The sequence below is a fragment of the Actinomadura rifamycini DSM 43936 genome (assembly GCF_000425065.1).
GTDB lineage: Bacteria > Actinomycetota > Actinomycetes > Streptosporangiales > Streptosporangiaceae > Spirillospora > Spirillospora rifamycini.
This window is the reverse complement of sequence record NZ_KE384301.1, coordinates 392,149-449,819: the sequence shown is the minus strand read 5'-3', so window position 1 is coordinate 449,819 and position 57,671 is coordinate 392,149. Positions and strand designations below refer to the sequence as shown.

Sequence of the window (57,671 nt, the reverse complement as noted above, 5' to 3'; positions counted from 1 at the left end):
AGCACCGCGCCGAGCACGTCGAACCGCCCGCCCGCGTCCGGGTCGGCGCTCTCGGGCACGTGCCGCGCCGCCACCAGCACCACCAGGGCGGCGAGCGGCACGTTGAGCAGGAACACCCACCGCCAGCCCGCGGCCTCCACCAGCCACCCGCCCGCGAACGGCCCCACGGCCCCGGCGATGCCGCCGAGCCCCGACCAGGCGCCGACCGCGCGGGGCCGGTCGTCCGGGGCGAACGACGCCTGGATGATCGCCAGCGAGCCCGGGGTGAGGAGCGCCCCGCCCACGCCCTGCAGCGCCCGGGACACCACCAGCATCCCGACGTCCTGCGCGACGGCGCACAGCACCGACGCGGCCGCGAACCACACCACCCCGAGCAGGAAGATGCGCCGCCGCCCGTACCGGTCGCCGAGCGACCCGCCGAGCAGGATGAACCCGGCCAGCGTCAGCGTGTAGGCGTTCACGGTCCACTGCAGGCCCGTGATGTCCGCGTCGAGGTCGTCGGCGATGGCGGGCAGCGCGACGTTGACGACCGTGGCGTCGAGCAGCGCCAGACCCGACCCGAGGACGGTCGCGAGGAGGATCCAGCGGCCCGGTCCGGTGCCCAGCCGGGCGCTCCCCGGATCCGCGGCGACGTCAGCCATGGTCGCATCGTGTCACGCCGCCGGGCCGTCAGCGCGGGGGAGGGGTCACCAGTGGTCGGGGCTGAACGGCTCGTCCTCGGGGCGCGCGGACTCCGACAGCAGCCGCAGGTCCGACTCCACCATCATCCGGACCAGGCCCTCGAACGTGATCTCCGGCTCCCAGCCGAGCTGCTCGCGCGCCTTCTTCGGATCGGCGCACAGCAGGTCCACCTCGGCGGGCCGGGTGTACTTGGCGTCCAGGACGACGTGGTCCTCCCAGTTCAGGCCCGCCGTGCGGAACGCGAACTCGACAAGTTCCCGCACCGACTGGGTCTGCCCCGTGCCGATGACGAAGTCCTCCGGGGAGTCCTGGGCGAGCATCAGCCGCATCGCGCGGGCGTAGTCGCCCGCGTAGCCCCAGTCGCGGCGCGCGTCCATGTTCCCCAGGCGCAGCTCGGAGGCGAGGCCCAGCTTGATGCGGGCGACGCCCAGCGACACTTTCCGGGTGACGAACTCGGCGCCCCGGCGCGGCGACTCGTGGTTGAACAGGATCCCGCTGACCGCGAACATGCCGTACGACTCGCGGTAGTTCTGGGTGATGTAGTGCCCGTAGCTCTTGGCGACCCCGTACGGGCTGCGCGGGTGGAACGGCGTCCGCTCGTTCTGCGGCGTCTCCCGGACCATGCCGAACATCTCCGACGACGACGCCTGGTAGAAGCGGATCTGCTCGCGGCCGGGCGTCCGGGACGGGCTGATGCCCGACACCACGCGGATCGCCTCCAGCATCCGCAGCACGCCCATGCCGGTGACCTCGGCGGTGAGCTCCGCCTGCTGCCAGGACATCGGGACGTAGGAGATCGCGCCGAGGTTGTACACCTCGTCGGGCCGGACCTGTTCCACCGCGGAGATGAGGCTGCTCTGGTCCAGCAGGTCGCCCGTGGTGATCCGCACGTCGCCGACGTGCTTGCGCAGCCGCGAGACGTGCGGGTTCGCCTGACCCCGCACCAGACCCCACACCTCGTACCCCTGTGCGAGCAGATGCTCGGCCAGGTACGAGCCGTCCTGTCCGGTGATGCCGGTGATGAGTGCTCGCCTGGTCAGCGGATCCTCCATGCTGCTCGTTCGGGGCTGCTCGGTCCGGGCCGCGACCACCGGGTCGGCGGCCCACCGCGGGGACGCAATCCCGCAACGAGCATGACATATGAGGTTAGCGACCTCGTTGGGTTGCTGACGAGCGAGGGCGGCATTTGAACCGAATTCGCTTCTAGTGCCGGTCCGGGGGCCCGGACGCGCTCCGCACGGCCCGTCCGGCGGACCGCTTGGCGCCCCCGCCCGGGGGTGTGCGAATCTGTGCTCATCATGGGCTCTCCGGAAACGACGCCGCTGCGGCTGAACGGGCGCGAGCTCGGCCCGCACGCGATCATGGCGGTGGTCAACCGCACCCCCGACTCGTTCTTCGACAAGGGCGCCACCTACGGCTTCGACGCGGCGCTGGACGCGGTCGGGCGGGCCGTGGCGGCCGGCGCCGACATCGTCGACATCGGCGGGGTGAAGGCCGGGCCGGGCGAGGACGTGGGCGTCGCCGAGGAGCTGCGCCGCGTGGTCGACCTCGTCGCGGCCGTCCGGGAACGCCACCCCGACGTGGTGATCAGCGTCGACACCTGGCGCGCCGAGGTCGGCGAGGCGGTCGCGGCCGCGGGCGCCGACCTGCTCAACGACACCTGGGGCGGCCCCGACCCGCGGCTCGCCGAGGTCGCGGCCGCGCACGGCATCGGCCTGGTCTGCGCCCACGCCGGCGCCCTGGAGCCCCGCACCCGCCCGCACCGGACGGCCTACGCCGACGTGGTCGCCGACGTGGTCGCGCACGTCACCGCGGAGGCCGAGCGGGCCGTGTCCCTCGGGGTGCGCCGGGACGCCGTCCTCATCGACCCCGCGCACGACTTCGGCAAGAACACCCGGCACTCGCTGGAGATCACCCGGCGGCTCGGCGAGCTGACCGCGACCGGCTGGCCGGTCCTGGTGGCGGTGTCGAACAAGGACTTCATCGGGGAGACCCTGGGCCGGCCCGTGAACGGGCGCGGCGCCGGGACGCTCGCCGTGCTCGGAGTCTCGGCCGTCCTCGGCGCCCGCGTGTTCCGCGTCCACGACGCGGCCGCCGCGCGCCGCGCCCTCGACGCCGTCGCGGCCCTCGGGCCGCTGCCCGCGCCGCGCGGTTAGCGGCGGCCCCGCCGGCGGGGCCGCCGCCCCGTCAGAGCGCGGCCTCGCGGCGGCGGGCGCGGTACGCCGCGACGTGCATGCGGTTCCCGCACGTCCGGCTGTCGCAGTAGCGGCGGCACCGGTTGCGGGAGAGGTCCACCAGCACCCGGTCGCAGTCCGGCGCCTCGCAGGTGCGCAGCCGGTCCAGTTCCCCGGCCGCCACCACGTACGCCAGGGCCATGCCGCAGTCGGCCGCCAGGTGCTCGGGGAGCGGGGCGCCGGGCGCGAAGAAGTGGACGTGCCAGTCGTAGCCGTCGTGGTCGGTCAGGTGGGGGGTCGTGCGGACCTCGCCGACGATGTCGTTGATGAGCCGGACGGCCGCCGGCACCTCTCCGGCGAGGAAGACCGAGTGGAACCGGTCGCGCAGCCGCCGGACGGCGGCGACGTCCGTCCCGGTCACCTCGCCCAGGTCGCTGAAGGAGTTGCGCTCCACGAACGCCCGCAGCCCGGGCAGCGCGTCCAGCTCCTCGGTGCCGGACGCGGCGGCACCGGTGTTGATCAGGTCGACGACCACGGCGAGCGCGTGCTCGGTGTCATGAGTGAAGATCACGGTGAGTCCAGTCTTCCGGGAACCGGGGCGGTCGTTGCGCCGGACGCCGCCGCGGGGGCCGGAACGCGGCCCGGCCTCAAGCCTATGACGCCGGGACGGCCCCGCGCCGCCCGCCCCGCGAGGACGCGCGGGCCCGGCCGCGGCCGGTCGCGACCCCCGCACCCTGCGGGAACGTTCCAAATCCCGGCGGCCCCGGCACGCGTGCCGCGCCGCGTTCCGGATAGGGATCAGCGACGTGGAGGAGCCGCTCTTCGTCGTCTTCCTCGTCGTCGTGGTGCTGCTCGCCCGCGCGCCGGCGGGACGGCTCCGCCTCCCGGACGCGATCCTGCTCGTCGGGCCGAGCCGACGGCCCTGTACCGCCGGGGCGAGAGCGGCGCGGAGACGCTGGGGGAGATCAGCCGCGAGCCCGACTTCGAGGACCCGATCGTGATCCGCGAGCCGCGTTCCTAGCGCGTCCGTCCCGCGGCCGGAGACGGGCGGGGGGACGGGCGGCGGTGACGTGGCGCGCGGCGGATCAGCGGGCGTAGTGGGGGTCGGCGACGACGGGGTAGTACGCGTCGGCGTGCTGCACGCGCATGGTCACGACCGGGCCGTCCAGCACGTAGTCGGCCTTGACCTGGCGGAACATCGAGTCGCTCGCCCACGGGTTGTAGAGCCGTCCCACGGTCGCGCCGTACCGCAGGTGGACGACGTCGTAGCCGCCGGACGGCATCGACTCGAGCGCGAGACCGTCGGCGAGGGAGACCGGGAACCGGAACTCCGCCGGAGCCCCCGGACCGTGGATGACGGTCAGCAGGCGCACCCCGCCCGCGGTCGTCTGCGCCACGATGTCGGTGTCGACGTCCACGCCGACGAACACCCGCAGGGTGGGCCGCAGCAGCTGGGCGACCGTGTCCGCCGCGGCGGTGTCGATGCCCAGGTGGATCCGCTGGCCGTCCTTGGTCGGCACCCACACCCCGTCGCGGGCGCGCTGACCCCAGGCGACGTCCGGGTTCTCGACCTCCTGGGGCTCGTTCTTGCCCCGGGCGACGAGGATCCGGGAGGCGGCGCTCATCGCCGCGGCAGCCCCGTCCTGTGCATGCCTCATGGCGGGCCCCCTCGCCTTCTTTCATCACTTATGTGACATCACGCTGTCATGGGTTTACCACGAGAATGCCGGGCGGCACGCCCCATGCCCGTTCCATGGCCCGTCATGGCCGCTTCACGGCGTTCGCCCGGTGTGCCGTAGGACCTTACACCACGCTTATCCGCGCCGGTCGGGGATGATGCGGGTTCGCCGTCCGCGACCGCCGCAGGCCCCGTGCGGCCGGGCCTTCCGGCGCCGCCGCGGTGGTCCGGAAATCCTTTGCGGCCGCCGGTGAACGAGTGGATCATTGGCCGCATCGGGTGATGAATGCCACGAAGGGGTGAGCCACCGGTTAGGCGGCCGGTCTCCAAAACCGGCGGAAAGTGGGTTCGACTCCCTCCGCCCCTGCAAGTCGTCACGGAAAGCGCCGTGATCCCTTACGCTCCGCAATTCCTTTCGGAGTCGTGACGGACGGGAGGGCCGCCGCGGCCGGGCCGCGGCGGCCCTCCCGTCGGGGCCGTCCCGCGCTCAGGCGAGCGCGGGCTCTCCCACCGTCTCCACGAGGTCCGCCAGGACGTCCCCGAGCCGGTCCAGGGCGCCGGCGATCCACGGCAGCGCCGCCGGGTCCGGGGACGCCAGCGCCGCGAGCCGCTCCTCGTCGTCCCGCCCGTACAGCAGGCTCGGCGCCACCCGCATGCGCAGCGCGTCCGGGGCGTCGCCGAACGCGCAGCCCGGCAGGACGCCGACGCCGTAGCGGTCGAGGAGCAGGCCGGTCAGGTCGGCCGCCGTCCGGACGCCGTGCCCCGCGCGCAGCGCCTCCCGCAGCGGGCCGAAGTCGGGGTACAGGTAGAAGGCGGCCTCCGGGCGCCGCACCCGCGCCCCCGCGGCGGCGAACCGGTCCGCGACGGCGCCGGTGACGGCGGCGTGCAGGCGGCGGCTGCGGTCGACGTGCTCGACCAGCTCGGGCGGCTCCGCGAGCGCGTACGCGGCGGCGTGCTGCATCGGCGCGGGCGCGCTCGACCACACCTCGCTCGCCACGCCCAGCAGGCTGTCGCGCAGCGCCCGGCCGAACGGGCCCTCCGGCAGGCGCGCCACCCCCAGCCGCCACCCGCCCGCGGCGAGGCTCTTGCTCAGCGCCGTCGTCACGACCGTCCGCTCCGGCGCGAACCGCGCGGGCGAGTGCACCGTCCGGGCGGGGTCGTGCACGAGGTCGCGGTAGATCTCGTCGGAGACGATCACGAGGTCGAGGTCCCGCGCGACCGCGCACAGCCGCCGGACCGTCTCCTCGGACGCGAGCGTGCCGGTGGGGTTGTCGGGCAGCGTGACGATCACCGACCGGACGCTGCGCCCCCGCGCCCGCGCCCGCACCACGGCGTCGGCGAGCAGCGCCGGGCTCGGCACCCCGCCCTCGCCCGGCGCGGTCGCGACGTGCAGCGGCTCCCCGCCGAGCAGGGACGCCTGCGCCGCGTAGGACACCCAGCTCGGCGCGGGCACGACCACGTCGCCGCCGATGGACGCCAGCAGCGCGTACAGCAGCGGCTTGCTCCCGGGCCCGCACACCACCGCGTCCGGGACGGTCGGCACGCCGCGGCGCGTCCAGTACCCGGCGGCGGCCGCGCGGAGCTCCTCGGAACCGGCGACCGGGCCGTAGGCGCCCCGGTCCGCCGCGGCGGCGAGTTCGCGCGCCAGCGACGGGTGGACGGGGACGCCCGCCTCGCCGAAACCGAGGGGCAGCACCCGCACCCCCTCGCTCCGCTTGCGGGCGAGGGCCTCGTTCACCGCGAGGGTCGGCGACAGCGGCACCGGGCGCGGCGCGAACGGGACGGGACGGACGTCCCCGGCGCGGCGGGACCGGTCGGCGGCCGGACGGCCGAGGGCGGCGGCGTCCAGCGTGGGCGCGTCCGGGACCGGGACGGCGGCCAGGCCGGCGGCGGCCAGGCCGGGGTCGCGCAGGTCGGGGTCGCGCAGGTCGGGGGTGCGCGGGTCGGGGGCGGCGAGGGCGCTCGGATCGAGCGGGGTGTCGGACTCCGCCTCGGGGGCGGAGGCGTCCGGCACCGGCGCGTCGGCCGCGGACGGGTTATGGGCAGGCATCAAAGCCTCCAGAGGGCATGCTGAAACAACGGATGGTGAAGTCGTGGTCCCCGTGTGTCACCCAAGTGGGCTCGCAGCCATACTTCCCCGCAGAAAGCATCACTACAAGCGAGTCTCATCGATGCTGACCGTAAGATGTGCTGATGCTCGAGCTGCGCCGCCTCCGCCTCCTCGCCGAGTTCGCCCGCCGCGGCAGCATCGCCGCGACCGCCGCCGCCCTCGGCTACACGCCCTCGGCGGTCTCCCAGCAGCTCGCCGCGCTCGAACGGGAGGCGCGCGTCCCGCTGCTGGACCGCACCGCCCGCAGCGCCGAGCTCACCGACGCCGGGCGCCGGTTGGCCGCGCGCGCCGAGGAGATCCTGGGGCTGGTCGAGACCGCCGAGGCGGAGCTGTCCGCCGCGTCCGACACCCCCACCGGACGGGTGGTGGTGACCGCCTTCCCGACCGCCGCCGTCGCGTTCGCGCCCGCGCTCGCGCACAGCCTCGGGGAGCACGAGGGGCTGACGTTCGTGCTGCGGCAGACCCGTCCGGTCGACGGCATCCGGCAGGTGCAGAACGGCGAGGTCGACATCGCCCTGATCGACGACTGGACCGGCAACGTCCCCCACCAGTCGCCCGCCGCGCTCGAGTTCTTCCACCTGCGCCGCGACCCGCTCGTGCTGGTCGTCCCCGCCTCCCACCCCCTGTCGGACCCGGACCTGCCCGTCGACCTGCAGCGGCTGCGCGAGGAGCCGTGGATGGCGGCGCCGAGCGGCGAGCCGTCCCGGGACGCCGTCGAGCGGCTGCTGGACACCGTGGGCGGCCACCGGCCGGTGCCGTGGGAGTTCGAGGGGCTGCACACGATCCTCAGCCTCGTGGCGCGCGGCATCGGCGTCACCGCCGTGCCCGCCCTCGCCCTCGCCGCGGGCGACCGCGGCGTCGCCGTCCGCCGGATCCCCGAATGCACGCTGGCGCGCGAGGTGTACGCCGTGACCCGCAGCGCCAGCGTGCGCCGCCCGTCCGTCGCGGTCACGCTCCGCGCCATCTACGCGGCCGCGCGTGACGTCCAGCCGGCGGCGCCCGAGGGGTGACCCCCGGCGCCGGCCGGATTTCCCCGACCGGAGCGCGGTTGCGGGCGTCCCCGCAGGTGGCGCGGGTGTGCTCCGGTGTCTGGGGGGGACACGGTGCGGGACGGCACGCGCGAGTTTTGACCTCGAATCGGCCGGATTCGCGCGGATCATCACGTACGGTGGGGCGAATCGTGACGACATCCGAGACTTTGCACACCGATCGGGGAGCGCAGCGCTCGATGGAACGACCGGCGACCACGCACACGGAGCCGTCCGCGGTGACGGCGCCGTCCGCTCCGGCGGCACCGGCCGAACTCGTACGGCCTCCGCACGCACACCTCGAGGACGCGGTCCTCGCCGAGGCGCGGGCCGCGGAGGCGCGGGCGGACGACGGACGGCACGGGGCGATCGTCCCCGAGCCGGGCGGACCCGCGTCCGCCGAAGCGGCGTCCTCCGGACCGGCGCCCGCGGGGGCCACGGCCGCGCAGGACGAGGACGAGGGGCACCACGTCTTCGAGCTGCCGCGGATCCGTGCCCTCCTCGTGCACGCGCTGCCGCGCTTCTTCGAGGGCGTCATCGCCCCGGTCCTGGTGTTCTACGCCGCGCTCACGCTGCTCGGCCTGAACGGCGCGCTCGTCGCCGCCGTCGCGTGGGTGTACGGCGGCATCGCGTACCGGTACCTGCGCGGCCATCCCGTGTCGGGGATGCTCATGCTGGCCGCGGTCGGCGTGACGGTCCGCGCGGGCCTGTCGGCCGCGACGGGCAGCGCGGTGGTCTACTTCCTCCAGCCGACCCTCGGCACGCTGATCGTCAGCATGTCGTTCCTGGCGTCGGTGCCGCTGGGCAAGCCCCTGGCGATGAAGCTCGCCAAGGACATGGCCCCCATCCCGGAGGCGTTCCTGAAGCACGGCAGAGTGCACCGCTTCTTCTTGAAGATCTCTCTGCTGTGGTCGATGGTCCTGTTCACGAACGTGCTCGTCAGCGTCTGGATGCTGTTCAACCAGTCGATCGGCACGTACCTGTGGCTGCGGACCAGCATCGTCGCCGCGCTCGGCGCGGTCGGCGTCGGCCTCTCGGTGTGGGGGTTCAAGCGGCTCCTGCGCCACATCGACTGGAAGCCCGCGGGCAGCGCCTGAGCCCCGCAGGGGCTTAGCACGTCCCGTCGCCCCACGTGGGCGGCGGGACGACTTTTTGTCCGGCCCATGACCTGAACTTTCCCGCGTGTAGGCTCGTCTATCTGGCTTAGATAGGTTTGTAGAACACTGAGCCGATCTTGGTGAATGGGGGAGTTTGTGGCTGGCAAGAGGCGGTTGGGTCTCGCGGTGACCGGGGGCGCGGGCGCGGTGGTGATGCTCGCCGCCGGCTGCAGCGGCGACAGCTCCGGTGCGGGGCTCGCGTCCGACGAGACGAAGACCACGGTGACGATCACGCCGGCCAACGGGACGACCCAGGTCAAGCCGGACGGCACGATCGAGGTCAAGGTCGCCGACGGCACGCTCGAGAAGGTCACCGTCCAGGGGCAGGGCGCCCAGATCACCGGCAAGCTGTCCGCGGACCGCACCGCGTGGCGCTCGGACCGGACGTTGAAGCCCGACACGCAGTACACCGTGACGGCCGTGGCCGCCAACGACGGCAAGTCCCAGACCACGACCAGTTCGTTCTCCACGCTCGACCCCGCGCAGACGCTCGAGATCGTCGACGTGACCCCGAACCTGAAGGGCGAGGAGGTCGGCGTCGGCGCGCCGATCATCGTGCGGTTCAACCGCCCGGTGAAGAACCGGGCCGCCGTCGAGAAGGTCCTCGAGGTGACCCCGCAGAAGCCCGTCGAGGGCGCGTGGCGGTGGATCGACGACAAGCAGGTCATCTACCGGACCAAGACGTACTGGGAGCCCCACCAGAAGATCGAGTTCGACGCCGACCTCGCGGGCGTCAACGCGGGCGGCGGCGTCTACGGGGAGGCCGACGAAGAGGCCACCATCACGGTCGGCGCCGAGCAGATCACCAAGGGCGACATCAGCAAGCACCACATGACGGTGTACCGGGACGGGAAGAAGCTCCGCAAGGTCCCGTTCAGCGCCGGCAACGGCACCACCCGGGAGTACACCACCACCAGCGGCGTCCACCTGCTGATGGGCAAGGAGAACCCGGTCACGATGATCTCGCCGGGCCGCAAGCCCGGAGACCCCGGCTACTACAAGACGGTCGTGAACCACGGGGTCCGGTTCTCCAACAGCGGCGAGTACACGCACGCCATGGCGTCCACCGTCGGCGTCCAGGGGAGCGCGAACGTCAGCCACGGCTGCCTCAACCTCAGCCCGAAGAACGCCAAGTGGTACTACGACATCATGCAGCGCGGCGACGTCATCGAGCTGACGGGCAGCGACCGCGACCTCGAGTGGAACAACGGCTGGGGCTACTGGCAGCTGTCGTTCAACGAGTGGAAGGAAGGCAGCGCCCTGCGGTGACCGCCCTGCAGTGACCGCCCTGCGGTGACCGTCCTCCGGTGAACCGGACCCGGGCCCGGCCGTTCCGAACGGCCGGGCCCGGGTCCGTGCAGGCCCCCGCCGTGCAACGCTTTGATCTCGACGGGCGCCGAACGGCCTGGAAGAAGGCATGATCGGCATCTTTTGTCGCTAATGTCTCTCTGGTACGGCGGGGTATCTGGAGGTGGCGGTGCAGCACGTGTCCGCACGGCGAACGCGGCGACGGAGCGGGACCGGTACGGCGGTGGCGGGGGTCGTGATCCTGCTCACCGCCGCCTGTTCGGGAGAAGAGAAGAAGGCCGGCGTCGCCGGCGAGCAGGCCGAGGCGGCCGCGCCGCAGGTGACGATCGCCCCGGGCGACGGCAACACCAAGGCCCTCCCGGAAGCGGGCGTGGTGGTGAAGGCCGCGGGCGGCACGCTCAAGAACGTCACGCTCTCCTGGAAGAACGGCCCGATCACCGACGCCGGGACCATGTCCGCCGACCGGACGAGCTGGAAGTCGCGGACGCTGCGCCCGGACACCGAGTTCCAGGTGTCCGCGGTCGCGGTCTCCCCCGAGGGGAAGACGACGACCGTCAACGCGAGCATCGCCACCCTGGAGGCGAAGCGGACGCTCGAGGTCGCCGACATCATCCCGCGCAAGGGCGAGAAGGTCGGCGTCGGCATGCCGATCACCGTCACGTTCAACCGCGACGTCGACGACAAGAAGGCCGTCGAGCAGGCCCTGCGGATCAAGTCGTCCAAGCCCGCCACCGGCGCCTGGTACTGGGTGAGCGACAAGCAGGTCATCTTCCGCACCAAGAACGGCGACTACTGGAAGCCGAACCAGAAGGTGTCCTTCGAGGCCGACCTCGCCGGCGTGAAGTCGGGCAAGGGCACCTACGGCGCCAAGGACGTCGGCCGCGAGTTCCGCATCGGCGACTCCCACATCCTGAAGATCAGCACGAAGTCGAAGAAGGCCGTCGCGTACGAGAACGGCGAGAAGGTCCGCTCCTGGCCGATCAGCGCGGGCAAGGGCGGCCGGGTGGTCAACGGCGTCGACACCTTCCTCACCACCAGCGGCGTCCACCTGACCATGGGCAAAGAGAACCCGGCGATCATGACGTCCGAGTGGATGGGCGTCGATCCGAAGGACAAGGCGAACGGCGGCTACCGCGAGGTCATCCCGCACGCCGTGCGGATCTCCAACAGCGGCGAGTACGTCCACTCGATGGCCTCCACCGTCTGGGCCCAGGGCCGGCAGAACGTCAGCCACGGCTGCGTCAACTCCCCGCCCAAGGACGCCCGCTGGTTCTACAAGTGGTCCTACCGCGGCGACCCGGTCCTCATCACCGGGAGCAAGCGGAAGCTGGACTGGAACAACGGGTGGAGCTACTACCAGATGTCCTGGGAGAAGTGGGTGAAGGGCAGCGCCCTGAACCGCACCGTGACGACCGGATGATGTTGCGCTGACCCAGAGCGGGTACCAAAGCCGGGAACGCCGTCTGCGAACGGGGACCCGGTGAACGACGAACCGGCGAACGACGAACCGGCGAACGACCGACCGGCGAACGGGCCCGCACGCCCGCTGCCGCTGCGCCGCCGCGTCCGGCGGGGGGCCCACCGCGCGCTCCGCCGGACGGCGCTGCGGGCCGCGCGCCCCCTGCTGCTGCGGCGGCCCCCGCCCCGGGGCGGGCGCCTCCGCGTGCGCATCCTCCTGCAGAACGCCCACGGCACCGGCGGCACCATCCGCACCGTGGTCAACCTGAGCGGCGCCCTCGCCCGCGACCACGACGTCGAGATCGTCAGCGTGCTGCGCGGCACCCCCGAGCCGTTCTTCCCGCTGCCCGACGGCGTCGCGATCACCTACGCCGACGACCGCCTCGGGCCGCGCGGGCGCACCGCCCGGCTTCTGTCCCGGCTGCCGAGCGTCCTCATCCCGAAGGAAGAGGCGTCCTTCAAGTGGATGAACCTCTGGACCGACCTGCGGCTGCTCGCCGCGCTGCGGGCCGCGCCCCCGGACGTCCTCATCGCCACCAGGCCCTCGCTGAACCTGCTCATCGCGGCGCTCTCCCCGCGCGGCGTCACCCTCATCGGGCAGGACCACATGAGCCTCGGCTCCTACAAGCCGCCGCTGCGGCGCGAGATCCTGCGCGACTACCGGCGGCTCGACGTCCTGACCACGCTCACCGAGGCGGCCCGCACCGAGTACGAGGACGCCCTCGCCGGCTCGCCGGTCCGGATCGTCCGCATCCCGAATGCCGTGCCGGACATGCCCGGCGGCCCGTCCCGCCGCACCGACAAGGTCGTCCTGGCCGCCGGGCGGCTCGTCCACAACAAGCGCTTCGACCTGCTCATCGAGGCGTTCGCGCCGGTCGCCGCCGAGCACCCCGACTGGACGCTGCGGATCTTCGGCGCCGGCGCCCGGCGCGCCGCCCTGCGGGACCTGGTCGCCGAGCGCGGCCTCACCGGACGCGTCGAGGTCCGGCCCGCCAGCCGCCGGCTGCCCGCCGAGATGGAGCGCGCCGCGGTCTACGCGCTCACCTCCCGCCGGGAGGGGATGCCGATGGTCGTCATCGAGGCCATGACCAAGGGGCTCGCCGTGGTGTCCACCGACTGCCCGCACGGCCCGCGCGAGATGATCGAGCACGACCGGGACGGGCTGCTCGTCCCCGTCGACGACCGCGCGGCCCTCACCGCGGCGCTCCGCCGCCTCATCGCCGACCCCGCGCTCCGCGACCGGCTGGGCGAGCGGGCCCGCGCGTCGGCGCGCGCCTACGAGCCGGCCGGCGTCGCCGCCCGGTGGACCGCGCTGCTCGCCGGCCTCCACCCGCCGCCGCGGTCGCCCTCGCCGGCCGCCCGCGTCCCGCGCACACGCCTGGACCGCCGCGAGGAGGAACGCGCCCCCGGCCCGTGACGCGGCCGGCGCCCGGCCCCGGGGACCGCGGCGCCGGTTCCGTCACCCGCGTTCGGCGAGGCCGCGGACGAACGCGGCCTGGCCCGCGTGCTGGAGGCAGTCGGAGACGACGCTGACGAGACGGACGCCCAGGGTGACGGGCGGGTCCCAGGCGCGGTCGACGACGGCGGGCAAATCGGCGTCGGTGAGGCCCGCGACGTACTCGGTCGTCATCGCGTGGACGCTGTCGTGGTAGCCGGTCAACAGGTCCGGGGAGTCGACGCGGACGGACGCGACCTCGTCGGGGCCGTGGCCGAAGCCGGTGTCGGACGGGTCGAGCGGCAGCGCGAAGCGGTCGGCCCAGCCGTCGGACGTCCAGCGCTGGGCGGTGCCGGCGACGTCGGCGACGTGGTCGTCCTGGACGCGGGTCAGGTGCCACAGCAGCCAGGCGATCGAGTTCGCCTCCGGGTCGGCGCGGAACGCGAGCAGCTCGGGCGTGAGGCCGTCCGCGGCGGCGTGGACCTCTTCGCGGATCCGGTCGAAGGCGTCGGTGAGCAGTTCGGCACTGGTCATTGACCCGAGCCTAGTGCGGGGACGCGGCGATTTCAGGCCCCCGGGACCCGAATGCGGGCGATCCGCTCGACACTGAGCGTAACGGGATCGATTCTTGGTGTGTCGATGACCGGCGAGGGGGAGGGGCCGCGCGGCGCCAGGGACACGGCGCGCGCCCGGTGGGTGCTCGCGGCGCGGGCGCGCCGCCGCCGCGCGGAGTGACCGGGGCCCGCCCCCCGGCGGGGCGGGGGCGGGCCGCCGGTCCTACCCGCGGACGCCGTAGAGGTGCTCGAGGGCGAGCTGGTCGAGGCGCTCGTGCGCCGCGCCGCGGACCGCGAGGGCTTCGATGTCGGGGGAGGCGTCGCGGACGGACCGCCAGTCCTCGCCCTCGTCGAGGGTCGGCCGGGCCAGCTCGTCCAGCCGCGCGTCCCGCAGCGCCTCCTGCACGTCGGGGTCGGCGCGGAACGCGCGCGCCTTCTCCCGCAGGATCAGCCAGTTGCGCATGCACGCCGCCGCCGACTCCCACACGCCCGCGTCGTCCTCGGTCCGCGGCGGCTTGAAGTCGAAATGGATGGGGCCGTCGTAGTCGCTCTGCTCGATCAGGTCGACCACCCAGAACGCGCCGCGCACGTTCCCGGCACCGAACCGCAGGTCCTGGTCGTAGCGGGGGCCGTGCTGCCCGTTCAGGTCGATGTGGAACAGCTTGCCCTGCCACAGCGCCTGCGCCAGGCCGTGCGCGTAGTTCAGGCCCGCCATCTCCTCGTGCCCGACCTCCGGGTTCAGGCCGACCGTCTCCGGGCGCTCCAGCTCCTGGATGAACGCGAGCGCGTGCCCGATCGTCGGGAGCAGGATGTCGCCGCGCGGCTCGTTCGGCTTCGGCTCGATCGCGAACCGGATGTCGTACCCCTGGTCGGCCACGTAGGCGCCGAGGACGTCGAACGCCTCCTTGTAGCGGTCCAGGGCGGCCCGGACGTCCTTGGCCGCGCCCGACTCGGCGCCTTCCCGGCCGCCCCAGCACACGTAGGTGCGGGCGCCCAGCTCGGCGGCCAGGTCCAGGTTGTCCATCACCTTGCGCAGCGCGAACCGGCGGACGTCCCGGTCGTTGGAGGTGAACGCGCCGTCCTTGAAGACCGGGTGGCCGAACAGGTTGGTCGTGGCGGTGGTGACGACGAGGCCCGTCTCGTCCAGCGCCTTGCGGAACGCGTCGATCTTCTGCTGCCGCTCGGCGGGCGAGGCGTCGAAGTCGAACACGTCGTTGTCGTGGAAGTTCACGCCGTACGCACCGATCTCGGCGAGCTTGCGGACGGCCCGGTCGGCGGCCATCGGCGGCCGGGTGCCCGGCCCGAACACGTCCACGCCCTGCCAGCCGACCGTCCAGATGCCGAACGAGAACCGGTCCTCGGGAACCGGGGTGTAGTCGCTCATGTCGTCCCTCCTTACTCGGCCGCCGTACCCAGCGCCGGGGCGGTGTCGCGCAGCGCGGCGTAGCGCGCGCGGACGGCCGCCTCGACGCGGTCGGCGGTGTACTCGGTGGCGGCCGGCGGCGGCCAGTCCGGCGGTTCGGGCGTCCCGGCCAGCGCCCACGCGGCCTGCCGGGCGGCGCCGAGCGCCACGTACTCGGCGGGGTCGGGCACGGTGACGGGCGTGCCGAGGATCGCGGGGGCCAGCCGGCGGACGGCCTCGGCGCGCGCGCCGCCGCCGATCAGCAGGGTGCGGCGCGGCCGGACGCCCTGGGCCGCGAGGTGGTCGACGGCGTCGGCGAGCGAGCACAGCAGCGCCTCCACCGCCGCCCGCGCCATGTTCTCCCGGGTGGCGTTCACCGTGGTGAGCCCGGTGAGGACGCCCGTCGCGTCCGGGCGGTCGGGGGTGCGCTCGCCGTCCAGGTAGGGCAGCAGCGTCAGCCCGCCCGCGCCCGGCTCGGCGGCGAGGGCCAGCGCCGACAGCTCGTCCAGCGTCGCGCCGGTGAGGCGGGCGGCGGCCTCCGGGATCCGGGCGGCGTTCAGCGTGCAGACCAGCGGCAGGAACCGGCCGGTCGCGTCGGCGAAGCCCGCGACCAGGCCGGACGGGTCGGCGGCGGGGGCGTCCGCGACCGCGAACGCCGTCCCGGACGTCCCGACCGACAGCACGACGTCGCCGGGCCGCAGCCCGAGGCCGAGGGCCGCGCCCATGTTGTCGCCCGTGCCGGCGCCGAGCGCCGCGCCCCAGGACGTCGTCCCGACCCGCTCGCCGGGGCCCGCCACCCGCGGCGGCTCGGCGTCGCGGCCGAGCGCGGCGCGCAGGACGTCCGGCAGGTAGGCGCCCTCGGCGGGCGACCAGTAGCCGGTGCCGGACGCGTCGCCGCGGTCGGTGACCGGGCCGTCGGAGCCGAGCCGCAGCGTCAGCCAGTCGTGGGGGAGCAGCACCCGCTCGGTGCGACGCGCGTTCTCCGGTTCGTGCTCGGCCATCCAGCGCAGCTTGGTCACCGTGAACGACGCGACGGGCACGCTGCCCGTCCGCTCCGCCCACACCCGCGCGCCGCCGAGTTCGTCCACGAGCGCGCGCGCCTGCGGGGCGGAGCGGGTGTCGTTCCACAGCAGGGCGGGCCGGACCGCCTCGCCGCCGGCGTCGAGCGCGACCATGCCGTGCTGCTGCGCGGCGACGGCCACGGCGTCCGCCCGCTCGAGCAGGGGGCGCAGCCGCGACAGCGCGTCCCACCAGCGGTCCGGGTGGCATTCGGTGCCGTCGGGATGCGGCGCCGACGCCGTGTCGACCACGGTGCCGTCGGACGTGCGGCACAGCACGACCTTCGTCGACTGCGTCGAGGAGTCGACGCCCGCGACCAGCCCCTCGGCCATCCGGACCCCTTTTCGTCAACGATGTGGACTTAAGTAACGTAGCAGCCGACCCGGCACCTGCCTATAGCCGCGACTGAATTAGGGTGCGTCCATGACGAACTCCGGGAACGTCCCCGTCCGGCACGCCACGATGCGCGTCCGGAACCTCGCCGTCGTCCTGGAGCACATCGCCCGGCACCAGCCCGTCACCCGGGCCCGCCTCGCCGAGCTGACCGGGTTCACCAAGACCACGGTGTCCAACCTCGTCGGGATCCTGGACGGCGCCGGCCTCGTCGTCGACGGCGCGCCCGTCCACGAGGGCGAGCGCGGCCGCCCGGGCGTGGCCGTGTCGCTGCGCGGCGACGGCGCCGCCGGGCTCGGGCTGGAGGTGGGCGTCGACCACCTGTCCGCGTGCGTCCTGGACCTGGCCCGCCGGGTCCGCTACCGGCACGTCGTCACCGGCGACAACCGCGGCCGGGAACCCGCCGCCGTCCTCGCCGCGCTCGCCGGGCTCGCGGACGAGGCCGCCGCCGCGGCCGCCGGGCAGGGCCTCACCGTGGCCGGCGCCGCCGTCGCGCTGCCCGGCCTGCTCGACCGCGAGAACGGCGTCGTCCGGCACGCCCCGAACCTGGGCTGGACGGACGTGCCGGTGACCGGCGCGCTCGCCGGGCTGCGCGCCGAGTACGACAACGAGGCCAACCTCGCGGCGCTTGGGGAGCTGTGGTTCGGCGGCGGCGCCCGCCTCGGCGACTTCGTCCACGTCTCCGGCGAGATCGGCATCGGCGCCGGCATCGTCGTGGACGGCCGCGTCTTCCGCGGCGCGCACGGCTTCGCCGGGGAGCTCGGCCACCTCGTCGCCGAGCCGTCCGGCCCGCCCTGCCCCTGCGGCGGCCGCGGCTGCCTGGAGCAGGTCGCCGGGCGGGACGCCCTGCTGCGCGCCGCCGGGATCCCCGCGGGCGGCGCGCCGCTCGACGCCCTCGCCGCCCGGCTGGCCGCCGGCGACGGGACGGCGTCCGCCGCCGCGGCCCGCGCGGGCCGCGCCCTCGGCGGCGCGCTCGCCGCCGCCGTCAACCTCCTCGACCCGGACACGATCGTGCTGGGCGGCGTCTACCCGCCGCTCGCCGACTGGATCGTCCCGCCGCTGCGCGACGCCCTCGCCGCGGGGCCGGGGTCCCTGCGCCGCGCCGTGCCGCCCGTCGAGGTGTCCGCGCTCGCCGACGGCGCCGCCGTCCTCGGCGCCGCCGGCCTGGTCATCGAGCGGCTCCTCGCCGACCCCGCGCCGCTCCTGCCCTGACCGCCCGGCCGGGCGGTCAGGTATCGACCCGCCTGGCGACGAACGACGCGATCAGCCGCCCCGCCGCCGGCACCTCCAGCGGCACCAGCGACGTGGCGGGGTGGGCCCGCCGCCGCGCGCCGCCCTCGATCGCCCGGACGATCGCCCGCGCGGCCGACTCGGGGCTCACCGGCGGCGGCGTCCGGACGGGCCCGTTCCGCCACGGCAGGAGGTCGACGTCCCGGGTGGCGGTGTCGGTGGCGCCCGGGACGACCTCCAGCACGCGGACGCCCGTGCCGCGCAGCTCGTTGCGCAGCGTCCGGGTGGCGTGTCCGAGCGCCGCCTTGGCCGCGCCGTAGTACCCGAGCGTGGGGATCGGGACGGACTGCAGCGTGGACGTGACGTTCACGACGAGCCCCCCGCCTCCGCCGTCGCGCAGGGCGGGCAGCACCGCGCGGGTCAGCGCGATCGGCGACCAGAAGTTCGTCTCGAACAGCGCGCGCGCCGCCTCGCCGTCGCCCAGCTCCGCCTGCGTCCCCACCAGTCCGGCGCCCGCGTTGTTCACCAGCACCCGGACGGACCCGAGCGCGGCGACCGCCTCCCGCCCGAGCTCCGCGGCGGCGCCCGCCCGCGACAGGTCGGCCCCGAACACCAGCGGCCGCGTCCCGCCGCGGGCGGCGATCTCGTCCGCCGCAGACTCCAGCTCGTCCCGCCTGCGCGCCGCGATCGCCAGCCGGGCGCCCCGCCCCGCCAGCGCGAACGCCAGGGCCCGGCCGATGCCGCTGGACGCGCCGGTGAGCAGGATCGGCGTCCCCGTCAGGTCCATGTACCGCCTCCCGAAGTTGACTGATTATCAGTCAACTGCGAACCTAGGCGCGTTCCCGCCGCCGCGTCAACACCGGAGGAGCCGCCGATGACCGGGCCCGACCGCCGCGCGCTGCTCGTCGACGCCGCCGCCGAGCTGTTCACCGAGCGCGCGTACGACGAGGTCACCACCAGCGAGATCGCGCGCCGCGCCGGTGTCGCGTACGGGCTCATCGCGCACCATTTCGGCAACAAGCGCGGCCTCTACCTGGCGACGATCCGCGCCGCCGCCGACCGGCTCCGCACGGTCCACGAGTCCCTGCCGGCGGACGGCGCGCCCGCCGAGCGGCTGCGCGGGGCGCTCGACCGGCACATCGCCTTCATGGAGGACAACGCCGCCGGGTTCCTCGCCCTCATGCGCGGCGGCAACGGGTCCGACCCCGAGGTGCGCGCGATCATCGAGGACCTGCGCTGGCAGGGCGCGCGGCGGCTGCTCGACGCCCTCGGCGTCGCCGACCCCCCGCGGCCGGCGCTGCGCACCGCGATGCGCGGCTGGGTGGCGCTCCTCGACGAGATCATCGCCGACCGCCTGCGGCACCGCGACGTGCCGCGCGCGACGCTCGTCGCGACGGCGTCCGCGACCCTCGTCGCCGCGCTGCGCGCCGCCCGCGCCGCCGACCCGGACGGCGGCCCCGACCCCGGACTCGTCGACCTGCTGCAGTGACCGGACGCCCCGCGTGATCGGCCGCGACCACAGGGTGAACCGGCGCGAGCACACTGCGTTCCGTGAGAGGATCCCTCTCCCGGGACGAGCGGAGACGACATGAGCGACGAGAGGCGGGGGACGCCCGCGGACGTCGACCTGACGACACCGAACACGGCACGGATCTACGACTACCTCCTCGGCGGCAAGGACAACTACGCCGCAGACCGCGAGGTCGCCGAGCAGTTGCTGGGCGTCATCCCCGAGGCGCGGACGGCGGCCCGGGAGAACCACGCGTTCATCGGCCGCGCCGTCCGCCACCTCGCGGGCGAGGGCGTCCGCCAGTTCATCGACATCGGCACCAAGCTGCCCGCCCGCGGCAACGTCCACGAGGTCGCCGCCGAGGTCGCGCCGGACGCCGCCGTGGTGTTCGCCGACGGCGACCCCGTCGTCCTCGCGCACGCGCGCGCCCTGCTGGCGGGCCGCCCCGGCGCGGGCCGCACCGCCGTCGTCCGGTGCGATCCGCGGCGGCCCGCGGCGGTCTTCGACGACCCGGCCGTCCGCGCCCTCATCGACGTCGACCGCCCGGTCGCGTGCATCCTCGACCGCGTCCTGCACTTCATCGACGACGACGCCGAGGCCGCGAAGGCCGTCGGCGCCGTGCACGACGCGCTCCCGCCCGGCGGGCACCTGGTGTTCACGCACATCACCCAGGACCCCGAGCCCGAGTCCGGCGGGAACGTCGGCAAGGTGTTCCAGCCCACCGACGGCCACTTCTGGGGGCGCTCGCGCGCCCGCATCCTCGACATCGTCGGCTGCTTCGAGCTCGTCGAGCCCGGCCTGACCTACACGCCGCAGTGGCGTCCCGACGCGGGCGCACCGGCCGGCGACACGCCCGAGCGGACGTTCACCCTGGCCGGTGTCGGCCGCCGCCGTCCCTGAGCGCGGCGCGGCGGCCGCTCACCGTGCGTCCCGCGTGACCGGGGCGCGGTCGTCCTCGGGCGGCGGCGCGGGCGCCGCGGGCTCGCGGGGCCGGCGTTGCGTGCACGCGACTCCGGCGGAGGCCGCCGACACGCAGGCGACGGCGAGCCACGCCGCCGGGCCCAGGCGTTCGCCCAGCAGGACGAGCCCCGCCAGCGCGGCGGCCGCCGGTTCGAGGCTCACCATGACCGCGGCGGCCTGCTCCGGCATGCGCCGCAGCGCGGCCCGGTCCAGCGACCACGGGACGACCGCCGACAGCAGCGCGACGCCCAGCCCGGCCGCGAGCACGCCCGGCCGGAGCACGGCGCCTTCCGCGAGCGGCGCCAGCGGCAGGACGAGCAGCGCCGCGACCGCGACGCCCCAGGCCAGCGGGGCACCGGCGAGCGCGCCCGCGCGCCGGGTCAGCACCAGGTAGGCCGCCATGCAGGCGCCCGCCCCCAGCGCCAGCGCCGCCCCGGACGGGGAGACCGGATCGCCGAACGGGCGGTAGATCAGCAGCACGCCCGTCCCGGCGAGCGCCGCCCACAGCAGGTCGAGGGGGCGCCGGGCCCGGACGAGCGCGAGCGTCAGCGGCCCGAGGAACTGCAGGGTGGACGCGACCCCGACGGGCAGCCGCTCCAGCGCCGGATAGATGAGGTGCATGCCCGCGATGGCGACGCCGAGCGCCGCGACCGTGCCGCGCGCCGCGCGGTCCGGCGCCCGCGGGCGGCGCAGGAGCAGCAGGACGAGCGCCGCGAACCCCAGCCGCAGGACGATCACGCCCGCCGTCCCCGCGACCGCGAACATCGCCTTGCCGCACGCCAGTCCCACCTGGACGGTCACGACGCTGCCCAGCAGCAGGACCGGGCCCGGCACCTCGGGTCTGTTCACCATGCCGCCAGTCTCGGAAGCCGCGACCGTCCGGGTCCATCGAATGCTTCTGCACGGAACCGTGTTGAATGGCCGCATGATCGACCGCCGCCTGGAGACACTGCGCGTCCTGCGGGAGCGCGGCACCGTGACGGCGACGGCGGAGGCGCTGCACCTGACGCCCTCGACGGTGTCGCAGCAGCTCCGGCAGCTCGCCCGCGACCTCGGCGTCGAGCTGCTGGAGGCGCAGGGCCGCCGGGTGCGGCTCACCGCGGCGGCGCACACCGCGCTGCGGCACGCCGACGCGCTGGCCGCCCAGTGGGAGCGGGCCCGCGCCGATCTCGCCGCGCACCGGACGGGCGACGCCGGCCGGGTGCGGATCTGCAGCGTGTCCAGCGCCCTCGCCGCGCTGGTCGCGCCCGCCGTCGCGCGGCTGCGCGAGGAGCACCCCGGCCTCGAGGTGCGGATGAGCGAGAAGGAGAGCGGGGACGCCGCGCACCTCCTGCTGTCCCACCGGTACGACATCGCGGTGGTCATTCCCAGCGCGGGCGCCCCGGCGGCGGGGGAGCCGTGGATCGGCTCGCCGGATCGCCCCGACCAGCACCGGCTGATGCTCGCGTCCTGCGCGTCCGCCGGGTTCGCTCCCCGCATCGTGCACGAGGCCAACGAGTGGTTCGCGGTGTCGGCGCTGGTCGCGCGCGGGTTCGGGGTCGGGCTGGTGCCGCGGCTGGCGCCGCTCCCGCCGGACGACGGGGTGGTGCGGGTGCCGCTGCGCGGGGAGGGCGTCCCGTCCCGCCGGATCATCGCGTGCGTGCGGCGCGGCGGCGACCGGCGGCCGCCGATCGCGCACGGCCTGGGGGCGCTGCGGGCCGCGGCCCGGGACCGCTAGCCCGCCGCGGCCGTGTCGGGGGCGGCGGGCGGCGGCACGGGGACGGCCTCGATGGCGGCGTCGGCGAGCCGCCGGGCGCCCGCCTCGTACCGGTCGCGCAGCTCCAGCAGGACCTGCTGGCCGCGGACGGCGGGCCAGTCGCCCGGCAGGTGCTCGACGGGCAGCCGGGGGTCGTCGCGGACGAGCCGCAGCCACTCGGTCGTCATCCACAGGTAGCGGGCGAGGTCGTCGGGGGCGTCCGGCAGCGGGTCGGGGCGGTCCCAGCGGTCGAGGAACGCGCGGTAGCCGTCCGCGACGGCGTCCAGGTCGAACGCCTCCCGCAGCATCGCCGGGACGTCGGTGGGCTCCTCGGCCGGGCCGGAGAACACCTTCAGGCGCCCCTCCAGGCCGAGTTCGCCGACGATCGCGCGGACGTCCCGGCGCGAGGGGGCGATCCACGTGCCGTTGCCCAGCGAGCCGAAGCCCGCCCAGGTCAGCCGGGCGCGCAGGTCGTGGCGGGCGCGCTGCCACGACTCGGGCATCGAGAACGCGAGCACGGTCCAGGTGCCGTCCCAGTCGGAGTTGAGGACGCCGCGCCGCCAGACGCGCTCCTCTCCGTCGCGCAGGATCGCGGCGGAGCGCGCGGTCAGCCCGAAGTGCATGCGGCGGCCGTCCCGGTGCCGCGCCAGCAGGCCGCGGGCGACCATCCGGGTCAGCGTGGAGCGCACCGCGTGCTCGCCGACGCCGAGGCGGGCGAACGTCTCGATGAAACTGCCGGAGAAGACCGCGATGTCGCGCCCGAGCACGTAGTTGCCGAGGTAGGTCAGCATCAGCGACTGGGGCCGGAGCCGGAGCGAGGGGCCGCCGTCCGGTCCGGGCCGCGTGCCGTGCGTGTCCCCGCCGCCGTCGCGCTCGTCGGGCACGGCGTCGGGGCCCTTCACTCTTCGCTCACCCGTTCGGCTCCCCTCATGGCGCCAGCGTAACGGCGGTCCGGCGGCCGTCCCGCCGCCGGACCGGGCACGTTCGGCAATTCCTTGACCGCCGTGAAATATACGCCTAACTTCAAGGCGGTCCCACCCCGGCGCCCGCCGCAGCGATCCCCCACCCCGGGAGGCAGCAGTGCGCAAGATGGTCCCCCTGCTCGCCGCGGCCGTCCTCGCCGCCGCCACCGCCTGCGGCGGTTCCGGCGGCGGAGACGGCTCCGCCCTCAAGATCGGCTTCATCGAGTCCCTGACCGGCAACTACGCCACGCTCGGCGGCGAGGCGAAGAAGACGGTCGAACTGGCCGTCGAGCAGATCAACGACGCCGGCGGCATCGGCGGCGAGCGCGTCGAGCTCGTCGTCCTCGACGACCGCACGTCGCCCGACCAGGGCGTCCTGCACTTCAACCGGCTCCGCTCGCAGGACGTCACCGCGATCATCGGCTCCACGTACGCCAACGTCGCGCTCGCCGTCCAGCCCCTCGCCGAGCGGGAAAAGATCCCCTACATCTCGCTGGCCCCCGCGGACGAGCAGGTCGACCCGATCCGCTCGTACACGTTCGTGATCCCGGCGCTGTCGTCGACGTACGCGCAGGCGATGCTCCAGTACTTCGAGGCGCACGGCATCTCCGAGGTCGCCGTCGCCTACGACACCAAGAGCGCGTACGCGATGGCCGGGTTCGAGGGGATGAAGGCGCACGCGGCCGGGCACGGCGTCCGGATCGTCCGGGAGGAGCCCTTCGAGACGAACGCCGGCAGCTTCAGCCCGCTGTTCACCCACGTCCGCGACTCCGGCGCGCAGGCCCTGGCCGTGTGGGCGAGCGGCCCGCCCGGGGTGACGCTGGCCAAGCAGTACCCGTCGTCCGGGCTGGACGTCCCGCTGTTCATGACCGGCTCGCAGGCGAGCAAGCTGTGGCTCGACCCCGTGGGGGAGGCGGCCGAAGGCGTGTACGTGCAGAGCGCCATCGGGGTCGTCGGAGAGCACCTGCCCGACGGGAAGCTGAAGCAGTCGATCCAGGAGATGTCGGTCCCGTTCGAGAAGAAGCACGGGTACACGCCGCCGCAGTTCGCGATGGACGGCTACGCGGCCGTCCGGCTCCTGGCCGCGGCGATCGAGCAGGCGGGCGGCGACCGCGAGAAGATCCGCGACGCGCTGGAGGGCCTCGCCCTCGTGACGCCCAACGGCCGGTACGAGTACGGGCCGGACGACCACTCCGGGCTGAAGCCGTCCGACATCTCGATGAACCGGGTGAAGGGCGGCGAGCTGGTCCCGACCGAGTGGTCGGGGGCGCGGCTCGCCGAGACCGCGCGGGCGCTCGGATGACGCCGCTGCTCACGATCGACGGCGCGGGGCGGGCGTTCGGCGGCGTGTACGCCGTCCGGGACGTGTCGATGACGGTCGCGGAGGGCGAGACCCGCGCCGTCATCGGCCCCAACGGCGCCGGGAAGTCGACCCTGTTCAACCTGATCGGCGGCCACCTCGTCCCCGACCACGGGACGATCGCGTACGCGCCCGCCGGGTCCGGTCCCCGCCGCATCGACCGGCTCCCCCCGCACGCGCGGGCCCGGCTCGGCATCGCCATCGTGTTCCAGGGCGCGCGGCTCTTCCGGGGCATGACCGCGCTGGAGAACGTGATGGTCGGCGCGCACGCCCGCACCCGGCACGGGATGCTGTCGGCGGCGCTGCGGCTGCCCGCGCACCGCCGCGAGGAGGCCGCGATCCGGGCCGACGCCCTCGCCGCGCTCGGCCGGGTCGGGCTGCGCGACTGGGCGGACCGCTCCGCCGACGTCCTCCCGCTCGGCCAGCAGCGCTCCCTGCAGGTGGCGCGCGCGCTCTGCGCCCGTCCCCGGCTCCTGCTGCTGGACGAGCCCGCGTCGGGCCTGCGCGGCGCCGAGCGGGAGGCGCTCGCCCAGCTGATCGAGGGGCTGCGCGCGGAGGGCCTGACGATGATGCTGGTCGAGCACGACGTCGCGTTCGTCGCCCGCCTCGCCGACCGCGTCGGCGTCCTCGACCTCGGCCGCCTCATCGCCGAGGGCACCCCGGAGCGGATCCGCCGGGACCCCGCCGTCGTCGCGGCCTACCTGGGCGGCGAGGCCGCGTGACGGCCCCCGTCGTCGAGGTGTCCGGGCTGGTCGTCCGGTACGGGACCGCCACCGCCCTGGACCGCGTCGCGCTGACCGTCGGGGCCGCCGAGGCGGTCGCGCTCATCGGCCCGAACGGCGCCGGGAAGACGTCCCTCGTCAACGCCGTCATGGGCGTGCTGCGGCCCGCCGCCGGGCGGGTCCGCGTCCGGGGCCGGGCGGCGCTGGTCCCGGAAGGGCGGCAGATGTTCGACGGCCTGACCGTCGAGGACAACCTCGCCCTGGGCGCCTGGCGCCGCCGCCGCGAGCGCGGCGCCCGCGACACCGCCCGCGTCTACGAGGTGCTGCCGCGGCTGGCCGCGCTGCGGGACCGCCGCGCGGGCTCGCTGTCCGGCGGGGAGCAGCAGATGGTGGCGTTCGGGCGGGCGCTCATGGCCGACCCGGACGTGCTCGTGGTGGACGAGCTGTCGCTCGGGCTCGCCCCGCTCGTCACCGCGGACCTCGCCGAGCACCTGCGGGCGCTGAACACCGGGCGCGGCCTCGCGCTCCTGCTCATCGAGCAGAACGCCCGGCTCGCCCTCGACCTCTGTACGCGCGGCTACGTGCTGGAGGCGGGCCGGATCCGCGCCGAGGGCGCGGCGGCGGAACTGGCGGCGGGCAGCGCGGTCGCCGACGCCTACCTGGGCGGCGCGGTGTCCCCGGCGGGGGAGGAGAAGGCGTGAGCGCGTTCCTGCAGTACCTCGTCTCCGGGATCGCGGTCGGCTGCGGGTTCGCGCTGCTGGCGAGCGGCCTGGTGGCGATCCACCGGGTGACGCGCGTGGTGAACTTCGCGCAGGGCATGTTCGCCGTCGTCGGCGGGATGGCGGCCGGGTCGCTGCTGTCGTCCGGCCTGCCGCACGGCGCCGCCGAGGCCGCGGCCGTGCTCGTCGCGGGGGCGGTGGGCCTCGCCGTCGGGCTCGCCGCGACCGGCAAGCGCGGGACGTCCCCGCAGTCGGCCCTCATCGTCACGCTCGGCCTCGGCTTCCTGGCGTACGCCGTCGAGATCATGATCTGGGGCGACACCCCGCGCTCCCACCCGGGCCTCGGCGGCTCCGCCGTCCTGTTCGGCGCCCACGTGCAGAAGCAGTCGTTCCTCGTCATCGGCGTCGCGGCCGCGGTGTTCGCGCTGCTCGGGCTGTTCTTCGGACGCACGTACACGGGCAAGGCGCTCACCGCGTGCGCGTCGAACCCGTACGCCGCGCGGGCCGTCGGCATCGACACCGTCCGCATGGGGCTGCTCGCGTTCGCGCTCGGCGGCATGCTCGGCGGGCTCGGCGGCGTCCTGCTCGCGCCGCTGCAGCCGATGTCCTACGACAGCGACGTCCTGCTCATCACCAACGGGTTCGCGGCGGCGATCCTCGGCGGGCTGGACCGGCCGGGCGTCGCGCTCGCCGGGGCGCTCGCCCTCGGCGTCGCCGAGTCGCTGGTGGCGGGGTACGGCGCCGCGTCGTACCAGACCGTCGTGGCGCTGGTGCTGATGCTGACGATCATGACGGTGCGCGCGTCGCGGCGGACCGCGCTCCAGGAGGAGGCCGCCCGATGAGCGAGTCCGCCCGCCCGCCCGCTCGCCGCGGGCCGCTGCCCCGGTCTCGGGGGGCGGCCGCCGCGTCGGCCGTCGCCGCCGTCGCGCTCGCGCTGCCGGTCGTCCTGCCGGGCCCGCAGGTGTCGGTGTACGTGCTGCTGCTGATCTCGGCGATCGTCGTGACCGGGCTGTCCATGCTGATGGGCTTCGCGGGGCAGGTGTCGCTCGGCCAGGCCGCGTTCACCATGATCGGCGCCTACACCGCCGCGCTCACCGCGATCCACGGCGTGCCCACCTGGGCGGGCCTGCTGCTCGCGCCCGCCGCCGCCGGGGCGGCCGCCGCGCTCGTCGGCGTCCCGCTGCTGCGGCTGCGCGGCCACCAGCTCGCGTTCGCCACCCTCGCCGTGCAGCTGATCCTGCTCAGCGTCGTGGGGCGGCAGGAGTGGGCGGGCGGCGACATCGGGCTGCAGGGGGTCCCGCGCCTCACGGTCGCCGGGTACGAGTTCGCCGACGACGCCGCCTACGCCTACCTCGCGCTCGCCGCGCTCGGCGGCACCGTGCTCGTCGCCCGCAACATCGTCCGGTCCCGGCCGGGCCGCGGCCTGCGCGCGCTCGCCACCAGCGAGGTCGCCGCCGCGTCCGCCGGGGTGCCGGTCGCGCTCTACAAGCAGGCGGTGTTCGCCCTGTCGGCGGCGTTCGCGGGCCTCGCCGGCGGCGTCTACGCCTACTACATCGGGTACGTCGCACCCGGCTCGTTCCCCGTCCTGCTCTCGTTCGAGTACGTCGTGATGGCCGTCGTCGGCGGCGCCGGGACGATCCGGGGCGCGCTCGCCGGCGCCGCCGCCGTCACGCTGCTGCTGCAGGTGCTCAACGACGTCGGCACGCGGGAGGGGATGCCCGCGTCGGCGCCGGCCGTCCTGTCCTACGCCGTCTACGGGCTGCTGCTCGTCCTCGTGGTGCTGTTCGTGCCGAAGGGCCTCGTCCCCACGGCCACCGACCGGTGGCGGCGCCGCGCCCCGGGCCGGCGCGGCGCCGAGGCGGAGGCCGAACCGCAACCCGCGCCCGTCACCTGACCGTCCGGAACCGCCTGGAGAGGTGCCTCCGCCATGCGCAACGAAGGACTCGGGTCGTGGCCCGCCCGCCGCGCCCGCAAGACTCCGGACGCCGCCGCGCTCGTCCACGGCGGCCGGACGCTCACCTACGCCGGGCTGCTGCGCCGCGTGTCCGGCCTTGCGCACGGGCTGCGCGCCCTCGGCGTCCGGCACGGCGACCGCGTCGGCTACCTGGGGCCGAACCATCCCGCCTTCCTCGAGACGCTGTTCGCCGCCGGGACGCTCGGCGCGGTGTTCGTCCCGCTGAACACCCGGCTCGCCGGCCCCGAGATCGCGCACCAGCTCGCCGACGCCGGGGTGTCGGTGCTCGTGCACGCCCCGTCGCACGCCGGGCTGGTGGACGGGGTCCGCGCCCGCGTCCCCGTCCGCGAGCACGTCGCGCTGGACGGGCCGGGCCCGTGGGCGCACGGGTACGCGGAGGTGCGGGCGGCGGCGGGGGAGGCGGGCGCCGCGCCGATCGACGTCCCGGTGTCCCTCGACGACCCGTGCATGATCATGTACACGTCCGGGACGACCGGTGCCGCGAAGGGCGCGACCCTCACCCACGGCAACATCACCTGGAACGCGGTCAACGTCCTCATCGACCACGACCTGACGGCGGGCGAGGTGGCGCTCGTGTCCGCGCCGCTGTTCCACACCGCCGGGCTCAACATGCTCGCGCTGCCCGTGCTGCTCAAGGGCGGCGCGTGCGTCCTCGTCCCGGCGTTCGACCCCGCCGCCACCCTCGACCTCATCGCCGAGCACCGCGTCACGTTCGTGTTCGGGGTGCCGACCATGTTCCAGCGCGTCGCCCGCGAACCCGGCTGGGACGCCGCCGACCTGTCGTCCCTCCGTATCCTGACCTGCGGCGGCGCCCCCGTGCCGCCGTCGCTCATCGAGACCTACCAGAAGAGGGGCCTGACGTTCCTGCAGGGATACGGGATGACCGAGGCCGCGCCGGGCGCGCTGTTCCTCGACGCCGCGCACGCGGAGGCCAAGGCCGGGTCGGCGGGCGTGCCGCACTTCTTCAGCGACGTCCGCGTCGTCGCCCCCGACATGACGGACGTCCCGCCGGGGGAGACCGGTGAGATCGTCGTGCGCGGCCCGCACGTGATGCGCGGGTACTGGGGGCGCCCCGACGCGACCGCCGCGGCCTTCACCGACGGCTGGTTCCGCAGCGGCGACGCCGCCCGGCTCGACGAGGACGGCTACGCCTACATCGTCGACCGCATCAAGGACGTCATCATCTCGGGCGGGGAGAACGTGTACCCGGCCGAGGTCGAGCACGCGATCCTCGCCGACCCGGACGTCCTGGAGTGCGCCGTCATCGGCGTCCCGGACGAGACGTGGGGCGAGGTCGGCCGCGCCGTGTTCGTCCCGCGCCCCGGCTCCGGTCTGACCGGGGACGCGGTGCTGGCCCGGCTCGACGGCCGGCTCGCCCGCTACAAGGTCCCCAAGTCGGCGGTGGCGGCCGCCGAGTTGCCCCGCAACGCCTCCGGCAAGATCCTCAAGGGACGACTGCGGGAGGAGTACGGCGAACCATGACCGAACGGGCGAGCGGAGGGGGACGGCCCCCCGTCACGCGGCGGGTACTGGACATCCTGGGCGCCTTCTCGGCGGAGCGGCCCGCGCTGTCCATCACCCAGATCGCGCGGCGCGCCGGACTGCCCCTGTCCACCGCCCACCGCCTGGCCGGCGAGCTGACCTGCTGGGGCGCCCTGGAACGCGACACCGACGGGCTGTACCGGATCGGGCTGCGGCTGTTCGAGGTCGCCGCGCTCGCCCCGCGCGGACCGGCGCTGCGCCAGGCCGCCATGCCGTTCCTCGAGGACCTCTACGAGGCCACCCACGAGAACGTGCACCTCGCCGTCCTCGACGGGCTCGAGGTCGTCTACATCGAGCGGATCTCCGCCCGCGACGCCGTGCACGTCTTCTCCCGGGTCGGCGGGCGCTGGCCCGCGCACGCCACCGGCGTCGGCCTCGCCATGCTCGCGCACTCCGACCGGGCCGTGCAGGAACGCGCCATCGCCGCGCCGCTGCGCCGCTTCACCGACCGGACGATCTCGTCCGGCCCGCAGCTGCGCCGCGCCCTCGCCGAGGTCCGCCGCACCGGCGTCGCGGTCAGCGACGGGCAGGTCGAGTCGTTCGCGCTCTCCGTCGGGGCGCCCGTCTTCGGACCGGACGACACGGTCGTGGCGGCCGTCGCGATCGTCGTCCCGAACACCGGCTGGGACGCGCGGTCGCTGACCCCGGTCGTCCGGGCGAGCGCCCGCGGGATCTCCCGCGCGCTCGGCGCGCCCCGCGCCGTCCGTCCGCCGGAGACGGCCCTGCACGGGGCCTGAGCGGGTTCTTCCGTCGAACGGAAGCGGCCTTGGCGCGGCGGGGGCGGCGACGAGAGGCTCGTCACACTCTGCCAGCCCACCCCGCCGAGGAGCCTCCGATGGTCTTCGCCCGCAACCAGTGGTACGTCGCCGCCTACGGGGAGGAGGTCGGCGACGGCCTGTTCGCCCGGACGATCTGCGGCGAGTCGCTCGTCATGTACCGGACGCGCGAGGGCAAGGCCGTCGCGCTCGCCGACCGGTGCGTGCACCGCCGCTTCCCGCTGTCGGAGAGCAACCGGGACGGCGACCGCATCGTCTGCGGCTACCACGGTTTCACCTACGACCCCGACGGGACGTGCGTGGCCGTGCCCGGCCAGACCCGGATCCCGCGCACCGCGCGCGTCCCCGCCTACCAGGTCGTCGAGCAGGACTCGCTGATCTGGGTGTGGATCGGCGACGGCGAGGGCGACGCGGCCGCGATCCCGCGGGCGCCGTGGCTGGAGTCGGCGGACTACACCACCGTCCGCGGCATGGAGCCGCTCGCCGCCCGCTACGAGCTGCTCGTCGACAACCTCCTCGACCTGTCCCACGAGACGTACCTGCACGCCGGGTACATCGGCACGCCGGAGGTCGCGCAGACGCCGATCACGACGGAGACCGACGAGGAGGCGGGCATCGTCTACGTCAGCCGCCGGATGAAGGACGTCGAGTGCCCGCCGTTCTACTCCGAGTCGACCGGCATCCAGGGCCGCATCGACCGCTGGCAGGACATCGAGTTCCACCCGCCGGGCTTCTACCTCCTGCACAGCCGGATCGCGCCGACCGGCGTGGAGCCCGGCCCGGACGGCGACGACTCGGACGCCTTCCACGTCGAGGTCGGCTACGCGATCGTCCCGGAGACCGAGACGACCACGCACGACTTCTGGTGGGTCGCCCGCGACTTCGCCCTCGACGACGAGAAGGTGTCGACGTTCCTGCGCGACAGCAACCGGACGGTCGTCCTGCAGGACGTCGTGGCGCTCAACAAGCTCGAGAAGGTCATCGCGAGCGAGCCGGACGGCTACCAGGAGCTGTCGATCAACATCGACACCGGCGGCCTCGCCGCGCGCCGCATGCTGCGGAAGCTGACGGCGCAGTGACGCCGGAGACCGCGGGCGGTGCGGCGGGCGGTCTGCTGCGGGTCGAGTGGTCCCCGGGCTCGGACCGGCTGACCGGCGTCTGCCACTGCGGCGCCGAGCACCGCGCCGACGACCCGGTGGAGGTCTGGACCTGGCTGCTCGCCCATCCGGACCACGGCGCGGCGACCGGCTGACCCGCCCGCCTCCGGAGGGGGGCGGACGGGCGCGGCGCGGTGCCGCGCCCGTCCGCCCTTCAAGGCGGGATGAGGTTAGGCTAACCTCATTCTGTGCTGTCCTCCGTGCGGAAACCCCCTGCCGCGGAGCCGCCGCCGAAGGCGGCCGTGCCGCGCCGCGCGGGCCGCTGGGGCGGCCTGCTCCTCCTCCTCGCCGTGCTGCTGCTGACGGTCGTCGCCAGCTTCGCGATCGGCGCCGAGTCGGTCCCGTTCCGCCGGGTGCTGCCGTCGGTGCTGTCGCCGGACGGGACGCAGCACTCGCTGATCGTCCACGAGCTGCGGCTGCCCCGCACCGTGCTCGGCATCCTGGTGGGGATCTCGCTCGGGCTCGCCGGGGCCGTGATGCAGGCGCTCACCCGCAACCCGCTCGCCGAGCCGGGCCTGCTCGGCGTCAACGGCGGCGCCGCCCTCGCGGTCGTCATCGTCATCGGCTTCTTCGACGTCGACGAGGTCCTCGTCTACGTGTGGGCGGCGTTCGCGGGCGCGGCCGGCGCGGCGGCCCTGGTGTACGCGATCGGGGCGCGCGGGCGCGGCGGCGCGTCGCCCGCCCGGCTGGTCCTCGCGGGCGCCGCGGTCAACGCGGTGTTCAGCGCGCTCACCGCGGGCCTCATGCTGCTCAGCCCGCAGAGCTTCAACGGCTTCCGGTTCTGGCAGGTCGGGTACCTCGCGGGACGCGACCTCGGCGTCTTCTGGCGGGTGCTGCCGTTCGTCGTCGCCGGCGTCGCCCTGGCGCTGGCGCTGGCCCGCCCGCTGAACGCGGTCGGGCTCGGCGACGACGCGGGGCGGGCGCTCGGCGCGCGGCCCGGACGGACGCGCGCGCTCGGCGCGCTCACGATCGTCCTGCTGTGCGGGGCGGCGACGGCCGCGGCGGGCCCGATCACGTTCCTCGGCCTGGCGGTGCCGTTCATCGTGCGGGCCCTCGTCGGCCCCGACCTGCGGTGGGTCGTGCCGTTCTCGCTGCTGCTGGCGCCCGTCCTGCTGCTGTGGGCGGACATCGCGGGACGGGTCGTGGCGCAGGGCGAGCTGGAGACGGGCATCGTCACGGCGTTCGTCGGGGCGCCGCTGTTCATCGTGATGGTCCGGCGGGGAAGGACGCGCGAGCTGTGAGCGCCTCGACGAAGACGCCCGGCGGCGCGCCGCCCGGGAAGGCGGCGGGCCGGGCGATGACGGGCCGGGTGGTGCGCGCGGGCGCGGTGTCGGTGCGGTGGGAGCCGCGCGCCGCCGCGGTGTGCGCGGCGCTCGCGCTGCTCGCGGCGGGCGCCGCGGTGCTGGTCGTCGGCTCCGGCGACTTCCCCATCGCCCCGCCGGACGTGGTCGCGGCGCTCGTCGGGCAGGGCGACCGGGCGACCGAGTTCATCGTGCAGACGCTGCGGCTGCCGCGCGCGGTGACCGGGCTGCTGGTCGGGCTGGCGCTCGGCCTCAGCGGGGCGATCTTCCAGAGCATGTCGCGCAACCCGCTCGGCAGCCCCGACCTCATCGGCTTCACGCAGGGCGGCGCGTCCGGCGCGCTGCTGCAGATCCTCGTGTTCGGCGGCGGCGCGGTCGCCATCACCGCCAGCTCGGCCGCCGGCGCGGTGCTCACCGCCCTCGCCGTCTACCTGGTCGCGTACCGGCGCGGCGGCGGGGTCGTGGGCGTCCGGCTCGTGCTGATCGGCGTCGCCGCGGCGGCGATGCTGCAGGCGTTCAACTCCTACCTGATCACGCGGGCCGAGCTGACGGAGGCGTACGAGGCCGCGTTCTGGCTGACGGGCAGCCTCAACGGGCGCGACTGGGACCAGGCGGTGCCGCTGGCGGTCGCGCTGGCCGTGCTCGTCCCGGCCGCGCTGCTGCTGTCGCGGAGCCTCGGCATGGGGGAGCTGGGGGACGACGCCGCGCAGGCCCTCGGCGTCCCGGTGCAGCGCACACGGCTGCTGCTGGTGATCGTCGGGGTGGGGCTCGTCGCGGCGGCGACCGCGGCGGCCGGGCCGGTCCCGTTCGTCGCGCTGGCCGCGCCGCAGCTCGCCCGGCGGCTGACCCGCCGCCCGGGGGCGCAGCTGCTCCCGGCCGCGCTGACCGGCGCCGCGCTGCTGGCCTGCGGCGACCTGATCTCCCTGCACATGCCGGTCGCGATGCCGGTGGGCGTCGTGACGGGCGTCCTGGGCGGCGTGTACCTGGCCTGGCTGCTGTCGACGTCGGGCCGCCGCGGCATGGGCTGACGGCCGCCCTCCGGCGGCGTGCCGGGGCGTTGACGGCCGGTCGCTCCTCAATTAGGTTAGCCTTACCTAATTCGGAGGGGAGTTCCGTGCTGACCCGGGAAGAGCTGCACACCCTGCTGGCGGACGTCCTCGGCGAACCCGCCGCGGCCGACGACAACCTCATCGAGCTGGGCATGGACTCGATCCGGCTCATGCAGCTGACCGGACGGCTGCGCCGCCGGGGCGTCGAGATCCGCTTCGCCGAGCTGGCCGAACGCCCCACCCTCGGCCAGTGGTGGGACCTGCTCGTCCAGCGCGGCCAGGCCGAGGCCGAGCCCGCCGAGCCCGCGGAGACCGGCGCGGCCGCCGCGCTCGACCCCGCGGAGATCGAGCCCGCCGACCCGTTTCCGCTCGGCCTCATGCAGCACGCGTACTGGATCGGCCGCGACTCCGGGCAGGCGCTCGGCTCCGTCGCCGCGCACCTGTACGTCGAGCTGGACGGCCGCGCCGTCGACCCCGGCCGGTTCGAGGACGCGGTCCGGGCCCTCGCCCGGCGGCACCCGATGCTGCGCGTCGCCGTCCTCGACGACGGGACGCAGCGCATCCTGCCGGAGCGCCCCGAGCCCGCCGTCACCGTCCACGACCTGCGCGGCGCCGCCGACGCCGACGGCGGGCTCGAGCGCGTCCGGGCGGAGATGTCGCGGCAGCGCCTGCCCATCGAGGACGGCCGCGTGTTCGACGCCCGGCTCAGCCTGCTCCCGGACGGCACGGCCCGCGTCCACCTGGACGTCGACATGGTCGCCGCCGACGCGATGAGCTACCGCGTCATGCTGGCCGACCTCGCCGCGCTGTACGAGGGCGAGCCCCTCGCCCCGATCCGCTACGGCTACGCCCGCTACCTCGCCGACGACCCCCGCGCCGCGGCCCGCGAGCGCGACCGCGCGTGGTGGGCCGGACGGCTCGCCGACCTGCCCGGCCCGCCCGAACTGCCGGTCCTCCCCGAGCCCGGCGACCGCGTCGAGCGCAGGCACCACTGGCTGGCGCCGCCCGACAAGGACCGCCTCCTCGCCCGCGCGCACGCCGCCGGCGTCACCCCCGCCATGGCGCTCGCGGCGGTGTTCGCCGAGGTCGTCGGCGCGTGGTCGGCGACGCCGCGGTTCCTGCTGAACCTGCCGCTGTTCCACCGCGAGCCCGTCCACCCCGACGTGGACGCCGTCGTCGGCGACTTCACCGGCTCCATCATGCTCGAGGTCGACCTCACCGCCGACCTGACGTTCCTGGAACGGGCCCGCGCCCTGCAGGCGGCCCTGCACACGGCCGGGGCGCACAGCGACTACTCGGGCCTGGAAGTGCTGCGCGACCTGTCCCGCGCGCGCGGCGAGCAGGTGCTCGCGCCCATCGTCTACACGAGCGCCCTCAACCTCGGCGAGCTGTTCGGCGACGCGGTCCGCGAACGCTTCGGCGAGCCCGCGTGGATCATCTCGCAGGGCCCGCAGGTGCTCCTGGACGCGCAGGTCACCGAGGTGTCCGGCGGCCTGCTGCTCAACTGGGACGTGCGGGTGCCCGCGTTCCCGGACGGCGTCGCGGAGGCGATGTTCGACGCCTACACGTCCGCGATCACCCGCCTGGGCGCGTCCGGCGCCGACTGGGACGTGCGGCTCGGCGCCGGCGCGTCCCCCGACCGGCTGCGGCTCCGGCACCGCCTCAACTCCACCCCGCCGCCGCCCCCGTCGACCCTGGTCCGCGGCTTCTTCGACCATGCGCGCCGCGCGCCCGGCGCGCCCGCCCTGCACTGGGGCGACGACGGCGTCCTCACCTACGGGGGCCTCGCCGACCGCGCCCTGCGCACGGCGGCCGCGCTCGCCGCCGCGGGCGTCCGTCCCGGCGACCGCGTGTCGATCGAGCTGCCCAAGGGCCCCGACCAGGCCGTCGCCGCCCTCGGCGTCCTCGCGGCGGGCGCCGCGTACGTGCCGATCGGCCCGGAGCAGCCCGCGGCCCGCCGCGCCGGGATCCGCGAGAGCGCCCGCGTCGCCGCCGTGCTGACCTCGACCGCGGCGGACGCCGGACTCGGCTCGTCCGGCCGCGGGGACGGCCGTCCCCCCGCGTTCGTCGCCCTCGACGCGGCCGGCGCCGTCGAGCCCCTGGCGGAACCGGCCGCGGTGCGGCCGGACCAGGTCGCGTACGTGCTGTTCACGTCGGGATCGACGGGCGAGCCGAAGGGCGTCGAGGTGTCCCACGGCGCCGCGATGAACACCATCGGCGACCTCGTCGAGCGCTTCGGCATGGGCCCGGACGACGTCACGCTCGCGGTGTCGGCGCTGGACTTCGACCTGTCGGTGTTCGACCTGTTCGCCGCGTGGACCGCGGGCGGCGCCATCGCCGTCCCGCGCGAGGACGAGCGGCGCGACCCGGCCCGCTGGGCCGCGCTGGCCCGCCGGTGGTCGGTGACGGTGCTGAACTGCGTCCCGTCGGTGCTGGAGATGCTGCTGCGGGCCGGTTCGCCGGACGGGCCGCCCGCGCCCGCGCTGCGGCTGGTGCTGCTCGGCGGCGACTGGGTCGGGACGCACCTGCCCGCGCTGCTGCGCGAGACCGCCCCGGACGCCCGGTTCGTCGCGCTCGGCGGGACGACCGAGACCGCCATCCACTCCACCGTGCAGGAGGTCGCGGGCGACGTCCCCGCCGACTGGACGGCCGTCCCGTACGGCGTGCCGCTCGGCGGCGTCGCCTGCCGGGTCGTGGACGAGCTGGGCCGCGACCGCCCGGACTGGGCGGCGGGCGAGCTGTGGATCGGCGGCGCGGGCGTCGCCGACGGCTACGCGGGCGACCCGGAGCGGACCGCCGACCGGTTCGTCACCGTGGAGGGCGTCCGCTGGTACCGGACCGGTGACCTGGCCCGCTACCGGCCGGACGGGACGATCGAGTTCCTCGGCCGCCGCGACCACCAGGTGAAGATCCGCGGGTTCCGGATCGAGCTGGGCGAGGTCGAGGCCGCGCTGCGCGACCACCCGTCCGTCGGACGGGCCGTGGCGTTCGTCGCCGGCGGCCGGCTCGCCGCCGCGCTCGTCCCGCGGGTCGGGCCGGGCGGCGGGCTCGACCGGGACGCGGTGCTCGCCCGCGCCCAGGAGCTGCTGCCGCCGCACATGGTCCCCGAACTGCTGGTCGCGCTGGACGCGCTGCCGCTCACCGCCAACGGCAAGGTCGACCGGACCGCGCTGGCCGCGGCGGCCGCCGCCGAGGCGGGCCGCGCGGACGCGGCGGACGCCGAACCCGAGACCGCCCTGGAGAGGGTGGCGGCCCGGATCGTCGCCGAGGTGCTGGGGAGGGAGCGCGTCGGCGCGGACGCCGACTTCTTCGCCCTCGGCGGCGACTCCGTCCTCGCCACGACGGTCGTCGCCCGGCTCCGCGAGGCCCTCGACACCGGCGCGCTGCCGGTGCGGGTGCTGTTCGCCGAGCGGACGGTCGCGCGCGTGTGCCGGCGGTTCGCCGAGCTGGAGGAGACGCCCGGACGTCTGGAGGCGGTCGCCGCGATCTGGCTCGAGGTCGAGGCGCTGTCCGAGGAGGAGATCGCCGCCCGCCTCGGGTGACGCGGGCGGTGGGGGATCAGCGGGGCTCGGGCCCGGCGTCGAGCGCGACGCCGGAACCGGGCCCCGTGCCCGTGTCGGTGCCGGTGCCGGTGCCGGTGCCGGCGTCCGGTCCGGCGTCGTCGGGGGCGGCGCCGGGCCCGAGCGTCGCGGTGCGCAGGCCCGTGAGGGTGAGCGCGAGCATGAGGGCGAGGACGGCGCTGACCGTCCCGTACACGACGATGGCGGCGCCGGGCGCCAGGTAGCGGCCGAGCGCGCCGGCGCCGATCGCCCCGACGGCCTCGCCGCCGGTCTCCTGCGCCGCCCACAGCGCGTTGACGCGGCCGAGGTGGGACGCGGGCGTGTGCGTCTGGATGAGCCCGTACCGCAGGATCTCCTCGACCGACGCGACGAACCCGTACCCGAACAGGATCGCGACGGCGAGCGCGGGATGCCGGGCGAGGCCGAGGCAGGCGAGCGCGGCGAACCCGGCCACGGACGCCGTCAGCAGCGCGCGGCCGGGCCGCCGCGACCGTCCCGCCCAGCCGCTGGTGACCGACGCCAGCACCGCGCCGCACGCGGGCGCCGCGTACAGCAGCCCGACGGTCGTGGGGCCGCCGTCCAGGGCGTGCTCGGCGAACGCCGGCATCAGCACGGGGATGCCGCCCGCGACCATGAACAGCAGGCCGAGGAGCATCAGGGACCCCACGACGCGGTGGGTGGCGACGAAGTGCAGCCCGGAGCCGATGGCGCGCAGCGGGTTCTGGTCGGCGACCTCCCCGTCCTCCGCGGGCGGCAGGGCGGGGAGCCGGGTGAGCAGCGTGACGGTGCCGAGGGTGCCGAGGGCGGCCGCCGCGTAGTTCCAGCCGACGCCGAACGCCGACACCACCACGCCGCCGAGGGCGGGCGACAGCATCGACCCGAGCCGGACGGTCAGCGCGTTCAGCGCGCCCGCCGCGACGAGCTTGTCGGGACGGACGAGCGCGGGCGTCGCGGCGAGCAGCGCGGTGACGCTGATGCCCGTCGCGAAGCCGTCCCACGCGGCGAGGACGTAGAGCGCGGCGAGGGACGGGGACGGCAGGAACGCGTTCAGGGTCAGCAGCGCGAACCCGACGCCGGCGAAGATCCGCGCCCGCAGCATCAGCCGCCGCCGGTCGTGCCGGTCGGCGAGCACGCCGCCCCACAGGAACCCGGCCAGCAGGGCGAACCCCTCCGCGGCCGACACCGCGCCGACGTGCACCGTCGAGCCGGTCATGGCGTACACCTGCACGGGCAGGGCGACCGCCAGCATGCCGATCCCGAAGACCGAGACGGTGCGGGCGATGAACACGTCGCGGAACGGCCGGCTGTCGCGCAGCGGGCCGATGTCCATGGCCAGGCGCCTGAACGTTTCCCGGAGCATCGTCGGGGTTCTCCTCGGGAGGGGGAATAGCTAAGGTAAGCCTAGCCTTAGTTGGTCTTGAGAAAGAGGGCTATGTCGTGCAGCGCGTGCTGATGAACGGAAAGATCCACCGTGCGACTGTGACACAGGCGGACCTGCACTATGTCGGGTCGCTGACGATCGACGCCGAGCTGATGGCCGCCGCCGACATCGTGGAGGGCGAACAGGTCCACGTCGTCGACATCACGAACGGGTCCCGGCTGGTCACCTACGCCATCACCGGGGAGGCGGGGAGCGGGGTGATCGGCATCAACGGCGCCGCCGCCCGGCTCGTGCAGCCCGGCGACCTCGTCATCATCATCTCCTACGCGGCCGTGGAGGACGCCGACCGCGACGCGCACCGGCCGCGCGTCGTGCACGTGGACGGCGCCAACCGCGTCGTCGCGCTCGGCGACGACGCGGCCGAGCCCGTCCCGGGGGCGCCCACCGCCGGACGCGACGCGCAGTTCGCCGGGCGGTGAGCGCGGTGACCGGCGCCAACCCGCCCGCCGAGCCGTCCGGGGCCGCGCCCGCCGACCCGGCCCCCGACGGCTTCACCCCCTGGCCGAAGGACCTCGCCGACCGCTACGCGGCCGAGGGCTACTGGGGCGACCGCCTCCTCGGCGACGTCCTGGACGGCGACGTCCTGCGCGACGACCCGGACCGCACCGCGCTCGTCGCCGGCGACGAGCGGATCTCGTACGCCGAGCTGGACCGGCGCGCCGACCGCGCCGCCGCGGGCTGGCTGCGGCTCGGCGTCCGCCGCGGCGACCGCGTCGTCGTGCAGCTCCCCAACTCCGCCGGGTTCGTCGTGACGTTCCTGGCGCTCGTGCGGATCGGCGCCGCGCCCGTCCTCGCGCTGCCCGCGCACCGGGAGAGCGAGATCGGCTACCTGTGCGAGCTGGCGGAGGCCCGCGCCTACGTCGCCGCCGACCGCGACGGCGCGTTCGACTACCGGGCCATGGCCCGCACGCTGCCGGTCGAGCACGTCGTCATCGAGGGCGACGCGGAGGAGTTCACCGCCCTCGCCGACGTCGACGCCGACCCCGCCGGGCTCGCCGCCGCGCCGCGGCCGGATCCGGCCGGCGTCGGGGTCTTCCTGCTGTCGGGCGGCACCACCGGGCTGCCGAAGCTGATCCCGCGGACGCACCGCGACTACGTCTACAACCTGGAGGCCAGCGCCGAGGTGTGCGGCTTCGGCCGCGACACCGTCTACCTCGTGGTGCTCCCGGCCGCGCACAACTTCGCGCTCGCCTGCCCCGGGATCCTCGGCGTGTTCGCCACCGGCGGGACGGTCGTGCTCGCGCCGTCCGGGTCGCCGGACGAGGCGTTCCCGCTCATCGAGCGCGAGCGCGCGACCGTGTGCGCCGTCGTCCCGCCGATTGCCCTCCTGTGGCTGGACGCCGTGTCGTGGACCGAGGAGGACGTGTCGTCTCTCGAACTTCTCCAGGTCGGCGGCGCCAAGTTCGCGGCCGAACGCGCCGCCGAGGTGCCGCGGACGCTCGGCTGCCGCGTCCAGCAGGTGTTCGGGATGGCCGAGGGGCTGCTCAACTACACCCGGCTCGACGACCCCCGCGACATCGTCGAGCGGACCCAGGGCCGCCCGCTGTCCCCGGCCGACGAGGTCCGCGTCGTGGACGCCGACGGCGCCGACGTCGCGCCGGGCGAGGTGGGGGAGCTGCTCACCCGCGGCCCGTACACGCTGCGCGGCTACTACCGGGCCCCCGAGCACAACGCGCGCTCGTTCACCCCCGACGGCTTCTACCGCACCGGCGACCTCGTCCGCCGGCTCCCGTCCGGCCACCTCATCGTGGAAGGGCGCGAGAAGGACCAGATCAACCGGGGCGGCGACAAGGTCTCCGCCGAGGAGCTGGAGAACCACCTGCTCGCCCACCCGGCCGTGCACGACGCCGCCGTCGTCGGCGTCCCCGACGCGCTGATGGGGGAGCGGACGTGCGCGTTCCTCGTCGTCCGCGGCGCCGCGCCGACGCTGCCCGAACTCAAGGACTTCCTGCGCGAGCGCGGCCTCGCCGCCTACAAGTGGCCCGACCGGATCGAGACCGTCGACGCGTTCCCCCGCACCCCCGTCGGCAAGATCAGCAAGAAGGAGCTGGCCGCCCGCCTCTCCTGAGCCCGGCGGCGACCCGGCGCGGAAACGGCGCGCCGCCCGCCCCGCGACGCGGGGGCGGGCGGCGCGCCCGGCCGGGCCCCCGGCCTACCGGCCCAGCGGGACGACGTGCGGCGCGATGCTCGACAGCTTCTCGCACGTCTCCTCGTACTCGCGCTCCGGCGTCGAGCCGCTGACGATCCCCGCGCCCGCCCGCAGCCAGGCCCGTCCGTCCCGGCTGTAGAGCGCCCGCAGGACGAGCGCCGAGTCGAGCGCCCCGTCGTGCGACACCGCCAGGACGGCGCCGGAGTAGAGCCCGCGCCGCTCCTCCAGCCCGCCGATCGCCTCGATGGCCTCCGGCTTCGGGATGCCCGACGCCGTCACCCCCGGGAAGAGCGCGTCGAGCGCGTCCCAGCACGTCCGGCCCGGCGCGAGCACGCCGCTCACGCTCGACCCGAGGTGCTGCACGCTGCCCCGCTCCTTCACGGTCATGAACCCGGTGACCCGGACGCTGCCCGGCGCGCACACCCGGTCCAGCTCCTCCTGCGACGTGCGGACCGACACCGCGTGCTCGAAGATCTCCTTCGGGTCGCTCTCCAGCTCCCGGCGCGTCCGCGCGTCCACGTCCGCGCCCCGCCCGAACGCCCGCGTCCCCGCGAGCGGCTGCGTCATCACGGTGCCGTCCGCGTCGACGCTCGCGAGCACCTCGGGGCTGAACCCGGTCGCCTGGAAGCCGCCGAGGTCGAGCAGGAACGACCGCGCGGGGGTGTTGGCGGCGCGGCCGCGCACGTACGTCGCGACCGTGTTCACGGGGTAAGGAACGTCCAGCCTCCGGGACACGATCACCTTCTGGTAGCGGCCGGCGCCGATGTCGGCGACGGCCCGCGCGACCCGCTCCCGGTAGGCGTCCCCGCCGACCCGCACGTCCACCGGGGACGCCGGGGCCGGCGCGGGCGCGCCGCCCGCCGCGACCAGCTTCGCCACCCGCTCGATCTCGTCGGCGTCCACGCCCGTGATGTGCGCCCGACCGTCCCGCACCCGGACCTCGACACGCGGGACGACCAGGTGCGCGAGCCGCCCGCTCGTCCGCTCCGCAGCAGTACCGTCGCGCCGCTTCGCAGCAGTGTCGTTCTGCCGCTTCGCAGCGAATTCGAACGCGATCCATCCGTAGGCGTTCCACACCGGCAGCGGGGCCGCGGCGAACGCCTCGCGCAGCGCCTCGGCGGGACGTCCCGTCCACGGCCTGACCACGGGTTCCGCACCCGGCCAGCGGGTGCGGACCTCGCCGTCCTCCAGTACCACCTCGCCGAGCGCGCCGCCCGCGAACGTCCACGAGCCGGGCCGCTCGTAGACCACGTGGTCGTCGAACAGCCCGGAACCGGCCAGTCCGGCCATCAGGGCCAGCGGGTCGGCGGTGCTCTCCACGACCGTTTCCGTGGGCTCTTCATACGTGACACCGATGGACAAGGCAGCCAACTCCCTTTCGCCGGGCCGGGGGGGTCACCCGAAAACTTAGGTAAGGCTAACCTTGTGCGCTTTTCGTAGGCAAGGCTAACCTAACCGGCGGTGGTGAAGCCGACAACGAAAGAGTTGAGCGTGCAGGAGCAGCAGACGAGCCTCGGCGAAACGGCGGCCCGGCGACGCGAACTGATGCGGCGGATGATGGCGGAGAGGGGCCTCGGCCCGGGCGCCGCCCGGCTCGCCCCGCGAGGACACGACGGGCCCGCGCCCCTGTCCCACGCGCAGCAGAGCATGTGGCTGCACCACCGGACGTTCCCGGACAGCGCCGCCTACAACGTGTGCCTCCTCGTCCGCATGGACGGGCCTCTCGACACCGGCGCCTTGGAGCGGGCGCTCCGCGCCCTGATCCGCCGCCACGCGATCCTCCGCACGGTCTACCGCGACGCCCCGGACGCAGCCGCACGCCCCGGCGGCCAGTCCGGTGCCGAGGGCGGCCCGGAAGCGTCCGACGGCCTCGGCGCCGTGCAGGTCGTGACGGACGACGACGCGCTCGGCCTCGCGCCCGTCGAGTGCGCCGACGCGGACGCGCGGGCGGCGGAACTGGCGGCGCGGCCGTTCGACCTGCGCGCCGAGCGGCCGATCCGGCTGGAGCTGCTGCGGCTCGGCCCGGACGCGCACGCGCTCGTCCTCGTCGTCCACCACATCGCGTGGGACGGCATGACCTGGGGTTCGCTGTCGCGCGACCTGTCGGCGCTCTACCGCTCCGCCCTCACGGGGGAGCCCGACGGCCTGCCCGCCCTCGCCGTCCAGTACGCCGACTTCGCCGAGTGGGAGCAGCGGCGGCCGGTCAACGAGGACGACCTGGCCTTCTGGCGCGCGCGGCTCGACCCGCCACCCGCGCCGCTCGACCTGCCCGCCGACCGGCCGCGCGGCGCGACCGCGTCCGAGCGCGGCGGGCGCCGCGCCCGGCGGTTCGGCGACGACGTCACCGAGGGGATGCGCAAGCTCGCCGCCGAGGAGAACCTCACCTCGTACATGGTGATGCTGACGGCGTACGCGGCCCTGCTGCACCGGTACACCGGCGCGGACGACGTCGCGATCGGGTCGGCGGTGATGAACCGGGAGCACGCCGAGGTCGAGCGGCTCGTCGGCAACTTCGGCAACACGCTGGTCCTGCGCGCGGACCTGTCGGGCGCGCCGACGTTCCGGGAGGCGCTGCGCCGCGTCGGCCGGACCTGCGCCGACGCGTTCGCGCACCAGGCGGCGCCCTACGACCGGATCGTGCGGGAGCTGCGGCCCGCGCGGGCGGGCGGCCGGTCCCCGTTCTTCGACACGATGCTGCTGTTCCTGGCCCAGGAGATCGGCGAGCTCGACCTGCCGGGCGTGACGACGAGCTGGACGCACGTCCACAACGGCACCACCCACTTCGACCTCTCGCTGGAGGCGTTCGTCCGGCCGCGGGGCATGACGGTCGAGGCGACGTTCCGCCGCGAGCTGTTCGACGACGCGCGCATCGACGCGCTCCTGGCGCACCTGGAGACCCTCCTCGGCGACGCGCTCGCCGACCCCGACCGCCCGCTCGGCGCGCTGGAGCTGATGGACGGCGCCGAACGCGCCGCCATCGACGGCGCCAACGCCACGGACGCCCCCCTCCCGGACACCACGGTCGTCGGGCTGTTCGCCGCGCAGGCGGCGCGGACGCCCGCCGCGACGGCGGTCGAGACCCGGGACGGCGCGCTCACCTACGCCGAGCTGGACCGGCGGTCGGCCGCGCTCGCCGCGGCGCTGCGGGCGCGCGGCGCCGGGCCGGGCACCGTCGTCGCGCTCGCGCTGCCGCGCACGCCCGACCTCGTCGCGGCCCTGCTCGGGGTGCTCAGGGCGGGCGCCGCCTACCTGCCGCTCGACCTGGAGCACCCGCCCGAGCGCCTCGCGTACATGCTCGGCGACGCCCGTCCGGTCTGCGCCGTCGCCGCGCCCGAGACGGCCGGGCTGCTGCCGGACGGCACCGCCGTGTTCGTCCTCGACGGCCCCCTGGAGGACGCCCCGTCCGCCCCGGTGCCCGTCCGCGGCGACGACCTCGCGTACGTCATCTACACGTCGGGGTCGACGGGGCGGCCCAAGGGCGTGGCGGTCCCGCACCGGGCCCTCGCGAACTTCCTCCTCGACACCCGCGACCGGCTGCGCCTGACCCCGGACGACCGGCTCGTCGCCGTCACCACGATCGCGTTCGACATCGCCGCGCTCGAGCTGTACGCGCCGCTCGTCGACGGCGCGACGGTGGTGCTCGCCGGCCGCGACGACGTCCGCGACCCGGCCCGGCTCGCCGCCCTGCTGGCGGACGCCACCGTCGTGCAGGGCACGCCGTCCCTGCTCGGCACCCTCGACCCGGCGGCGCTCGCGGGCCTGCGGGTGCTCGTCGGCGGGGAGGCGCTGCCGCCCGCGCTCGCCGAGTCCCTCGCCGGGACGGCCGCGCTCGCCACGAACATGTACGGGCCGACCGAGGCGACGATCTGGGCGACCGCCGCCGACCTGCCCGCGTCCGGCATCGGCCTGCCGTTCCGCAACACCCGCGCGCACGTCCTGGACGCGGGGCTGCGCCCCGTCCCGCCCGGCGTGCCCGGCGAGCTGTACCTCGCGGGCGAGCAGCTCGCCCGCGGCTACGTGAACCGCCCCGACCTGACGGCCGAGCGGTTCGTCGCCGACCCGTTCGGCCCGCCCGGGTCCCGCATGTACCGGACGGGCGACCTGGCGCGCCGCGCCCGCGACGGCTCCCTGGAGTACCTCGGCCGCACCGACGACCAGGTGAAGATCCGCGGGTTCCGGATCGAGCCCGCCGAGGCGCAGGCCGTCCTCGCGGCCCGGCCCGGCGTCGAGCAGGCGGCCGTCACGGTCCGCGAGGACCGGCCGGGCGAGCCCCGCCTCGTCGGCTACTACGTCGGCGACGCGGACCCCGGCGACCTGCGCGCGGCGCTCGCCGCCGCGCTGCCCGACTACATGGCGCCGTCCGCGCTCGTGCCGCTGGCGGAGCTGCCCCGCACGGTGAACGGCAAGCTCGACCGGGCCGCGCTGCCCGCGCCGGACGCCGACGTCTCCGACCGGGGGCCGCGCGACGCCCGCGAGGCCGCGCTGTGCGCCGTCTTCGCCGAACTGCTCGGCCTCGACCGGGTCGGCATCGACGACGACTTCTTCGCGCTCGGCGGGCACTCGCTGCTGGCCGCCCGCGTCGCCGCGAAGGCCCGCGCCGAGCTGGGCCGGTCGCTGTCCATCGCCGACGTCTTCGAGGCCCCGACGGTCGCGGCGCTCGCGCCGCGGCTCGCGGCCGCCGAGGGCCCGCGCGTCCGCGACGTGGTCCGGCCCGAGACCGTCCCGGCGTCGGCGGCGCAGCTCGGCCTGTGGCTGGAGGAGCGGCTCCGCGGCCCGTCCGCGTCCTACGCGCTGCCGCTCGGCATGCGGCTCACCGGCCCCGTGGACGCCGCCGCGCTCGAAGCCGCGTTCCACGACGTCGTCGACCGCCACGAGGCCCTCCGCACGCTGCTCGTCGAGGACGCCGACGGGCTGCCCGTCCAGCGCGTCCTGCCCGCGGGGACGGGCGCGCCGTTCACCGCCGTGGACGCGCGCGGCGAGACGGCCGCGCGGCGCGCGGAGATCGAGGCGGCCGCGGCGGCGCACGCCTTCGACCTCGGCGCGGACCTCCCCGTCCGCGGCACCCTGGTCCGGACGGGCGACGAGGCGTGGACGCTCGTCCTGCTGCTGCACCACGCCGCGGCCGACGAGTGGTCGTTCACGCCGCTGCTCGCCGACCTCGGCCGCGCCTACGCGGCGCGCGCCGCCGGGGACGTCCCGGACTGGGAGCCGCTGCCGGTGCAGTACGCCGAGTACGCGACCTGGCAGCGCGAGGCCGCCCCGGACACCGCCGACGGGCTCGACGCGTGGGAACGCGCGCTCGCGGGGCTGCCGGAGGAGACCGTCCTGCCGTTCGACCGGCCCCGCCCGGCGGAGCCGAGCCACCGCGGCGGGCTCGTCCCGTTCCGGCTGCCGGCCGCCGGGGCGCGGCGGCTCGCGCGCGAGACCGGCACCAGCGTGTTCATGGTGCTGCACGCCGCCGTCGCCGCGCTGCTGCGGCGGGCGGGCGCGGGCGACGACATCGCGCTCGGCTCGCCCATCGCGGGCCGCGCCGACGACGACCTCGCGGGCCTCGTCGGCGTGTTCGTCAACCCGCTGGTGCTGCGCACCGACCTGTCCGGCGACCCTTCGTTCGCCGAACTGCTGGAGCGGGTCCGCGCCGCCGACCTCGCCGCGTTCTCCCGCGCCGACGTGCCGTTCGAGCGGGTCGTGGAGCGGCTCGCGCCCGAACGGTCGCTGGCCCGCGGCCCGCTGTTCCAGGTGATGATCGTCCACCAGCGGCTGGACGACGTGCGGCTCGCGCTGCCCGGCGTGCGCGCCGAGCCGTTCCTGCCCGAGACCGGCGGCGTCAAGTTCGACCTCGACGTCTACTTCGCGGAGGGCGACGAGGAGGTCGAGGGGTTCGCCGCGTACGCCGCCGACCTGTTCGACGCCGCCACCGTCGAGGGCCTGCTGGGCGACCTCGCCGAGCTGCTCGACCGCGTCACCGCCGACCCGTCCGTCCGGCTGTCGTCGCTCGCCGCGCCCGTCGAGCACCCCGACACCGCCCGCGCGACGCCCGCGACCGCCGCGCGGCTCGTCGAGAAGCGGGCCGCGAGCGACCCCGACGCCGTCGCCGTCGTGTTCGGCGACACCCGCCTCACCTACGCCGAGCTGGACCGCCGCGCCGAGGCCCTCGCCGACCGGCTCGCGGCGGCGGGCGCGGGACCGGAGCGGACGGTCGCGCTCGCCCTGCCGCGCTCCGCCGAGTTCGCCGTCGCGCTGCTCGCCGTCCTCAAGACCGGGGCCGCGTACCTGCCGATCGACCTCACGTACCCGCCCGCCCGGATCGACGCGATGCTGGACGCCGTCCGGCCGCTGCTCGTCCTCGGCCGGGACGAGCCGCCCGCCGCCGCGCCGCCGCGCCCCCGCCCGGACGTCCGGCCCGACCACCCCGCCTACGTGATCTTCACGTCGGGGTCGACCGGCGTCCCGAAGGCCGTCGCCGGCACGCAGCGCGCCCTGGCGAACCGCCTCGCGTGGGGCGCCGACCTCACCGAACCGGGCGGCGTCCGCGTCGCCAAGTCCTCGCCCGCGTTCATCGACGGGACGACCGAGCTGCTCGGCGGCCTCGTCGCCGGCGACACCGTCGTCATCGCCGACGACGCCACCGCCGCGGACGCCGTCGCGCTCGCCGCGTTCATCGAGCGGCACGAAGTCCGCACCGTCACGCTCGTCCCGAGCCTGCTCGCCGCGCTCGCCGAGAACGGGCTCCCGGCCTCCGTCACCACCTGGATCAGCAGCGGCGAGGCGCTGCCGCCCGCGCTGGCCGGCCGGATCCCGGCGCGGCTCGTCGACCTGTACGGCTGCTCCGAGGCCGCGGGCGACAGCCTGGTCTCCGAAGGCGCCGGGCTGGAGCCGATCGCGAACACCCGCGCGTACGTCCTCGACCCGGCGCTGCGCGAGGCGCCGGTCGGCGAGCTGTACCTCGCGGGGGACGGGCTGGCGCGCGGCTACCTCGGCGACCCGGCCCGCACCGCGGAGCGGTTCGTCGCGAACCCGTTCGGCCCGCCCGGGTCCCGCCTGTACCGCACCGGCGACCGGGTGCGGCGCCGCCGCGACGGCCGCCTGGAGTTCCTCGGCCGCGCCGACGACCAGGTGAAGATCCGCGGGTTCCGGATCGAGCCCGGCGAGGTCGAGGCGGCGCTGGCCGCGCGGCCGGGCGTCCGCCGCGCCGCCGTCGCCGCGCACGGCTCCCGGCTCGTCGGGTACGTCACCGGCGCGCCCGGCGCCGAGCCGGACCCGGACGCGGTCCTCGACGGGCTCCGCGCCGTCCTGCCCGACTACCTCGTCCCCGCCGACCTGGTCGTGCTGGACGAGCTGCCGCTCAACCCCAACGGCAAGACCGACCGGCGGGCGCTGCCCGCGCCGGGCCGCCGCGCCGGGCGCGCGCCCGCCACCGGGACCGAGCGGGTCCTGGCGCGGCTCGCCGCCGCCGTCCTCGACCGTCCCGAGGTCGGCGCCGACGACGACTTCTTCCGCGCCGGCGGCGACAGCATCGGCGCGGCCCTGCTGGTCGCCCGCGCCCGCCGCGCCGGCCTGTCGTTCACCGTCCGGGACGTGTTCCGGCTGCGGACCGTCGAGGCCCTCGCGAAGGCCGCCGAGGCCCCGGCCGCCGGACCCGGCGCCGCCGGGGAGGAGGACGGGTCCGGTGAGCTGCCGCTGTCGCCGCTGCAGGAGGGGCTGCTGTTCCACCTGATGCTCGCCGGCGAGGGCCGCGACATCTACGTGCAGCAGGCCGTCGTGACGCTGTCCGGGCCGGTCGACGCGGAGCGGATGGCCGAAGCCGCCCGCACCGTCCTGCGCAAGTTCCCCAACCTGCGAGCCGGGTTCCGGACCGACGGCGACCGCGCCGTCCAGTTCGTCCCCGACGAGATCGCGACACCGTGGACGCACGCGCGGGTGGCCGGGGAGGACGAGCTGGAGGCGTTCGTCGACGCGCAGCGCGCCGAGCGGTTCGACCCGGCCGCGCCGCCGCTCATCCGGTTCGGCCTCGCGAGCCTCGCCCCTGACGACCACCGGCTGGTGCTGACGTCCGAGCTCATCCTGCTCGACGGCTGGTCCGGCGGCCTGCTGGTCACCTCGCTGCTCGACGCCTACACCGACGCGGCCGCCGAAGCCGCGCGGCCCGTCCCGCCGTTCCGCGCGTTCCTCGACTGGGTGAACGCGCGCGACCGGGACGCCGCCGTGGACGCGTGGCGGCGCGCCCTGTCCGGGTTCGACGAGCCCGCGCTCGTCCGGCCGGGCCTGGTGGACGCCCCCGCCGACCTCGCCGACGCGGGCGAGGTCCGCCGCGACCTGCCCGCCGGGCTCGCCGACCGGCTCGACGCGGTCGCCCGCGACCGCGGCGTCACCCCCGGCACCCTCTACGAGACCGCCTGGGGCCTGGTGCTCACGGCGATGACCGGGCGGGACGACGTCGTGTTCGGCGCCTCGGTGTCCGGCCGCCACCCCGACGTCGACGGCGTCGAGTCGATGGTCGGGCTGCTGTTCAACACCATCCCCGTCCGCGTGCAGGCGGGCCCCGCCGACCCGCTGGCGGACGTCCTCGCACGCGTGCAGGCCGAGCAGTCGGACCTGTTCGACCACTCCTTCGTCGCGCTCGCCGACGTGCAGCGCGCCACCGGCCTCGGCACCCTGTTCGACACGCTGTTCGTCTTCCAGAACTTCCCCGGCATGCCCACCGACCGGGGCTTCGGCCCGTCCGGCGACCTGCGGGTCCGCGGCCGCGAGGTCCGCGACGCCACCCACTACCCGGTGACGATGGTCGTCGAGCCGGACGCGGCCCGGTCCCGCGCGGGACTGCGCGTCATGTACCGGGGCGACGCGTTCACCGAGGCGGAGGCCGAGCGGATCACCGACCGGTACGTCCGGGTCCTGGAGACGCTGGCGGCCGCGCCGGAGACGCCGTGCCACCGGGTCGACCTGCTCGTGCCCGCCGAGCACGACCGGCTGCGCCGCGACCGGGACGCGGCGGTGCGGCCCGTCCCCGAGGTCACGGTCGCCGAACTGCTCGCCGAGCGCGCCGGGCGGCGGCCCGACGCGCCCGCGCTCGTGTCGCAGCCGGACGTCCGGCTCACCTACGGGGAGCTGAACGCCGAGGTCAACCGGCTCGCGCGGCTGCTGCTCGCGCACGGCGCCGGCCCGGAACGGGTCGTCGCGCTCGCGCTGCCGCGCTCCGCGCAGACGGTGGTCGCCCTGTTCGCGGTCCTGCGCACCGGCGCCGCCTACCTGCCGCTCGAACTCGACTACCCCGCCGACCGGCTCGACTACATGCTGGCCGACGCCGGTCCCGCCGTCCTGGTGTCGCACCGCGGCATCGCCGCCGGGCTGGCGCACGCCGGGACCGTCCTCGCGCTGGACGACCCCGCCACCGCCAAGACCCTCGCCGACCTCCCCGGGCACGACCTCGCCCCCGAGGAGACGCCCGGCTTCGCGCCCGGGACGCCCGGCCGGCTCGACCACCCGGCGTACGTCATCTACACCTCCGGCTCCACCGGGCGCCCGAAGGGCGTCGTCACCCCGTACCGGGGCCTGACGAACATGCAGTACAACCACCGCGCCAACATCTTCGAGCCGGTCATGGAGGCGACGGACGGCCGCCCGCTGCGGATCGCGCACACGGTGTCGTTCTCGTTCGACATGTCGTGGGAGGAACTCCTCTGGCTCGTGGAGGGCCACGAGGTGCACGTCTGCGACGAGGACCTGCGCCGCGACGCCGAGGCCCTCACCGACTACCTGCGGCGGCACCGCATCGACGTCATCAACGTGACCCCGACCTACGCGCAGCAGCTCCTCGACGAAGGGCTGCTCGACGGGGAGCACCGGCCGCCGCTCGTCCTGCTCGGCGGCGAGGCCGTCCCCGCGTCCGTCTGGGAGCGGCTCGCCGACGCGGACGGCGTCCTCGGCTACAACCTGTACGGGCCGACCGAGTACACGATCAACACGCTCGGCGGCGGCACCGAGGACAGCGCCACCCCGACCGTCGGCAAGCCCATCTGGAACACGCGCGGATACGTGCTCGACGGCGCGCTGCGCCCCGTCCCGCCGGGCACGCCCGGCGAGCTGTACATCGCGGGGGCCGGTCTGGCCCGCGGCTACCTCGGGCGCCCCGACCTCACCGCCGAGCGGTTCGTCGCCGACCCGTTCGACGGCTCCGGCGGCCGCATGTACCGCACCGGCGACCTGGTCCGGGTCCGCGACGACGGCAACATCGACTTCCTCGGCCGCACCGACGACCAGGTCAAGATCCGCGGCTACCGGGTGGAGCTCGCCGAGGTCGAGGCGGCGCTCGCCGCCGAACCCGGCGTCGGGCAGGCCGCCGTGATCGCCGCCGACACCGACGTGCCCGGCGTCAAGCGGCTCGTCGGCTACGTCGTCCCCGACGGCGCCCGCGACGGCGCCGCCGACGAGCAGCTCGCCGAGTGGCGGCAGATCTACGACGCCGAGTACACCGAGGTCGGGACCGTCGTCCGGACCGAGGAGTTCGCCGGCTGGGACAGCAGCTACGACGGCGCGCCGATCCCGCTCGACGACATGCGCGAGTGGCGCGAGACGACCGTGGCGCGGATCCGGGACCTGAACCCGCGCCGCGTCCTGGAGATCGGCGTCGGCGCGGGCCTCCTGCTGACCCGCCTCGCCCCGGACGCCGAGGAGTACTGGGGCACCGACTTCTCCGCACCCGTCATCGACAAGCTCCGCGCCGACCTCGGCCCCGACTCCCCGGTCCGGCTGAGCTGCCGCCCCGCGCACGACACCGACGGCCTCCCGGAAGAGCACTTCGACACGATCGTCATCAACTCGGTCGTCCAGTACTTCCCGGGCGCCGGATACCTGGAGGACGTCGTCGCCAAGGCCATGCGGCTGCTCGCGCCCGGGGGAGCGCTGTTCGTCGGCGACGTCCGCGACCTGCGCACCGTCCGCTGCCTGCACGCCGCCGTCCGCCTCGGGCGGGGCGACGCCGACGCCGCCGCGGTCGAGCGCGCCGTCCGGATGGAGAAGGAGCTCCTCCTCGACCCCGCGTTCTTCGCGGCGCTGGACGGCCCCGCCCGCGTCGACGTCCTCACCCGGCGCGGCGTCCGCCACAACGAGCTGACCCGCCACCGCTACGACGCGGTCCTCCGGAAGGCCGGTCCCGGCCTCCCCGCCGCCCCCGAAGCCGCCGTCGTCGACTGGCCCGCGGCGCCCGCGCCGCCCGGCGCGGACGGCGTGCCGGGCGCGGCGGAGGTCGAGGCGCTGCTCGCGGGGACGTCCGGAGCGGTGCGCGTCCGGGGCATCCCGGACCCCCGGCTCTCCGGCGAGGCCGCGGCGCTGCGGGTCCTGCGGGACGGCGGGTCCGCCGACGAGGCGCGGGAGGCGCTGGCCGCGCCGCCCGCCGGGATCGAGCCGGAGGAGTTCCTCGCGCGGTTCCCGGACGCGGTCCTCACGCCGTCCGACCGGATCGGACGGTACGACGCCGTGTTCGGCGGCGCGCCCGCGCACCTGCCCGCCGCGCCCGGCCGTCCGCCCGCGTCCTACGCCAACGACCCCCTCGCCGCGCGCGACCTCGGGGTGCTCGCCGCCCGCGTCCGGGAAGGGCTGAAGCGGCGGCTGCCCGGGTACCTCGTGCCGAGCGCGGTCATGACGCTGGACGCGCTGCCGCTCACCGTCAACGGCAAGCTCGACCGCCGCGCCCTGCCCGACCCCGGCCGGGACGGCCCGCGCCGCGCCGGGCGCCCGCCGCGCACGCCCGTCGAGCAGCTGCTGTGCACGCTGTTCGCGGAGGTGCTGGACGCGCCGGGCGCCGGGATCGACGACGACTTCTTCGACCTCGGCGGGCACTCGCTGCTGGCCACCCGCCTCGTCGGCCGGGCCCGCGCGGTGCTGGGCGCCGAACTGGCCGTCCGCGACCTGTTCGAGGCGCCGACGGTCGCCGAGCTGGCCGAGCGGGTGCACCGTAACGCGGGCGCCGCCGCCCGGCCCGCCCTCGCGCCGCGCGACCGCGCCGGGCTCGTCCCGGCGTCGTCCGCGCAGAACCGGCTGTGGCTGCTCGACCAGCTGCTCCGCGAGGACGACGGCCCGCGCGACGCCTACCACCTGCCGCTCGGCGTCCGGCTGCGCGGCGACCTGGACCGGGCCGCGCTGGAGGCGGCGCTCGGCGACGTCGTCGAACGGCACGAGGCCCTGCGCACCGTGTTCGTCGAGCACGAGGGCGCCCCGCACCAGCGGATCCTGCCGCCGGAGGAGGCGCGTCCCGTCCTGGAGGTCGCGGAGGGCGACCCGGCCGCGTTCATCGCCCGGCCGTTCGACCTCGCCGCCGACATCCCGCTCCGGGTCGCGCTGTTCCCCGAAGGGGAGCGCGAGCACCTGCTGCTCGCGGTGTTCCACCACATCGCGTTCGACGAGTGGTCCTTCGGCCCGTTCGCGCGCGACGTTGCCGCGGCGTACGCCGCCCGGCTCCGCGGGGAGGCGCCCGGCTGGGCGCCGCCGCCCGTCCAGTACGCCGACCACGCCCTGTGGCAGCGGGAGCTGCTCGGCGACCCGCTCGACCCGGGCGGCGTGCACGCCCGGCAGCTCGACCACTGGGCGCGGACGCTCGCGGGCGCCCCGGAGGAGGTCCCGCTGCCGGTCGACCGGGCCCGCCCCGGGACGGTCGGGCAGCGCGGCGCCGTCCTGACCGCGGACCTGCCGCCGGGCCTCACCGGACGGCTCCGCCGCGTCGCGCGCGACGCGGGGGCCAGCATGTTCATGGTCGGCCAGGCCGCCGTGGCGGCGCTGCTGCACCGGGCGGGCGCGGGCGACGACGTCCCGCTCGGGAGCCCGGTCGCGGGCCGCACCGAGGAGGCCGCCGCCGACCTCGTCGGGTTCTTCGTCAACACGCTGGTCCTGCGCGCCGACCTGTCCGGCGCGCCGACGTTCGCCGACCTGCTCGCCCGCGTCCGGGAGGCCGACCTCGCGGCCCTGGCCCACCAGGACCTGCCGTTCGAGGCGCTGGTCGAGGCGCTGCGCCCCCGCCGGGTGCCGGGCCGCAACCCGCTGTTCCAGGTGATGGTCGGCTACGAGAACCAGGGGGTGGGGGACGTCCGGTTCCCGGGCCTCGAGCAGCGCGAGGCGCCGTTCGCGCCGAGCGCGGCGAAGTTCGACCTGGACTTCATCTTCCGCGAGACGCCGGACGGCGGGCTGCGGCTGGTCCTCGACTACTCCGCCGACCTGTTCGACGCCGCGACCGCCGCCGCGCTGGCCGACGGCCTCGTCGCGGTGCTGGAGGCGGTCGCCGCCGACCCGGGCGTCCCGGTCGCCGCGCTGCCCGCGCCCGCCACCGGCCCGGCCGTCCCGGCCACCGCAGGCCCGGCGGGGGACCGGCCGGACGTCCCCGCGCCCGCGCGGACCGCGCGCGCGGCCACGGACCTGCGGGACGCGCTGTGCCGCATCTTCGCCGCCGAGCTGGGCGTCCCGCACGTGGGGCCGGACGACGACTTCTTCGACCTCGGCGGGCACTCGCTGCTCGCCATGCGGCTCGTCCGGCGGATCAGGAGGGAGACCGGGCACGAGACCGTGAAGATCGCCACGCTGATGGCCGCGCCGAGCGTCGCCGCGCTGCTGGAACGTCCGGAACTGGCCGGACGGCGGTGAGAGGGCTCTCAATATCGAACCCGGCCATTGTCAAGTTAGGCGAGCCTAACCTAAGATCTTCCGACGGTAACCCCCTGGAAACGTGGAAGGACACCGGTCCACTATGCGCAACATGATGCGGCGGCTGGCCGTCGCGGGCGCGCTCGTCCTCGGCCTGAGCGCGACGGCCGCGTGCGGCGACGACGAACCCGCCCAGGAGACGTCCGGCGCCGCCGGCGGAGCCTTCCCGGTCACGATCACCCACAAGCTCGGCAAGGCCGTCATCGAGTCCGAGCCGGAGCGGATCGTCACGCTGGGCGAGGTCGACCAGGACACGCTGCTCGCCTTCGGCGTCCAGCCCGTCGGGATGACCGAGCTGACCGGCGTCCAGCAGGACGGCTTCGCCCCGTGGACCGCGCCCAAGCTCACCGGCGAGAAGCCGAAGCTGCTGAAGGCCGGCGAGGCCGGGTTCAACCTCGAGGAGATCGCGGCGCTGCGACCCGACCTCATCCTCGCGGGCGGCGACTTCTGGATCGACAAGGAGTACGAGAAGCTGTCCCGGCTCGCGCCCACGGTCGCCTACCAGACCGGACCGGCCGAGGACTCCTGGCAGCAGATCACCGTGAACGCCGCCACGGCGATCGGCCGCAAGGCCGAGGGCGAGAAGCTCGTCGCGGACGTCGAGGCGAAGATCGCCGCCGTCAAGTCCGAGCACCCCCCGCTCGCCGGCAAGGGCGTCGCGTTCACCAGCGTCATGCCGTCCGGGAACATCGCCGTGATGAAGTCCCCGGAGGACACCAGCGTCAAGCTGCTGAACCAGTTCGGCATGACGCTGCCCGGGCAGATCTCGGAGCTCTCCGGCGAGGGCTTCGCCGCCGAGCTGAGCATGGAGAAGCTGGCCGTCCTCGACGTCGACGTGCTGGTCGCCCACTACAACGACGACCCCGCGACGCAGAAGAAGTTCGAGGACTCGCAGCTGTTCTCCGGTCTGGACGTCGTCGAGCGCGGCTCCTACGTCCCGATCGACCTCAAGGAGTTCTGGGCGCTGCGGACCCCGACGCCGCTGGCCGTCCCGTACCTCATCGACAACGTCGTCCCCAAGATCGCGGAGGCGGCCGCGAAGGCCGAGTCCGCCTGATGCCGGAGGAGCGTATGCAGATCCCCGTCCATGACGTCGTGGGCGTCGGGTTCGGACCTTCCAACCTCGCGCTCGCGGTGGCGCTGGAGGAGGAGTACGGACCGGGCGCGGACGCCGTGTTCTTCGAACGGCAGGCCGAGTTCGGCTGGCACAAGGGGATGCTCATCGACGGCGCCACCATGCAGGTCCATTTCCTCAAGGACCTGGTGTCGCTGCGCAACCCGTCCAGCCGCTACTCCTTCCTGTCCTACCTGCACGGCAAAGGCCGCCTGGTCGACTTCGTCAACCACAAGACGATGTTCCCGACCCGGGTGGAGTTCCACGACTACCTGGAATGGACGGCCGCCGCGTTCGCCGGCCGGGTCCGCTACCGCTCCGAGGTGGTCGCGCTGAAGCCGCACGACGACGCGACGCTCGCCGTCGTCGTGCGGCGCGACGACGAGCTCGAAACGCATCTCGCGCGCAACGTGGTCATCGGCGCCGGACTCGAGCCCGTCCTGCCGGAGGGGGTGCGGGCGGGCGACCGGATCTGGCACAGCGAGGACCTGCTGACCCGGCTGGCCGGGCGGCCCGGCTGGGACCCGCGGCGCGTCGTCGTGGTCGGCGCCGGGCAGAGCGCCGCCGAGGCCGTGGAGTACCTGCACCGGACGTACCCGGACACCGAGGTGTGCGCGGTGTTCGCCCGGTACGGCTACTCGCCGGCCGACGACAGCTCCTTCGCCAACCGCATCTTCGACCCGGAGGCCGTCGAGCACTACTACGCGGCGCCGGACGAGGTGAAGCGGATGCTGATGGACTACTCCCGCAACACCAACTACTCCGTGGTGGACCTCGACCTCATCGACGAGCTGTACCGCCGCGCCTACGCCGAGAAGGTCGCGGGCGTGCAGCGGCTCCGGATCCTCAACGTCTCGCGCGTCCTGGACGTGCGCGAGGACCCGGACGCCGTCCGGATGCGCGTCGGGTTCCTGCCGACCGGGGAGACCGCCGACCTGGACGCCGACGCGGTCGTGTACGCGACCGGGTACCGCGAGCGCGACCCGGTGGCGCTGCTCGGCGAGGCCGGGCGGCAGTGCGTCACCGGCCCGGACGGCCGCGTCGCGATGGAGCGCGACTACCGCGTCGCCACCGAGCCCGGCTGCCGGTGGAACGTCTACCTGCAGGGCGCGACCGAGCACAGCCACGGCATCGCCTCGTCGCTGCTGTCCATGACGGCGGTGCGCACCGGCGACATCGTCCGCTCGATCGCCCGCCGGTCCGCCCCCGTCGCCCAGGAGGCATGATGTCCAACCCGTTCGACGACGCCGACGGGACGTTCCTCGTCCTGGTCAACGACGAGGGCCAGCACTCGCTGTGGCCCGCGTTCGCCGACGTGCCCGGCGGCTGGACGGTCGCGTCCGGCCCGGCGCCCCGCGCCGCGTGCGTCGAGTACGTCAACGAGAACTGGACGGACCTCCGCCCGCGCAGCCTGCGGTCCTGACCGGGGCGCGGCGGGCGGCCCGCGCCGCCCGCCGCGCCCCGGCGCTCACGCGCCGGGCGAGGACGGCCGGGCGTCGAAGAACTCGCCGATCAGCGCGCTCGCGAACGACGGCCACTCGTGCCCGCCCCGCTGGATCGTGCACAGTGCGACCAGCACCGGGCCGGGCGCGGTCCCGACGCAGCCGTCCGGGGCGTTCCGCAGCGGGTAGGACAGTTCGGACAGGCCCCCGATCCACCGCCAGAACTCCATGAGGAGCCGGACGGGCAGGAACGGGAACTTCACGTCGGCGTCCATGTTCCCGCCGCCGAAATACGGGACGGACGGATCCCACGTGCCGTGGAACGCCAGCACGGAGATCGGCCGGTCGGGCGTGCAGCCGACGGCGAGCGCCCCCGACACGACCGCGACCCCGGCGACCCGCCCGGCGCGCTCGCACGCGTACCGGTACGCCATCCCGCCGCCGTTGGAGAACCCGGTGAGGAACACCCGGCGGCGGTCCGCGACGCCCTCCCGCACGAGCGTGTCGATGAGCCGGTCGAGGAACGCGACGTCGTCGACGCCGGCCCAGCGCGCGAACCAGCAGCAGGCGCCCGCGTTCCAGGTGCCGAGCAGGCCCTCCGGGTACGCGACGGCGTAGCCCCGCGCGTCGGCGACGGCGTCGAGGCCGCTCTGCTCGCGGACGTACCGCGGATCGTTGAGCCCGCCGTGCAGCGCGACGATGAGCGGCAGCGGCTCGCCGTCCTTCCGGTCCGGCGGGAGGTGCAGGAGGTAGGGGCGTTTCCAGTCGCCCATGGCGATGGTGTGCTCGGTCGTTCCGGACGGATCGGTCGTGCCGGACGGGGTCGGGGCCGGCGTCTGGG

42 protein-coding genes and 1 tRNA gene (1 of these 43 running past the window's edge) are annotated in these 57,671 nt (G+C 75.5%); 29 read left to right on the top strand and 14 right to left on the bottom strand.

The window, feature by feature from the left end; all coding sequences use genetic code 11:
• Together H505_RS47140 and H505_RS0138825 are read right to left on the bottom strand one after the other, a co-directional pair.
• Positions 1–641: the beginning of an MFS transporter gene (locus H505_RS47140; RefSeq protein WP_064743798.1), read on the bottom strand. Its footprint begins 988 nt before the window's first position; the window shows 641 of its 1,629 coding nt (coding positions 1–641); its start codon is at positions 639–641; its stop codon lies beyond the left edge, outside the window.
• Positions 642–686: 45 nt separating this feature from the next.
• The gene (locus tag H505_RS0138825) at positions 687–1,721 is read right to left on the bottom strand and encodes a GDP-mannose 4,6-dehydratase (RefSeq protein WP_026406270.1); all 1,035 of its coding nucleotides are present in this window, start codon (positions 1,719–1,721) and stop codon (positions 687–689) included.
• Between the two features lie 258 nt (positions 1,722–1,979).
• On the opposite strand from H505_RS0138825, the gene folP reads away from it, so the two are divergent.
• A complete protein-coding gene (folP, locus tag H505_RS0138820; protein WP_034522147.1) occupies positions 1,980–2,837 on the top strand; it encodes a dihydropteroate synthase in 858 nt (285 codons plus the stop codon).
• A gap of 31 nt (positions 2,838–2,868) precedes the next feature.
• On the opposite strand, the gene H505_RS0138815 is transcribed toward folP, so the two are convergent.
• Entirely contained in the window at positions 2,869–3,426 is a 558-nt protein-coding gene (locus H505_RS0138815; RefSeq protein ID WP_026406268.1) for a CGNR zinc finger domain-containing protein, read from the bottom strand.
• A gap of 514 nt (positions 3,427–3,940) precedes the next feature.
• On the bottom strand, positions 3,941–4,513 hold the full coding sequence (locus tag H505_RS0138810) for a hypothetical protein (protein WP_026406267.1): 573 nt from the start codon (positions 4,511–4,513) through the stop codon (positions 3,941–3,943).
• Between the two features lie 315 nt (positions 4,514–4,828).
• Here H505_RS0138810 and H505_RS50440 point away from each other — a divergent pair.
• A tRNA-Trp gene (locus H505_RS50440) sits at positions 4,829–4,900 on the top strand.
• Positions 4,901–5,020: 120 nt separating this feature from the next.
• Here the strand turns inward: H505_RS50440 and H505_RS0138805 are convergent.
• Positions 5,021–6,583 (bottom strand): pyridoxal phosphate-dependent aminotransferase, encoded by a 1,563-nt coding sequence (locus tag H505_RS0138805; protein WP_157433280.1) that lies wholly within the window; start codon positions 6,581–6,583, stop codon positions 5,021–5,023.
• 143 nt (positions 6,584–6,726) lie between these two features.
• On the opposite strand from H505_RS0138805, the gene H505_RS0138800 reads away from it, so the two are divergent.
• The 5 genes from H505_RS0138800 to H505_RS47135 all read left to right on the top strand — a co-directional run bounded on the left by H505_RS0138800 (position 6,727) and on the right by H505_RS47135 (position 13,011).
• Positions 6,727–7,653, top strand: a complete 927-nt coding sequence (locus H505_RS0138800) for a LysR family transcriptional regulator (RefSeq protein ID WP_026406265.1) — start codon at positions 6,727–6,729, stop codon at positions 7,651–7,653.
• 218 nt (positions 7,654–7,871) lie between these two features.
• Positions 7,872–8,768 (top strand): VC0807 family protein, encoded by an 897-nt coding sequence (locus H505_RS0138795; RefSeq protein WP_233617585.1) that lies wholly within the window; start codon positions 7,872–7,874, stop codon positions 8,766–8,768.
• Positions 8,769–8,924: 156 nt separating this feature from the next.
• A complete protein-coding gene (locus H505_RS0138790; RefSeq protein WP_125614574.1) occupies positions 8,925–10,097 on the top strand; it encodes a L,D-transpeptidase in 1,173 nt (390 codons plus the stop codon).
• Between the two features lie 262 nt (positions 10,098–10,359).
• Entirely contained in the window at positions 10,360–11,556 is a 1,197-nt protein-coding gene (locus H505_RS0138785) for a L,D-transpeptidase (RefSeq protein WP_026406262.1), read from the top strand.
• A 60-nt stretch (positions 11,557–11,616) separates the two neighbouring features.
• Positions 11,617–13,011 (top strand): glycosyltransferase family 4 protein, encoded by a 1,395-nt coding sequence (locus H505_RS47135; RefSeq protein WP_064743797.1) that lies wholly within the window; start codon positions 11,617–11,619, stop codon positions 13,009–13,011.
• Between the two features lie 42 nt (positions 13,012–13,053).
• On the opposite strand, the gene H505_RS0138775 is transcribed toward H505_RS47135, so the two are convergent.
• The 3 genes from H505_RS0138775 to xylB form a co-directional block, all read right to left on the bottom strand.
• Entirely contained in the window at positions 13,054–13,563 is a 510-nt protein-coding gene (locus tag H505_RS0138775) for a mycothiol transferase (RefSeq protein WP_026406261.1), read from the bottom strand.
• 243 nt (positions 13,564–13,806) lie between these two features.
• Positions 13,807–14,967: a xylose isomerase gene (gene xylA, locus H505_RS0138765; protein WP_026406260.1), complete on the bottom strand. Its 1,161-nt coding sequence runs from the start codon at positions 14,965–14,967 to the stop codon at positions 13,807–13,809.
• Positions 14,968–14,978: 11 nt separating this feature from the next.
• Positions 14,979–16,376: a xylulokinase gene (gene xylB, locus H505_RS0138760; protein ID WP_034521898.1), complete on the bottom strand. Its 1,398-nt coding sequence runs from the start codon at positions 16,374–16,376 to the stop codon at positions 14,979–14,981.
• Between the two features lie 91 nt (positions 16,377–16,467).
• On the opposite strand from xylB, the gene H505_RS0138755 reads away from it, so the two are divergent.
• Positions 16,468–17,649, top strand: coding sequence for an ROK family transcriptional regulator (locus H505_RS0138755; RefSeq protein WP_026406258.1), 1,182 nt, complete (start codon positions 16,468–16,470; stop codon positions 17,647–17,649).
• A gap of 16 nt (positions 17,650–17,665) precedes the next feature.
• On the opposite strand, the gene H505_RS0138750 is transcribed toward H505_RS0138755, so the two are convergent.
• Complete coding sequence (locus tag H505_RS0138750; RefSeq protein WP_026406257.1) at positions 17,666–18,454, bottom strand: SDR family NAD(P)-dependent oxidoreductase; 789 nt, start codon at positions 18,452–18,454, stop codon at positions 17,666–17,668.
• Positions 18,455–18,541: 87 nt separating this feature from the next.
• Between H505_RS0138750 and H505_RS0138745 the strand changes: the two genes are divergently transcribed.
• Both H505_RS0138745 and H505_RS0138740 read left to right on the top strand, forming a co-directional pair.
• Positions 18,542–19,156 carry a TetR/AcrR family transcriptional regulator gene (locus H505_RS0138745; protein ID WP_026406256.1) on the top strand — a complete coding sequence of 205 codons (615 nt, stop codon included), beginning with the start codon at positions 18,542–18,544 and terminating at the stop codon, positions 19,154–19,156.
• A gap of 99 nt (positions 19,157–19,255) precedes the next feature.
• Positions 19,256–20,077 (top strand): SAM-dependent methyltransferase, encoded by an 822-nt coding sequence (locus H505_RS0138740; RefSeq protein ID WP_026406255.1) that lies wholly within the window; start codon positions 19,256–19,258, stop codon positions 20,075–20,077.
• A gap of 18 nt (positions 20,078–20,095) precedes the next feature.
• Here H505_RS0138740 and H505_RS47130 read toward each other — a convergent pair whose 3' ends face one another.
• A complete protein-coding gene (locus tag H505_RS47130; protein WP_051301632.1) occupies positions 20,096–20,989 on the bottom strand; it encodes an EamA family transporter in 894 nt (297 codons plus the stop codon).
• 73 nt (positions 20,990–21,062) lie between these two features.
• Here H505_RS47130 and H505_RS0138730 point away from each other — a divergent pair, with 73 nt between their 5' ends.
• Positions 21,063–21,854, top strand: coding sequence for a LysR family transcriptional regulator (locus tag H505_RS0138730; protein WP_026406254.1), 792 nt, complete (start codon positions 21,063–21,065; stop codon positions 21,852–21,854).
• Here the strand turns inward: H505_RS0138730 and H505_RS47125 are convergent.
• Positions 21,851–22,774 carry a PaaX family transcriptional regulator gene (locus tag H505_RS47125; RefSeq protein ID WP_233617588.1) on the bottom strand — a complete coding sequence of 308 codons (924 nt, stop codon included), beginning with the start codon at positions 22,772–22,774 and terminating at the stop codon, positions 21,851–21,853. The genes H505_RS0138730 and H505_RS47125 overlap by 4 nt on opposite strands.
• A 187-nt stretch (positions 22,775–22,961) precedes the next feature.
• Here H505_RS47125 and H505_RS0138720 point away from each other — a divergent pair, with 187 nt between their 5' ends.
• The 12 genes from H505_RS0138720 to H505_RS0138665 all read left to right on the top strand — a co-directional run bounded on the left by H505_RS0138720 (position 22,962) and on the right by H505_RS0138665 (position 36,977).
• Positions 22,962–24,137, top strand: coding sequence for an ABC transporter substrate-binding protein (locus tag H505_RS0138720; protein WP_233617593.1), 1,176 nt, complete (start codon positions 22,962–22,964; stop codon positions 24,135–24,137).
• On the top strand, positions 24,134–24,916 hold the full coding sequence (locus H505_RS0138715; protein ID WP_026406252.1) for an ABC transporter ATP-binding protein: 783 nt from the start codon (positions 24,134–24,136) through the stop codon (positions 24,914–24,916). The genes H505_RS0138720 and H505_RS0138715 overlap by 4 nt, the downstream gene beginning before the upstream one ends.
• The gene (locus tag H505_RS0138710; protein WP_026406251.1) at positions 24,913–25,617 is read left to right on the top strand and encodes an ABC transporter ATP-binding protein; all 705 of its coding nucleotides are present in this window, start codon (positions 24,913–24,915) and stop codon (positions 25,615–25,617) included. Before H505_RS0138715 ends, H505_RS0138710 begins: the two co-directional genes overlap by 4 nt.
• A complete protein-coding gene (locus H505_RS0138705) occupies positions 25,614–26,477 on the top strand; it encodes a branched-chain amino acid ABC transporter permease (protein ID WP_026406250.1) in 864 nt (287 codons plus the stop codon). The genes H505_RS0138710 and H505_RS0138705 overlap by 4 nt, the downstream gene beginning before the upstream one ends.
• Positions 26,474–27,529, top strand: a complete 1,056-nt coding sequence (locus tag H505_RS47120; protein WP_064743796.1) for a branched-chain amino acid ABC transporter permease — start codon at positions 26,474–26,476, stop codon at positions 27,527–27,529. Before H505_RS0138705 ends, H505_RS47120 begins: the two co-directional genes overlap by 4 nt.
• Positions 27,530–27,562: 33 nt before the next feature.
• Positions 27,563–29,092, top strand: a complete 1,530-nt coding sequence (locus H505_RS0138695; protein ID WP_026406249.1) for an acyl-CoA synthetase — start codon at positions 27,563–27,565, stop codon at positions 29,090–29,092.
• Positions 29,089–29,889 (top strand): IclR family transcriptional regulator, encoded by an 801-nt coding sequence (locus H505_RS0138690; protein WP_026406248.1) that lies wholly within the window; start codon positions 29,089–29,091, stop codon positions 29,887–29,889. The genes H505_RS0138695 and H505_RS0138690 overlap by 4 nt, the downstream gene beginning before the upstream one ends.
• Before the next feature lie 98 nt (positions 29,890–29,987).
• Complete coding sequence (locus H505_RS0138685; protein ID WP_026406247.1) at positions 29,988–31,007, top strand: aromatic ring-hydroxylating oxygenase subunit alpha; 1,020 nt, start codon at positions 29,988–29,990, stop codon at positions 31,005–31,007.
• A complete protein-coding gene (locus H505_RS50860) occupies positions 31,004–31,180 on the top strand; it encodes a hypothetical protein (RefSeq protein WP_169528913.1) in 177 nt (58 codons plus the stop codon). The genes H505_RS0138685 and H505_RS50860 overlap by 4 nt, the downstream gene beginning before the upstream one ends.
• A gap of 105 nt (positions 31,181–31,285) precedes the next feature.
• Positions 31,286–32,326 carry a FecCD family ABC transporter permease gene (locus H505_RS0138675; RefSeq protein ID WP_233617589.1) on the top strand — a complete coding sequence of 347 codons (1,041 nt, stop codon included), beginning with the start codon at positions 31,286–31,288 and terminating at the stop codon, positions 32,324–32,326.
• Positions 32,323–33,414, top strand: a complete 1,092-nt coding sequence (locus H505_RS0138670; RefSeq protein ID WP_026406245.1) for an iron chelate uptake ABC transporter family permease subunit — start codon at positions 32,323–32,325, stop codon at positions 33,412–33,414. The genes H505_RS0138675 and H505_RS0138670 overlap by 4 nt, the downstream gene beginning before the upstream one ends.
• Positions 33,415–33,500: 86 nt before the next feature.
• On the top strand, positions 33,501–36,977 hold the full coding sequence (locus H505_RS0138665; protein ID WP_026406244.1) for a non-ribosomal peptide synthetase: 3,477 nt from the start codon (positions 33,501–33,503) through the stop codon (positions 36,975–36,977).
• A gap of 16 nt (positions 36,978–36,993) precedes the next feature.
• Here H505_RS0138665 and entS read toward each other — a convergent pair whose 3' ends face one another.
• Positions 36,994–38,355, bottom strand: a complete 1,362-nt coding sequence (entS, locus tag H505_RS47115; protein WP_064743795.1) for an enterobactin transporter EntS — start codon at positions 38,353–38,355, stop codon at positions 36,994–36,996.
• Between the two features lie 92 nt (positions 38,356–38,447).
• On the opposite strand from entS, the gene panD reads away from it, so the two are divergent.
• Together panD and H505_RS47110 are read left to right on the top strand one after the other, a co-directional pair.
• Positions 38,448–38,855: an aspartate 1-decarboxylase gene (gene panD / locus H505_RS0138655; RefSeq protein WP_425248289.1), complete on the top strand. Its 408-nt coding sequence runs from the start codon at positions 38,448–38,450 to the stop codon at positions 38,853–38,855.
• Positions 38,856–38,860: 5 nt separating this feature from the next.
• Positions 38,861–40,504 (top strand): (2,3-dihydroxybenzoyl)adenylate synthase, encoded by a 1,644-nt coding sequence (locus tag H505_RS47110; protein ID WP_051301655.1) that lies wholly within the window; start codon positions 38,861–38,863, stop codon positions 40,502–40,504.
• Between the two features lie 84 nt (positions 40,505–40,588).
• Here H505_RS47110 and H505_RS48460 read toward each other — a convergent pair whose 3' ends face one another.
• Positions 40,589–41,905 (bottom strand): salicylate synthase, encoded by a 1,317-nt coding sequence (locus H505_RS48460; protein ID WP_245592741.1) that lies wholly within the window; start codon positions 41,903–41,905, stop codon positions 40,589–40,591.
• Positions 41,906–42,076: 171 nt separating this feature from the next.
• Between H505_RS48460 and H505_RS47095 the strand changes: the two genes are divergently transcribed.
• The 4 genes from H505_RS47095 (at position 42,077) to H505_RS0138620 (ending at position 56,811) form a co-directional block, all read left to right on the top strand.
• Positions 42,077–54,214, top strand: a complete 12,138-nt coding sequence (locus H505_RS47095; RefSeq protein WP_051301631.1) for a non-ribosomal peptide synthetase — start codon at positions 42,077–42,079, stop codon at positions 54,212–54,214.
• Positions 54,215–54,317: 103 nt separating this feature from the next.
• On the top strand, positions 54,318–55,331 hold the full coding sequence (locus H505_RS47090) for an iron-siderophore ABC transporter substrate-binding protein (RefSeq protein WP_051301630.1): 1,014 nt from the start codon (positions 54,318–54,320) through the stop codon (positions 55,329–55,331).
• The gene (locus H505_RS0138625) at positions 55,331–56,614 is read left to right on the top strand and encodes a lysine N(6)-hydroxylase/L-ornithine N(5)-oxygenase family protein (protein WP_026406241.1); all 1,284 of its coding nucleotides are present in this window, start codon (positions 55,331–55,333) and stop codon (positions 56,612–56,614) included. The genes H505_RS47090 and H505_RS0138625 overlap by 1 nt, the downstream gene beginning before the upstream one ends.
• Positions 56,614–56,811, top strand: coding sequence for an MbtH family protein (locus H505_RS0138620; RefSeq protein WP_026406240.1), 198 nt, complete (start codon positions 56,614–56,616; stop codon positions 56,809–56,811). The genes H505_RS0138625 and H505_RS0138620 overlap by 1 nt, the downstream gene beginning before the upstream one ends.
• A 45-nt stretch (positions 56,812–56,856) precedes the next feature.
• Here H505_RS0138620 and H505_RS47085 read toward each other — a convergent pair.
• Positions 56,857–57,671, bottom strand: an 815-nt coding sequence (locus tag H505_RS47085; protein ID WP_034521888.1) for a CE1 family esterase, incomplete at its 5' end; no start/stop codon positions are given.

Bases quoted from the DNA above. Each gene is read 5' to 3' on its own strand.
- folP (WP_034522147.1), top strand. From the start codon at position 1,980: ATGGGCTCTCCGGAAACGACGCCGCTGCGGCTGAACGGGCGCGAGCTC.
- H505_RS0138810 (WP_026406267.1), bottom strand. From the start codon at position 4,513: ATGAGGCATGCACAGGACGGGGCTGCCGCGGCGATGAGCGCCGCCTCC.
- H505_RS0138805 (WP_157433280.1), bottom strand. From the start codon at position 6,583: ATGCCTGCCCATAACCCGTCCGCGGCCGACGCGCCGGTGCCGGACGCC.
- H505_RS0138800 (WP_026406265.1), top strand. From the start codon at position 6,727: ATGCTCGAGCTGCGCCGCCTCCGCCTCCTCGCCGAGTTCGCCCGCCGC.
- H505_RS0138795 (WP_233617585.1), top strand. From the start codon at position 7,872: ATGGAACGACCGGCGACCACGCACACGGAGCCGTCCGCGGTGACGGCG.
- H505_RS0138775 (WP_026406261.1), bottom strand. From the start codon at position 13,563: ATGACCAGTGCCGAACTGCTCACCGACGCCTTCGACCGGATCCGCGAA.
- xylA (WP_026406260.1), bottom strand. From the start codon at position 14,967: ATGAGCGACTACACCCCGGTTCCCGAGGACCGGTTCTCGTTCGGCATC.
- xylB (WP_034521898.1), bottom strand. From the start codon at position 16,376: ATGGCCGAGGGGCTGGTCGCGGGCGTCGACTCCTCGACGCAGTCGACG.
- H505_RS0138755 (WP_026406258.1), top strand. From the start codon at position 16,468: ATGACGAACTCCGGGAACGTCCCCGTCCGGCACGCCACGATGCGCGTC.
- H505_RS0138750 (WP_026406257.1), bottom strand. From the start codon at position 18,454: ATGGACCTGACGGGGACGCCGATCCTGCTCACCGGCGCGTCCAGCGGC.
- H505_RS0138745 (WP_026406256.1), top strand. From the start codon at position 18,542: ATGACCGGGCCCGACCGCCGCGCGCTGCTCGTCGACGCCGCCGCCGAG.
- H505_RS0138740 (WP_026406255.1), top strand. From the start codon at position 19,256: ATGAGCGACGAGAGGCGGGGGACGCCCGCGGACGTCGACCTGACGACA.
- H505_RS47130 (WP_051301632.1), bottom strand. From the start codon at position 20,989: ATGGTGAACAGACCCGAGGTGCCGGGCCCGGTCCTGCTGCTGGGCAGC.
- H505_RS0138730 (WP_026406254.1), top strand. From the start codon at position 21,063: ATGATCGACCGCCGCCTGGAGACACTGCGCGTCCTGCGGGAGCGCGGC.
- H505_RS0138720 (WP_233617593.1), top strand. From the start codon at position 22,962: ATGGTCCCCCTGCTCGCCGCGGCCGTCCTCGCCGCCGCCACCGCCTGC.
- H505_RS0138715 (WP_026406252.1), top strand. From the start codon at position 24,134: ATGACGCCGCTGCTCACGATCGACGGCGCGGGGCGGGCGTTCGGCGGC.
- H505_RS47120 (WP_064743796.1), top strand. From the start codon at position 26,474: ATGAGCGAGTCCGCCCGCCCGCCCGCTCGCCGCGGGCCGCTGCCCCGG.
- H505_RS0138695 (WP_026406249.1), top strand. From the start codon at position 27,563: ATGCGCAACGAAGGACTCGGGTCGTGGCCCGCCCGCCGCGCCCGCAAG.
- H505_RS0138690 (WP_026406248.1), top strand. From the start codon at position 29,089: ATGACCGAACGGGCGAGCGGAGGGGGACGGCCCCCCGTCACGCGGCGG.
- H505_RS0138685 (WP_026406247.1), top strand. From the start codon at position 29,988: ATGGTCTTCGCCCGCAACCAGTGGTACGTCGCCGCCTACGGGGAGGAG.
- entS (WP_064743795.1), bottom strand. From the start codon at position 38,355: ATGCTCCGGGAAACGTTCAGGCGCCTGGCCATGGACATCGGCCCGCTG.
- panD (WP_425248289.1), top strand. From the start codon at position 38,448: ATGAACGGAAAGATCCACCGTGCGACTGTGACACAGGCGGACCTGCAC.
- H505_RS47090 (WP_051301630.1), top strand. From the start codon at position 54,318: ATGCGCAACATGATGCGGCGGCTGGCCGTCGCGGGCGCGCTCGTCCTC.
- H505_RS0138625 (WP_026406241.1), top strand. From the start codon at position 55,331: ATGCCGGAGGAGCGTATGCAGATCCCCGTCCATGACGTCGTGGGCGTC.
- H505_RS0138620 (WP_026406240.1), top strand. From the start codon at position 56,614: ATGTCCAACCCGTTCGACGACGCCGACGGGACGTTCCTCGTCCTGGTC.